The organism is Sphingopyxis sp. CR5, assembly GCF_059693785.1.
The window spans coordinates 221,224-267,875 of the sequence record NZ_JCATIE010000007.1 but is presented as its reverse complement, the minus strand read 5'-3'; the positions used below and the strand labels follow the sequence as shown (position 1 = coordinate 267,875).

The window sequence follows — 46,652 nt, the reverse complement described above, 5'->3', positions numbered from 1 at the left end:
GACGATAACCTCCTCGCGTTCCTGGAAGGGCTCTGATTATGCCGAACAGCTGCATGGCCGATGCCGGGCTATCCGCCCTCCAGCGGAGGCCATGCGGCATAATCCGGATCGCGGCATTATGGGTCAGCTCGTGCAAGGCCGTGCGATAATAGTTCACCTGCTCGAAGAAGGCGGGCTGCGGTGGCACCTGCACATAGTCGGCGGAAGGGACATAAAAGGCGCGTGATCCGCCGATCCGGAATTCTACGCCGGATGCTGCGATGACGCGTTCGGCGACCGGCACGATCTCGCGTTCGGGCAGCGGCGTCGGTTCCGGGGCGAGGCCTTCGCGCAGCCCCTCACATTGCGCGATATTGAACACGGTGAAGCGCTTGAGGAACGGAACGGACTTGGCGTCCTCGCCGCTGGTGCGGGCGCGTTCCTGCTCGGCCTGCGGCGTGAAGCGGTCGGCATAGACCACGGTCTGGCCGCGCTCGCCCTTGCGCACGCGTCCGCCCGCCGCCTGCGCCTGCGCGAAGGTGAGCCAGCTTTGCGAGGCATAGCCGCCAGCGATGACGGCACCCCACAGGATGAGGATGTTGACGCCGGAATAGGCGCGCCCGGTGAGCGCGTTGCGCGGCAGGCCGGGTCCGGCGGTATCGGGATTTCCCCACGGCTGAACCCAAGGCAGACGGCCTGCCTCCAATTCGGCGATGATGCGGGTGGTTACTTCGTCATAGACATTGCCGCGCGGCGGCGCGGCATCACCGGCCTTGCCTCGGGCACGAACGTTACGGGTCTTGCGCATAGCTGTCCTCCTTCACGACCCCCCAGCAGCAGGCCCCCGGCGAAGCGGGGGGATGGGCGGCGAGGCGACGAACAGGGACCGGCACCAGCGGCCGGCTGCACCCGCAGGGGCGCAACGCAAGTGGAGCAGTGCGAGCGAAGCGAAGCGCTTGCCGCCGGGCGCGACGGGCCCAGGAAGGCGCGCCGGCCATCCCCGCGCGCGCAAGGGAGGCCGAACCAACAGCGCCGTCGCGGAAGCGGCGCCCGCTGACCCGTCAGCGATCGTCACCGGAGGCCGAGACCGCGTGCGGGCTCGGTGGCGGCGCATGGCGCGCCATAGAGCGCGGTCGCATGGAGCCGCATGCGGGACGGAAGAACAAAAAGAGAAAAAATGATTGCCCGGCGCGGTGATGGACCCCATCTTGACCGACAAGGGCAAAGGGGAATCATGGCGCTCGAAGCGGACATCACACAAGCGTGCGACGAGGGCCGGTGGCTCGATTTCGTCAGCCGCTATAATCTGCGTGAGGATGGCGACGAGGCTGCGATGCGGGCGCTCGCCGTGCAGCTCCACAACGACGGCCGCGTCGATCTGCTCGCTGCGATCGACGGGTTCGACGATGACGGCGACAGCTTCCGCTTTTACGAGATCCAGCAATTTTATTCCGATGTGCTGCCACAGCTCGAGGCTGATCCCGCGCACATGCTGCAGGCGGTCCGCCGCCTCGTCGAAGAGGGCGGACCCAACCGCGACGGCGGCTTCATCGCCCTGCCTTTCCGAACCTGGTGCGCAGGCCCAGGCAGAGCCCGGAAAATCGCGGCTTTGCTCGATTTCGAAGCTCCGCGCGACGGCTGGTATCTGCGTCTCGCGCTCGAAGGGGCATCGGCAGGCGATCCCGACGGCGCGCTCGACTGGGCGATGGGCCTGATCGCGGGCAAGTCGGGACCGGCACGAAGCGCCGCATTGGAAGCGCTCGGTTCACTCGGCGCGGCGCCCGAACGCGCGGCGCGCGCACTCGCCCAGCTGCGTGGCCATGTCGATCATGAAACGGACGATGCAATGCTCGGCCTCGCCCTGCTGGCCGCGATCGAGCTGCATGGCCGCGGCGAGCAAGCCAATCCGCAGGATACCGCGGCGATCGTCGCGCGCGCGGCGGACCATGGCGGCGCAGAGATGCGGCTGCGCGCGATGACCGCCTTATGGTTCCAATGGAAGGCCGTGGCACCGCAGATTCTCGATCAGCTCATCGCCATCGCGACGAGCCTGCCGGGCGACGAGCCCGCCGCGCGCGATAATCTCGATAACGCCCTGTACCAGATGACCGCAGGCGATGACCCGGAGCGCGCCATCGCAATCGTGCAGGCGCTCCTGTCCGCCAACCGCGGCACGCTCACCGTCCACCACTTCGACAGTTTCGAGCATCAGCTGCTGATCAAGCATCGTGCGCGGTTCGACAGGCTCGCGGTCGAATGGTTCGTGAGCGGGGATCGGGCGCTCGGCGAAGCGATCATGGCGCTGGTCGCCAAGGTCCATGGCGCGCCGATGGTGCTGCGGCCGGATATCGCTGCGTTCGGCTATGGTCCAGCCGAACTCATTTTCCTGGCGCGCAAGGCGGTCGGCTATCTGTTCTCGACGCCCATCAGCGCCGCGTCGCTGCTGATGGCGATCATGCGCACCGGCGTGGGCGCTGCGGTCAAGGGCGCGACCGAGCTCATGTTCGATCCGCTGCTGGTCAATTACTCGGGCGAGCTCGGAGAGTTTCTGCGCAAGGCGGTCGAGGACAAGACCGATCCTGCGACGCCGCATGTCGAAGCGGCGCTCGATCAGCTTGAGGCCTATCTCGAAGGGTTGCGCGCGGTCGGCCGGGTAAAGGCGCTCGATCCATCCGAGCGCGAGCGCATGATCGCATGGCGCCTTCGTCAACAGGAAATGGAAGAGGCGATGAAAGCCGGCGAGAAGGATTCGATCTTCTCGCAGCTCGCGACCAAGGTCGTGCTGCTCTACGGCAACCGCTCGATCACCTACGTCCCGAACTATGGCGACGAACCCGGGCCTGAGCGCCGGCTGGTGACCGAGATGCAGAGCCATTCGCACTCCCAGGAATATGCGCGCATGAGCGTGGTCGACCCGCACGGGATCGACCTGCTGCTGCGGCATTTCCGCGCCGAGCGGTTGCCGACATGAGGCTGATGATCCGCGAATATCTGGCGTCGCTGCGCGAGCGCGGTGAGCTGGATGCGATCCTGCCCGATCTGCTGACCGAGATGGGTTACAGGGTGTTCTCGCGCCCGAGTATCGGTCCGCGCCAGCACGGCGTCGATATCGGCGCGGTGGGCCGCGATAGCGATGGACAGGAAAAGGTGTTCCTGTTTTCGGTCAAGGCCGGCAATCTGACGCGCTCGGACTGGAATGTCGGCCAGCAGGCGCTCAAGCCCTCGCTCGACGAGATTCTGCACGTCTATCTGCGCGCGCGGCTGCCGGTCGAATATGCGCATTTGCCGATCGTGATCTGCCTCACCTTTGGTGGCGGAATCCACGAAAGCGTTCGCTCGGATGTCGAAGGCTATATCGATTTCAATAGGACCGAGCGTGTCAGCTTCAGGCAGTGGAATGGTGATTATCTCGCCGCGCGGATCGACGAAGGCCCGCTGCGCGAAGGCCTGATGGCGGGTGATCTGCGCGGTCATTTGCGCAAGGCGGTGGCGATGGTGGAAGAGCCCGAAGTGGCGATGGGCCATTTCGGGCAGCTGATCCGCGTGCTCACCGAGGATTCTGCTGCCAAGAGCGGGGACCGGTTGCGCCGCGTGCGGCAGATGACGCTGTCGCTCTGGATCATGTTCGGCTGGGCGCGTGAGGCCGACAATGTCGAGGCGCCGTATCGCGCGAGCGAGATGGCGCTGTTGCACGCCTGGCAGCTTCTCAAGGCCGACCTTGGCAAATCAACCCAGGCTGGCGAGGCGGCGGGGCTGGCGTTCAACGCGCTGGTCGACCTGCATCACGCGATCTGGGACGAATTATACGCCAAGGCGATACTGCCGCATGCCGATAACCAGCACGGCATTTCTTCGGCGATCCGCTCGATGAGTTCCGTCGACGTCAATCTCAAGCTGTTCGAAACGGTCGGCCGCATTGCGCTCAGGGGCCTGTGGCTGGTGTGGATGGCGAACGATTTTTCGAAAGTGCCGCAGCCGGTCCCCGACGGCGAAGCGGCGGAAGCGATCGACGAACTGGCGCTTCAGTTGGTCGCGCTCATCCGCAACAATCCGGCCCTGCTCACCCCGATGGCGGACTGGCAGGCGATCGATATCGGACTTGCGGTCACCTTCCTCGCTTGCCGCAAGCCGTTTCACGACGCGATCGGCCAATGGGTGGACAGCATTTCGGACAAGGCGTGGTTCGCGTTTCGCACGCATGGTGCCTATCCGACCCGGCACACAAGCTATTGGTATCTGGTGTCGCACCCGGCGAGCAGCAGCGATGAATATCGCCAGGAGGCGACCGAAGGCAGCGTGCTATATCCGATGTTGGCTTTCTGGGCGGAAGCGCTCGGCTGCGACGACGTTGTCGACCGTCTCGCCGCGTTCAAGCAGGACGATCTGCCGCACTGCAATTTCCAGATGTTCTTCCTCGACCATGACAGCGAGGCGCAGCTTTATACCGGCGAGGATCGGCATGGCTCGGTGTTGTGCGATGTGTCGCCGATCAAGGGCGAGAAGAAGACAATCGCCATGGCGCGGCGCGAATGCGGCGTGATCACCGACTATGACCGGCTGTCGGCGGTCGAACTGGGCCATTGGCCAATCGTATTGACCGCGTGCAGGCTGCATCGCCTTCCCGTCCCGCCGCAAGTCTGGCTCGAGATTATCGACGCGCTTGCGCAAGGCGATAGCGACGCGGTTGAACCGCGGGAAGGCGAACTCCAGCTCAAAAGCGGGCGTAGGCCGATACCCAGAGCGCTGTGGCAACCGATGCTGAGGGCCGGCGCGAGCCGTTCCGCCATCATGGCCAGCACGCTCGGCGATCAGGCTGCGCACGTCTGGTCCACGCATATCGAGCTCAAGCCATCACCAAAGCTTTGATCCAATCCGGGAAAGCGGGCGAAGCGCGATAACAGACCGCCGCAGCAATGCCGGAAGCATCCAACATGATGCCAACTACGCTTTGTTGGAAACTTCCGGTAGAACAAAATGCAAACTGTCGTTCGATTCCGGGCGATGGACGTCAAGGAGATTCTTGCGCGCAACGTACGCATGCTGCGCCATTCACGAGACTGGCCGCAGGAGGTGTTCGCCGATCATGCGAAGATCAACCGCAGCCATGTGTCGGCGGTCGAGACCGCCAAATATTATTCGCGCACCGACATTATCGAGAAAATGGCCAAGGCATTCGGCGTCGAGCCACACGCGCTGCTTGATCCCAAGACGGCGAGCCTGCTCAATGTGCGGGAGGATCAGAAGCGGGTGAGCCGCGGCAAAGCCACGGGCGTGGCCCGGCGACCAGTGCGGCACGCGAAGCGGCCGCCAGCCGGGACACCCTGAGCCCCCAGTAGGGCGTGTCGAGCCACCAGCGCGGACCGATAACATGCTCGCCGAACAGGACAGCGGCGATCTCGCGATAGCTGGCACCGGCAACAAGCGCATCATGCACGCGCAGCACCGCCACCCGGCGAAGATTGCCCGTCGCAGGTTTCCCACGCGGCGAGCGGCCTAGCGAGAGATTGCGCAACCGATCGAGCGCCGCGAGCGGTGCATCGAGGCCGGTCATTCCCATCAGCGACCAGCGCGGCACGAACGGGTCGCACACTGGACCGGTCACATCGATCCGCACTCCGCGCAGGCCGTCGCCGATCAGCACATGCGTCACACCGGTCCCCGCGACCAGCTTGACCGGCCAGCCGAGGGCGCCGAGATTCAGCCGGTCAGCGCCGTCAACCGCACGGCAACGCAAGACGGCCTCGTCGAGCTCGGCGCGCCAGACCGGCAGGGCTTGCCACACGGGAAGTTCCGGCCTCTCCAAACATACCAGCCCGAAGGCTGCAGGCGAACCTCCCCCAGCATAGCCGGACCTATAATCGGCGGATCGGCGAAGCCATTCCCAGGCAAAGGCCGACCGGTCGGCGCCGAGCAGAGGCGCATAGGCGGCGGCCTCGCGCCAGTCGACCGCAGGCATCGCCGCCCTGCGCTGTCACAACAGGCGCACTCAGCGCTCGATCTCAGCCGCACCCGCCGCCCGCTGCCCCGCGACATAGTCCCCGAGCGCCGTGACCTGTTCGGGTAGCAGGGCGTCGGCGGCCGGGGCGTCGCCTGACGGCCAGAGCAGCTCGGACGGGCAGCGGCCCTCGACATTGCCGAGATTGGGCCGGTGCTGCGTATAGCCAATGAGCGCTGCCAGGGCGGGATCGAACGACCGCGCGATCGCGGGTGGATAGATCAGCCATTGGTTTTCGAACGGCTTGAGCCAGCCGAGGCAGTAGCTCACGACCACGCCGCGCCGCACGTCAGCCGAGCTGTTGCCGCCACCGCCATGCAGCGTGCTGCCAAGAAACAGCAGCGCATCGCCGACATCGACCCGCGGCACGCTCGCCAGTGCCTCGTCCTCATGGCCTTGCCAGTCGGCGCGGTGGCTGCCGGACCAAAGGCGCGTGCCGCCATTCTCAGCCGTGAACGGCACAAGCGGCCACATCACATTGACGAGATATTCGACCTCGCCTTTGGGTCCGGCCCACATGTCCTGATCGCGATGGGGATATTGCGCGAGTGCGCCTGGGTGGATGTCAATTGCCTGAGTCAGGTTGAGCGCGATGCAGTCGCAATGGGGGAGCAGCACGCGCTCGACCAGATCGAGCACAAGCGGATGGCGCACCAGCTGCTCAGTGATCAACGAGCGCGTGAGCAGGCCACCGCGCCGCCTGGTGGCCCGGCCGTAGAAGTCGCCGTCGCAAAAGGGCGTCGAGGCCATGACGGGTAACAGGTCGGCGTCGAGCGCTGCTAGGACGGATGCATCGAGCAGGCCGCGCGCGATACAGAAGCCGTCGGTGGCAAGATGGGTGTGGAGCGTGTCAGTCATCTTCCCCGCCCTCACGCCGCGGCGCGCATGGGCGCGCGATTGATACCTGCCGCCGCGAGCAACGCGGGCGTCGCGGCATCGATGTCGATCCGGAACGCCGCGAGGCCATCGATCCCCTCGCCGAGCGGCGCGGCGCGCCAGCCCATGGCCAGCACTTGCGCGCAAAAGCTGCTGGTGACGACGCCGGTCAGCACCGACCATCTTGAGGCAAGCGCGACATCGACCATCTCGCGGATTAAAGCGTCGCGCACCGCTCGCCTGCCAACCGCGCCCAACCGGCTAGGCAGGCACAGGCGGGTGATTTCCCAAACGCCGTCGCCGCGTGGCACGGCGTCGCACGCAAGCGCGGGATAGAGGGTACCGAGAATATGCGGGCCGGTCGTCGGCAGCAGGCGCAGCGAACCGATGTGCGTGCCACCCTCGAGGGCAGTCAGATAGATCGCCCTTTCGGTATCAAACTGGTCGATTTCGTAGCGGCCGGCAACCACCGGCACCTGCCAGCGCAGCGTGTCGACGAACTGGATCTTGCGATCGGCGAACATGGCGGGACAGCCGGTGAAGGCTGCCTGAAATCCGCAATAGAGTTGAATCATGATGTGCTCCCGTTGAAAAGGCGGGAGCACAAAGAGCATCAGAGGCCCGTGCGGTCAGTTCACCCAGATGGGGGGATTGCGTCGTCGAACCCGACGATGCCGAGGCGCAGGGCGCGCACGGTCATCTCGCCGCGGGTCGAGACACCAAGGAGCAGCCGTAGCGCCTTTAGATAGTCGCGTACCGTGTCCGGGCTGATGCCGAGCTGCCGCGCGATCGCCTTGTCCGAGCAGCCGCGCGCGATAAGCACGAGGCAGTCGAGCTGGCGCGGCGAGAGATGCGGGACTTGGCCGATACGTCGCGCGCAACCGCGCAGCAGGCGCGCGCGTTCGAAGGCGAAGCCGCCCAGGATGCCGGCGCAGTGGAGGCACCGGAATGGCAGCGTCACGCCCGCGCGGGTCGCGAACGAGCAGGACCCGGCGGGCTCGCCGGCGATGCGCACCGGCAGCGTAAATCCGCTGCCGACGTCCTGTCGCTCCGCTGCATTCAGGATGCGAATGAAGCGGGGTTCGGGATCGACGAAGTTCCAGACTTCGTGCCAGGCAAAGCCGCGACCGGCGCGTTCGCTCGCGGTGAGCATGGGATCGTCTAGATAGAGACGCTCTTGCTCGAAGCGCTCACGCCACCAGGCGGGATAGTTGATGATCTTGATGAGATGCGGCGCGTCATGATGAAAGGCGAGCGTATGGACGAGCGCGAAATAGCTGAACCCCAGTTCGCGCGAGACCGCCGTCATCAAATTAAAGAGCGTCTGCTCGTCGTCCAGCGCCTGGCATTGGCTGGCAAATTCTTCAGTGATTCTCCAAAGCCGCATGCGAAGTCGCTCCGCGATGAGACCGTTTGCGAACATAATCGGTCCATGTCAGCCAATGCTGCTAGATCACAAACAAGTAGGCTCAAACTATGTTGGAAATTTCCAACATAAAATCACTTGATCCGTGTGAACCGATTCCGCAGTATTTGGCTCCTTTTCTGTTGGTTAGATGCGCACCATTCGATTTTCCGACGCCATTACATGCAATAAGCAGAACGCAGCTCCGCCGTTCACCGGCTTCCTCAGCAACCGTCCTTGCATCGAACCGAAGCCAAATTGACATTTTTTTGTAACCAAGCGTCGGAACGCTCACTCGTGTGCATCTAGGCCCTGAAGGTCCATATAGGACGCAAGCAAGGGGTAGATCATGGGGGAACTGATTGAGAGCCGGGCGCTTCGGGCGCTGATGGGGTCGGCGGCTGCGGTTGCATGCGTGGCTTTTGCAGCACCTGCGATGGCGCAGACGCGAAGCTTCGACGTGTCTGCCCAATCAGCATCCAAGGGCATTCACGCGTTTGCGCGCCAAGCTGGCATTCAATTGCTTGCGCCTGCGCGTGAGGTGCGCGGCAAGCGGACCAACGCGGTCAAGGGCAGCTATACTATCGAGCAGGCGCTCCGGATGCTTCTTCAAGGTACTGGCCTGGAAGCCAGCCGCGACCCCGGCACGGGCATCACGACGATACGCGCTGCTGGCCAGGCGCAGACCGCGTCGAGCCGCGAACGAGCTCAAACAACCAGGACGGTTTCGTCATCGGGGGAGGAGGGAGATACTACTGAAGCCGGATCAGAGATTATTGTGACGGCGCAGAAGCGCGAGGAGCGTCTACAGGAGGTGCCGGTGCCGGTCACTGCGCTTCAGAGCGCTGACCTCGCACGCGCTAACCTGTCGCGCATCGAAGACTATTATGCGCGGATTCCGGGCCTCAACCTCAATCCGTTCGTAGGTGGCGTTCCCTCGCTGTCAATTCGCGGCGTGACCACCGGTGGCTTCACCAATCCCACTGTTGGGATCACGATCAACGATGTGCCCTTCGGCGGGTCCACTGCGCTCGGGGGTGGTTTTACACCGCCTGAGCTAGATCCGAGTGAGCTGCAGCGGGTCGAGGTTCTTCGCGGTCCGCAAGGCACCCTATACGGCGCAAGCAGCATTGGCGGTTTGCTTAAGTTTGTGACCGTTGATCCCGACTTGGATGAGGTGAGCGGCCGTATCGGGGCCGGGCTCAATGCAGTCTCTTACAGTCGCGATGTAGGCTACAATCTGAACGGCGCGATTAACATGCCGATCTCAGAAACGGTGGCCGTTCGCGTAAGCGGTTATTATCGTCTCGACCCTGGATATATTGATGACCCCATTCGCAACGTGCGGGATCTGAACGAGCGCGAAAGCAGGGGCGGGCGGGCATCTTTGCTGTGGGAGCCGTCGCCGGATTTCAAGATAAAGATCGGCGCGCTTGTCCAGGATTTCGATCAGAGGGGTCCGGCAGACTCGCAGATCGGTCCGTTCGGTGAACTCGAGAGCGGCACGATCCCAGGCATCGGCGGCTTTGCGAGAAGGACGCGCCTGTACGATGCCACCATCGATGCCAAGATCGGCAACGCCACGATCACGTCCATTTCTGCCTATGGGACCAATCGGCTTTCCAATTCGCAGGATTTACGGAGCCTGGCGTTTCTTTCAGAGGATATTTTCGGTGTATCCGGCACGCCTTTCACAAGCCGCGACCGGTTGAAGAAGTTCACGCAGGAACTTCGTATATCGGTGCCGCTCACTGACAATATCGATTGGCTCGTTGGCGGATTTTACTCCGACGAGCGAGTGAACCACCTCGAGGATATTGTCTCCGCTGATTCCGCAACCGGCGATCTTGCGGGTATCCTGATAAGTTCAGAGAACAGGGTAACCTACAAAGAGCTTGCGGCCTTCACCAATGTGACGTTCCGCCTGTCTGACCGTTTTGATATCCAGTTCGGTGCGCGACAGTCTCATATCAAGCAATCCCTTTCAATCAGCGAGGACGGTGCGCTCTCGGCAGGTATGCCGGGTTTCACCACTGTTGATCGAACCAAGTCTGACGCATTCACCTATTTGATCACGCCAAGATTCAAGATCAGCCCGACAGTGATGGTCTATGCGCGTTTGGCGTCAGGCTATCGACCGGGCGGGCCGAATTTTAGAGTTGTAGGCGATAACAGTCAGTTCGCACCTGACAAGACGTATAACTACGAACTTGGAATCAAGGGGAGTGTCCTTGATCGTGCTGTCGATTTCGATCTTTCCCTGTATAAGGTCGACTGGAAGGACATCCAACTTCGCGCGTCCAACGGTATTTTCAACTATGTTATTAACGGCGGCGAAGCCAAGAGCAATGGCGCTGAACTGACTGTAAATACGCATCCGGCGGATGGCGTGACCCTCGGCGGTTTCGTAGCGTACAACGATGCCGAACTTACAGCGGATCTTCCCCCATCAAGCACTTCACGGGCATTGGCGGGCGACCGTCTTCCAGGCGCTTCGCGCTGGTCCGCGGCTGTGTACGGCGATGTCGACACGCCGATCAACGAGAACTGGACGGCCTTCATCGGGAGTAATCTATCGTTCGTGGGCAGCCGGATTGGCGTGTTCACTTCCGGCGGACCCCGAGAGTATTTGCCTTCCTATGCCCGCCTCGACGCGAAGCTCGGAGCACGATCGGATGATTGGACGTTCACTCTTTACATCAACAATGTGACGGACAAGCGCGGCGTCATCGCACGGGAAACTGACCGCGCGTCCGTCACCTACATTCAGCCGAGGACAATCGGGCTTTCGCTCGAGAAGACCTTTTAATTCGTTGAATCTCGTTGATCGGCAGCGCGCAGCGCGCTGCCGATGAGCAACCTTCTCCATGCCGCGAGGGCCTGATGCTGCAGAAATATAAACGGGCGGCTCGCATGAGCGGACCCAGGATATCAGTCTGCAACCCGGCCTTCGTTAAAGGCTATTGGATCTCAGCAAAGGCATACTTCCACGTCGTTGAGGAGGTCTCACGGCATCACGGCACTATAAGGAAGATACCTCGTGTCGCTAACCCGGACAACGGTACGACTGATCGGATGTCGTTCGACGAGATCGCCGATCTTGTTCTTAAAGCTGGAGGGCCGGATTTAGAGTCACCAGCGTGGTCGGCCGTCGGCTATGAGATGTCCGCTCTCGATACCCTTGTCATCTCGGTTGACGGCATGGATTATCATCTGCGCTGGCGAGACCGCTCGCTCAGAATGGCCTCTCCGTCAGTGGAGCAGCCAGCATTGTTTTCGCCTGATGGGAAATATGCATGCTCCCTCGCCGGCGACAACCTCTCCCTGCTTTCGATTGAAACCGGTGAGCATCGGCTTCTTACCTGTGACGGGACAACAGCCAGCCGCTACGGTGCTGATCCTGCAGCAAGTCTGGCAACTGCTATTCACGGGAGGGCTGCGCTCCCGATGGGATTGTGGTCCGCAAATTCGCGCTGGTTCATTTCGCATCGTACCGACGAAAGATGCGTTCCGCATAGCGGGTTGGTTGAGCACGCCCCATCCCAAGGCGGGCGGCCTGTTCTACATAGGTTTGCCTATCCGATACCAGGTGACCCCGTCCCGCTTGTGACCATCATTGCAATTGATGTTCAAACCGGTCGGATCGTCGAGTTCGGCGACTTCAGCTTCCCGAGCAAGGCGCACTCTCCCTTCACCTTCAAGTTCCTATGGCTTGGCGACAACAACAATGTCTGGCTGGTTCGGATCGATCGATATTGGAAATCGATGGAACTCGTCGAGCTGGAACTGGAGTCCGGCAGTGGTAGAGTGATCCTTAGTGAGGGGGTTGAACAAGGCTATGTAGAGCCAAACCAAGTGCTGGGACGCGCGCCTAACATTGCTGTCCTAGAACGCCGGCGCGAGGTGATTTGGTACTCCGAACGCGACGGCTGGGGCCATCTCTACCTCTATGACCTTCAAACCGGAGAATTGAAGAATCAGATCACAAGTGGCGACTGGATCGTCAGGGATCTGGTCGACGTCGATGAAGATTCTGGCCGTATATTCTTCACGGCAGCTGGCATGGACCGAGTTGCTGATCCCAGTCGGCGCACGTTCTGTTCGATCGACCTCGACGGCAGCGATCTGCGGACGCTGCTGAGCCATGACGGCGATGTAACAATTGCGCGAGCTGGACCATGGCCGCTTGACCCGTATAATCCTCACCAGCCGAGGGACGCGCGCGCTGGCCTGTCGGCAGATCAGCGCTTCGCCGTTGCCGAACTAGGCAACGCGGCTGCAGGCAATTCGACCGAAATCATCAATCTCGAGACAGGTACTCGGCAAGTGCTGGTTCACGTGCCAGCCGGCGACGATGAACCGTCCGTACGCCACTTCGACGCGGTCGCCGCCGACGGCGTCACCCCGCTGTTTGGGATTATCTTCCTGCCATCTGACTTCGATGAGCGAAAAACCTACAGTCTGATCGACTACGTTTATCCCGGGCCGCAGATCACGCAGCAACCGCAGTTCTATGAGACCGCAAACTCGGCTCTGGCAAGGTCGATCGCCGAGCTCGGTTTCGCGGTCATGATGCTCGATACGCGCGTCATGCCGTCACGCAGCAGAGCGATACATCAGTGCGGCTATGGTCATCTCCTCGAACCGCAGTTGGCCGATCATGCGGCAGTGGTCGGTCAAATGCGGGATCGGTTCAGCTTCATCGCCAAGGATCGAGCCGGAATCATCGGCTATTCTGGTGGCGGCGCTGCGACCGCGCATGCGCTTGCGGCTTATCCCGACACCTTCACTGTCGGCGTGTCCGTTTGCGGCAATCACGACTCCTCAATCTATCATCACTCTTGGTCCGACAAATATCGTGGCCCTGGAAACGCGTCGCAGTGGGATGGCCAGTCGAACACAACAGTAGCCGGGCAACTTAAGGGGCAGCTTCTGCTGATTTCCGGCGATGTGGATGAAAACGTTCTGGTATCTCAAACGATGCGGCTTTCCGCAGCGCTGATTGAAGCGAACAAGAACTTCGATCTCATCATCGTTCCTGGCGCAGACCACTTCCTCCTTTTCACGAGTGGTTATGCGCAAAGGCGGGCGTGGGATTTCCTGGTCGAGCACCTTGCCTCGGAGGAGCCTCCGGCAGCGTTTGAGTTGACCTTCTCGAAGGCGGAGGTTGCCCAGTTCCGGGACCGCCTGAACCGCGAGTACTGGCGATGATTACGAGAAGCCGAAGGGTGTTCGCTGAGGCCGATCCATCCCCATTGACCGACGTCGCTCCCGGAGAGCGCTTCCTGTCATCCAGCCTAAGGCCAGCTTTTCATGTCTGATCGATCCTCATGGCTCACGCTTGCCGTCGTGGGATTAATCGTTTGCGCCGGCTCCCTTGCTCGAACAGCGCTCGGGCCGTTGCAGGAAGCGATGGCAGTCGCTTGGGAGTTGACCGACAATCAAATTTCCATTCTGCAGGGCCCCGCGCTCGCAGTGCCGCTCATCATCGTTTCCGCGCCCCTAGGCGCTACGATCGACAGCATGTCGCGCCGTCTTCTTCTGGCGCTTTTGATGTCAGCAACGCTGATCGGCACGCTTCTGTCCACGGTGGCGACAGGGTTCGAGAGCTTGCTTCTTTCGCGCGCTATCGTGGGCTTGGCCTCGTTCGCCATGGGGCCGGTCGCCATCTCCCTGATTTCGGATCTATTCGCGGAAAGATTGAGGGGTCGAGCGCTCATGAGCGTCTCGATCAGTCAGTTCACAGGAATGGCGATCGCGTTTCTGGCCGGTGGGCTGATATTAGAGCACGTGGCGCAAAATGCGGCCGACTGGCAGGTCCCATTGTGGGCACTGTCCGTCCCGATGGTCGCCGCGGCCATTTCTGTGTTCTGGATCTCTGAGCCGGCCAAATCTTCAGAGGCTGGCAAGTCGGCAGGCTCTTTCTCAGGCCTGGGCCGCGCGTGGCGAAGTCTTGTCGTTCCGTTTCTCGGCTTGATGATCGTCGAATTGAGCGTGGGAGCTTCGTTGGTGTGGGCCGCTCCCAGCTTCATGAGGACTTATGGGCTAGGGGCGGACATAGCCGGTAGTGCAGTGGCGACCGCGTTGATGGTCGGCGGCCTCGCAGGAACATTTGCTGCGGGCTTCATCGCCGATTGGGCATACCAGAAAGGAGGCGTTCGCGGCGCAAGCCGGACAATAGCAGGCTTCTGCGTGGCAAGTTCGATCGCGGGTCTGTTCGCCATCGCACCAAACTGGCTTGCCGCTTCCATCGGGTTCGTCATCTACATGGCACTCATTGCCATCGTAATTGTCATGGCGACCACCCTCTTTACTATCCTCATTGCACCAGAACTCAGAGGTCGCGGACTAGGGCTATTGGCAGGAGCCTGCGTTCTGTTTGGAACTGCGCTCGCCCCATTCTGTGTCAGCCTCTTTAGCGAGTCTGCCCCCCTCGGCCCGGTGCTGTCGGCGGTCTGCTTCCTCACTGGAATCTGTGCAGCAACAACCTTTGCGTTTGGCGGTCGGCGCCGCAGTTTTGGATCACATCAGTGACTCCCCCTTGCTCGATACCACCTCGAGAGCTCGGCGAACATGGTCGCTAGCACGCCAAAGCTCACTCGATCCCATCCAGTTCTCTCTTCGACGACGCGCTGAGACAGGAGAATGCCATCATGAAGCCCGACATGGCTGACACACGCGCGGCAATCGATACTCGGCTGCAAATGCGCCAGCGCATCCCGATGCGCGATGGTATTGACCTTAGCGCATCGATCTACCTGCCATCGAGGATGGGCGGCGCTGTTCCTGCGATTGTGACCATGACACCGTACACGGCGCAGACATCTCATCAGGAAGGGACTTATTTTGCCAGCAAGGGTTACGCCGTTGTCGTGGTGGACGTTCGGGGGAGAGGTAACTCCGAAGGCACCTTTTCCCCCAACGTCGGAGAAGGGCTGGACGGCCATGACATCATCGAATGGGTCGGTCGGCAAAGCTTTTGCAACGGTAAGGTCGGGATGTGGGGCGGCTCATATTCAGGATTTTGCCAATGGGTGACCGCGGCCCAACTGCCTTCCAACCTCGAAACGATCATCCCCGTCGCCTCACCCTGGATCGGAATAGACTTTCCGATCAGGGGCAATATCGCGATGTCCTATATCGGCCAGTATCTTGCGTTCGTGGACGGACGTACGGTTCAGAACCAGTTGTTTTGGGACCAGGAGGGCTATTGGAATGCTCGGTTTTGCGAATGGTTTGAATCCGGAAGGCCGTTCTCCGATTTGCTGCAAATCATTGGCGTCGAGGACGCCACCTTCCGCCGCTGGCTCGAGCATGACCGGCTGGATAGCTTTTGGACTGGCTACAACCCGTCTCCGGCAGAGTATGACAAGATCGATCTCCCCATTTTAAGCATTACGGGCCAATGCGACGGCGACCTGCCAGGAACGCTTGCGCATTACCAGGCTCACCAGAGCGCCCGACAAGGCATGAGCTCGGCGCCACATCATTTGCTGATCGGGCCTTGGGATCACGCCGGCACCCGATACCCGCAAGCTCAATTTTCGGGCATCTCCGCCGGTGCCGCATCCTTGCTCGACCTGCGTAAATTGAACCTTGAATGGTATGATTGGGTGATGCGAGGGGGTAGCCGCCCATCCTTTCTTGATCAAAGAATCCAATATTACGTGTTTGGTGCGGATGAGTGGCGCGGGGCAAACTCGCTGGATGCGGTGCTTTGCACGTCAACTGACTACCGACTGGGTGCCCCGAGTAACCCTTGCGACGTATTTCACTCCGGGTATCTCGAGCCAGTGGACGATGATCGATCGTCACTGCCGTTCTCCCACTATCGCTACGATCCGCGTGATGTCTCCCATGCCGAGTGGGAGCTCAGTGTCGACCCAAACTCGCGAGCCGAACAGCGTATGCATCACGTCAAGCATGGCAAGCAGCTGTATTTCCATACGGCCCCGTTTAAGCACGACGTCGAAATGCGCGGGCATGCCGCTCTTACAGCTTATATCTCGATCGATCAGCCCGATACCGACTTCCATTTTTCCCTTCATGAGATCGATATCGATGGAGCAGCGACACTAATCTGCAGCGACGTATTCCGAGCCCGATTTCGAGACAGTCTCTCCACGCCTGTCATGACCGAGCCGCTTCAGACTTACCGTTATGAAATGCGAAGTCTCTTTTTCACTGCGCGCAAAGTCGCCAAGGGACACCGGCTTCGCTTGGTATTCGGACCCGTGAATTCAATCTTCTGGGAGAAGAATCACAACAGCGGCAAACGAGTTTCGTCCGAGACGATTAATGACGCACGAACTGTCGAGGTTCGGCTGCATCATGGCCGAGACTGCTGCAGCGTACTCCACCTTCCCATCTTACCTGCCGCATCCGCGGCGTGATTCACAGTATCTCGGAGCAGCTAGCGATGCATTATCGAGTTTCACAGCGTGACTGGCGTTTCGTCCGCCCCTTTTCGATCTCCTACATGACCCGCGAGGCATCGTCAGTGGTGGAATTGACGATTGAGGACGGTGGACTGAAAGGCCGCGGAGAGACATCGGGTGTCTCATATCTCGGAGAAACGGTTACGACGCTTATTTCGCAACTGGAGAGCTTCCTCGGTGGCCTAACGTCGTTACCAAGCCGCGCTGACATAGACACCCTACTGCCGCCAGGCGGCGCGCGAAGCGCGGTTGACTGCGCATTATGGGATTTGGAAGCGAAGCGGACGAACCGGCGGGCGTGGGAACTGGCCGGTGTGACAACCGTGCCACGGCCCCTGCAAACGAGCTACACGCTCGGGCTGGGCAGTCCTGAAGACATGGCCAGTCGCGCGCGGGAGGCAGCAGACTATCCCATCCTGAAAATCAAGCTGGACGGCGATGGCGATATCGCGCGATTGAGCCGAATTCGCGACTCACGACCAGACGCACTTTTTTTCGTCGATGCCAACCAAGCCTGGACGTCTGCCCAGCTTGTGGACGCCATGCCGCAACTGGTTGGCTTAGGAGTTTCGCTAATTGAGCAGCCGCTACCCCGCGGGGGCGACGCGTTCTTGGCCGAATACATCTCGCCCATTCCTCTCTGTGCAGATGAGTCCTGTCAGACCATTGAGGATCTCCATCAGATCATTGGGCGCTATCAGGCAGTTTGTATCAAATTGGATAAGACAGGTGGGCTTACCGAAGCACTCCGCCTAGCGACAGCGGCGCGGAGTGCAGGTCTAAAGACGATGGCGGGTTGCATGGGCGGAAGTTCGTTGTCGATGGCGCCGGCGTTTGTTCTTGGGCAGGTTTGCGACCATGTCGACTTGGATAGCCCGCTTTTGCTGTCGGAGGATGTCGAGGACGGTATCGAGTACGAGGGGGCCGTGATGCAGCCATTCTCAGCCGCGCTTTGGGGCTAATTATCAAAATTAGCCTAGTTGCCGCTTGTATCATGGAGCGACGATATTTCGTCTTCTCTCCCATTGACTGCAACAATTGGTCAAAGCGCCGCTGTGCAAAGGTGGAAAGCAGTTGGGGAACGGTTCAGTGGGACACTTACCGGAGGTAACCGGCAAGCTTTAGGGTGCCTATTCGCCGGCTAGTCAGTCAGTTGCCCGGACTAGCCGTATCTTATCGCCGTCGCTTATCACTTTCGCATCTGCCATGCTTGCGACCGCACGACCAAACTTCTCCGGTTCGCTCATCCGAAAAAAGCCTACAAGCTGCACGTGTGCGATCTCCGGATCCTCAATAACGATCTTACGTTTGTTGTATCGATTGATCTCCTGGACCGCATAACCGAGCGTTTCACCATCGAGCGCGAGTTCACCGGAGCGCCAGGACAGGGCCCGTTCGACTTCAATCGGCGCGGCCGAGACCTCAATTGCTGGCGCTTCATCGGACACAAATCCCCGCGAGCCAGCTGTGATCTGCTGCTTCAAGCTTTCACGCCCGACCACCCAGGTTTCGACGGAGCCCTCCGTGACCAGCACATCGGCACCCGACCCGCGACGGCGGACGGAGAAAGCGGTGCCAACCGCGCGCACGCGGATATCACCCGCCTCGACCACGAACGGTCGCGCCTTGTCATGTGCCACCTTGAACCAAGCCTCGCCGGTTTTGAGCCGAACAGTGCGGTGCTCCGGCTCCATGACGACTTCGATCCGGCTATCGGTGTTGACAGTCGCATTCGATCCATCGGTGAGCGCGACCTTGCGGACTTCGCCGATATCGGTGTCGATTTCCTGCGCCCTCGGCGGCATGAGGAGAAAGCCGGCGAGCGCGGCAGCAAGTCCGCCGCCCACAAGCGTTCCCAAAACGCTGCGTCGTTCAAGCCGCCAGCGCTTCTGTCCGCCCTTAATCTCGGATTCCTCGTCGAGCCGGTTTGCGCCAAGCGCCCGCCCACGATCGAGATAGGAAAGCGCTGCCTGCGCGCGCAGCAACGCACCCGCACGTCGCTCGCTTTCCGCGAGCCAAGCATCCAACTCGGCCTGCCCCTCGGCCGTCAATTCGTGCGCGTCGAGCCGGATGGCCCAGCGCGCAGCGCCGTCGTCATCCGTTTCGGGCGTCATGGCCAATCTCCCCTTCAAGAGTCGCGAGCGACGCTTCGCCAGCAGCATCCTCGCGCGCAATGGCCTTCATAATAAGCTTGAGGCCACGCGTGGCCTGCTGTTCCACGATTTCGACCGATGTGCCCAGGCGCTCGGCGATCTCGCGCTGCGAGACGCCCTCGATGCGCCTGAGCTGAAAGATCTCGCGGCATCGCTCGGGCAATGCGCCAATCAGCCGACGCACACGCTCAAGTTCTTGGCGTGCGCTGGTTCGCTGTTCGGGGCCGGGCGACTGATCGGCAATTTGGAGGGTTTCAACCTCGACCAAGCGGTCGATTGGCACTACCTTTTCTTTGCGCAACCTCATGAGTACAACTGATTTCGCGGTCTGGAATAGATAGTTCCGACCGTTGCGAATGTGCGCGACGCTGTCGAGCCGCGAGAGCAGAACGTAACTATCCTGCACCACCTCGTTTATCTCATCCTCGTTAAGTGACATGCCCCGGAGCCAGGTGCGCAGATGGGCCTCGTGGGGAATGATGTTACTCCCCACCCACGCGATGGTCTCGCTGCGGGCCTGCGCCAAATCGCCTCCTTCGGCTAAGTGTGCTCCTATCTCATAACCCACTAGATGCGCCGATGCGCGTCTTCCGACGATCTCGCCTGTAAAAAATAGCGATAGACCGCAGAGCGCCGACGAAGCGTGCCCAATCTTCGGATGAATGTTGGTCGATCAACAAATGCGCGCCCGCTGCGATCTAGGCGGGTTAAACGACCCCGCAGAGCTCAAAATCGGCGCGGCGTTGCGATGTCAGCCCCGTTATATTCGAAGTAAATTCGGACCGCACGACCTTGATCATCGACTCCAGGATACGCCTTGATCTTGGTGCTCTGAAAACAGGCGTGGAGAACCTCCGATTCGGTCATCGCGAGGTTGGCCATCAAATGGATGGCAGTTCGGCGGCCCTCATCTTGGTCCCTCAGCTTTTCCTCACGAAGGTAGCGTTCGACTGCCCACCGCCGCTTCCACTGCGCGCCTATGAAGCGGAGATATGCGAGCGTCGCGACAGCCGCGGTCAATATTGCCGCCCAGTTGGCGACGATTTCCAGCACGGCGCTATATGTCATCCGCCTAGTTCCCCTGCCCGACGATTCGCTGCCAAAAGAAGGAAATGCTGGACGGGTGGTCAATCTTTTTGTCGTGCTCGGAGCGACCTCGTTCGCCACCTCGTCGCGATTGGCGTTCGGCCCGATTCAGTTTGGCTACCAACCCGCCGGTGCCCATATGTTCGCATACGGCCGCAAAAGGCCGGGTTAGCCCGCACATTAATTTGGGTTGCTGTTTGGGTTGCTCCCGCAGGGACTCTAAAAAACCCAATAAAAACAACGAGAAATGGCGGAGACGGAGGGATTCGAACCCTCGGTACCGGATTTACCAGTACGACGGTTTAGCAAACCGTTGGTTTCAGCCACTCACCCACGTCTCCGCATGGCCCGCCGCACAGGCGACGGTGTTGGCCTGAGCGGGCGCTATAGCCAGCGCGGCGGCGCGCCGCAACGTCGAATATTGGTCTTTTTTTCTGTCATGCCGCACGGTTCGCAGCAAAAAGGATTCGGTCCGGCGCGAAATCGACTCGGGTCATCGCCGGTTCATTGCCCGCGAGCCAAAGCGAGTCATGATTAACGCGGGTCGCGGCACAATTTGGGTCGCCAGCGAGATATTGGGGGAATGAATGCGTCCTGTCCTAACCAAATTCGCCGTCATGGCGGTCGCGACGCTGGGCCTGGCCCTGTCGCCGCTGCCGGCGGCCGCGCAGATGACCGAAGTCGATCCCAACACGGCGATCGATTCGGATCTCGACAATCCCGAACCGCCGCCTCCTCCGGCCCCGACCTATCCCTCCGGCGATAGCGGCGATGCCTCGATCGACAGCGACCTTGCCACCGGCAATGAACAGGTCACGGGAGTGCCGGATGACACAACCGCCACCGCGCCGGCAACCGACGCCCAGGCCGCGGCGACCACGGCCGACCCCGGCACGACGTACAAGGAAGACGATCTGATCGGCGCGGCCGAAGGCGTCTTCGGCAAAGGCGCGCAGGGCCTCGCGGGCATGATCGAGGACATATTGAAGAAGCAGGGCGAGCCCAACGCCTATATCGTCGGCCGCGAAGCGAGCGGCGCGCTCGGCATCGGCGTCCGCTATGGGTCGGGCACCCTCTATCACAAGATCGAGGGCGAAATGCCCGCCTATTGGACGGGGCCGTCGATCGGCTTCGACGCGGGAGCCAACGCCGGGAATACCTTCATCCTCGTCTATAATCTCTTCGACACCGAGGATCTCTACAAACGGTTTCCCGCTGGCGAAGGCGCCGCCTATCTGATCGGCGGCTTCAACGCGAGTTACCTGCGACGCGGCGATATCGTGCTGATCCCGATTCGCGTCGGCGTCGGCGCGCGGCTTGGCGCGAACGTCGGCTATATGAAGTTCCGCAAGAAGCAGAGCTGGCTGCCCTTCTGATCCCGGCGTGCTTGCCAAGGGGGCGAGAGCCCGCGCCTCGGCGCGGGCTTTTTTCACGTCTTGAGCGGACGGCAACTGCTTCGTGGTGAGGCCGTCAGCTTTCGACCGGAGGCGGACACATAGAATATCGTCACCCCGGACTCGATCCGGGGTCTATTAGGCGCAGCGTCGCGTGAATGGATCCCGGATCAAGTCCGGGATGACGGATAGGGGACAGTCCGCTCCCCACCCCAAAACGGACATCTCAGCCGCTAATCACCATCGAACGCGATCAGCGTCTCGCACGAAAGTCCCGCGTCGCGCAGGCGCGCCGAGCCGCCCAGATCGGGAAGGTCGATCACGAACATCGCCGCGGCGACTTCGGCCCCGACATTGCGCATCAGTTGCGCCGTGGCGAGAATCGTGCCGCCGGTCGCCAACAGATCGTCGATCAGGATGACCCGATGGCCGGCGACCACCGCACCTTCGTGCAATTCAAGCCGGTCAACGCCATATTCGAGTTCGTAATCGACCCCGATCGTCACGCCCGGAAGTTTTCCGGCCTTGCGCACCGGGACGAGGCCAAGGCCCATCGCCGTCGCCATCGCCGCGCCGAACAGGAAGCCGCGAGCCTCCACCGCCACGATCAGGTCGGGGCGATAGGCAGCAGCGCGGTCGCACAGGCGGCGCACACTTTCGGAGAAACCGGCAGCATCGCCGATCAGCGTCGTGATGTCGCGAAACTGGATGCCCGGTTTCGGAAAATCCGGGATCGTGCGAACGAGCGCCGCGAGGTCGAGGTCGGGACGGGGCGGCAGCGCGATCATCGGCCCGGCCGCCCCTTATCCCGCGTCAATGCTTCTTGTCGGCCCAGATATTGCGGTACGACAGATAGGCGAGGACGCAGAAGATGATCAGGAAGAGCGCCGCGGCCCATCCCACCTGCACGCGCTTCACCAGCTTGGGTTCGGCGGTCCATACCAGGAAAGCCGCGACATCGCTCGCCATGCTCTTGACGTCGTTCGGCGAACCGTCGGCGAACGTCACCTGCCCGTCGCTGAGCGGCGGCGCCATCGCGAGGTTGAGGTTCGCGAAATAGGGATTGTAGTGCAGGCCCGGCGCCGGCTTCAGCGAGTCCGGCAGGTTCGCCGGCGGGTTCTGGAAACCGGTCAGCAAGGAATAGACATAGTCCTTGCCGCCTTCGCGGGCCTTGGTGATCAGCGACAGGTCGGGCGGCAGCGCGTTGTTGTTCGCAGCGCGCGCCGCGACTTCGTTGGCATAGGGGGCCGGGAAATAATCCGACGGCAGGCCGTCGCGCGTCGCCGGTTCACCCGTGTCGGGGTTGATCGACGGGACCTGGAACCCCTTGGCAAAGGTCTTTACCTGGCCTTCGGTATAGCCAAGCTCGCCGATATCGCGGAAGGCGACATGGTTCAGGCTGTGACAGGCCGAGCAAACTTCCTTGTACACCTGCATCCCGCGCTGGATCTTCTGCAGATCCCAGCGTGGGAACGGGCCGTCGCTCGCGAGAGCGAGGTGGCGCGGTTCTTTGTGGAACTCATGCGCGGCGCTGGGCTCATTCGACAGCGGCGTGGTGAGGATTGCGCACACCAGCGCCGCGATGAAACCGAGGCCGACGAGGAAACCGAGCGGACGAACCATGGCTGTTTCAGCTCCTATTAAAGTCCGGCGCTCAGGCCGTTGCCGCAGCCGACGGTTCGTCGGCATGCTTTGCGAGGACCGCTTCGGTGATCGAATTCGGCATCGGGGCCGGACGTTCGATCCGCGAGACGATCGGCAGAATGATCAGGAAATGGGCGAAGTAGTACGCCGCCGCGAGCTGGCTCATGATGACATAAGGCTGCTCGGCCGGGCTCTTGCCGCAATATCCGAGGATGAACACGTCGACCACGAGCACCCAGAAGAACTTCTTGTACAGCGGACGATAGGTCGACGATTTGATCGGCGAGCTGTCGAGCCACGGCAGGAAGAACAGCAGCGCGATCGAGGCGAACATCGCGATGACGCCCCACAGCTTTGCGTCGATCCACAGGAAGTTGAAGGTGAAGGCGCGCAGGATCGCGTAGAAGGGCCAGAAATACCATTCGGGAACGATATGCGCCGGCGTCGAAAGCGGGTTCGCCGGGATATAGTTGTCGGCGTGGCCGAGCAGGTTCGGGCTGAAGAAGGCCAGCAGCACGAACACGAGCAGGAAGACGCCGAGCCCGAAGCCGTCCTTCACGGTGTAATAGGGGTGGAACGGGACGGTGTCCTGTTCGTCCTTCACCTCGATCCCGGTCGGGTTGTTCGACCCCGGGATATGCAGCGCCCAGATGTGCAGGATCACGACGCCGGCGATCACGAACGGCAGCAGATAGTGCAGCGAGAAGAAGCGGTTGAGCGCGGCATTGTCCGGCGCGAAGCCACCGAGCAGCCACTGGCGGATCGGCTCGCCGACGATCGGGATCGCCGAGAAGAAGCCGGTGATCACCTGCGCGCCCCAGAAGCTCATCTGACCCCAGGGAAGAACGTAGCCCATGAAGGCGGTCGCCATCATCAGCAGGAAGATCACGACACCGAGCAACCACACCATTTCGCGCGGCGCCTTGTACGAACCGTAGTAGAGGCCGCGGAAAATGTGGAGATAGACGACGATGAAGAACATGCTCGCGCCGTTCATGTGCGCGTAGCGGATGAACCAGCCGGCGTTCACGTCGCGCATGATATGCTCGACCGAGTTGAAGGCGACACCCGCATTCGCGGCATAGTGCATCGCCAGCACGATGCCGGTGATGATCTGGATCGCGAGCGCGGCCCCGGCCAGGACGCCGAAGTTCCAGAAATAGTTGAGGTTGCGCGGCACCGGATAGCCTGCGCCCACAGCGTTGTAGACGAGACGCGGCAGCGGCAGCTTCTCGTCGAGCCACTTCATCAGCGGCTGCTGCGGTTCATATTGCTTGGCCCAGGGAAAGCTCATCTTATCTCGCTCCTCAGCCGATCGTTACAGCGGTGTCGCTGGTGAATTCATAGGGCGGCACGAAGAGGTTCTTCGGCGCCGGGCCTTTGCGGATGCGCGCCGCGGTATCGTAGTGCGACCCGTGGCACGGACAGAAATAGCCGCCGAAATCGCCGCGCGGCTCGCCTTCGGCGGCACCGAGCGGCACGCAGCCCAGATGGGTGCAGACGCCAAGGGTGATCAGCCAGTTCTCCTTGCCCGGCTTCGTGCGCTCGGCAAGCGTCTGGGGATCGCGGAGGTCGCTCAGCGGCACCTTGTTCGCGGCGTCGATCTCGGCGGGGACGAGATTACGAACGAACACGGGCTGTTTGCGCCAACTCGTCTTGATCGCCTGTCCGGCCTCGATTCCCGAAATATCGATTTCGGTCGACGACAGTGCGAGCACGTCGGCCGAGGGGTTCATCTGGTTGACCAGCGGGAGGACCACCGCGGCGGCGCCGACACCGGCGAAGCTGACGGCGGCGATATTGATGAAATCCCGGCGCCGGACGCCCTCTTCGATGCCGGCGTTGAGATTGGTTTCACTGGCCATTCGACTGCCCTTGCATGGGTGAACTGACAAAATTCCGCCGGAAAGGACCACCCCGTTGCGTGCAAAAAGATGCACTCGTCCCGGCGGCCCCTCCGGGAATTGCGGGCCTGATAGCCGCACATACTGGGCTTGCCAACAGACAATTTCCGCTTGCGTCGCCGGAGCCTGCCTGTCGCGGGCGGCTCTCGATTTGCGCGCGCGCCCATCCTATGGGGTCGCGATGGACGTCGCACTTTTCCAACCCGATATCGCGGGCAACGTCGGCACGACGCTGCGAACCGCCGCCTGCCTCGGCGCGGCGGCGCACATCGTCGAGCCGTGCGGCTTTCCCTATTCGGATCAGGCGCTGAAGCGCGCCGGCATGGACTATGCCGTTCGCGCCAATGTGCGCCGCCACGCCGACTGGGATGCCTTTCGCACGTGGAACGCCGCGGCGGGCAAGCGTCTGGTGCTGTTCACCACCGCGGGGGCCACGCCCCTGCCCGCCTTTTCCTTCGCCCCCGACGATCTGCTGCTGTTCGGCGCCGAATCCTCTGGCGTCCCGCCGCACGTTCACGCCGCGGCGGACGCCCGGGTCGCGATTCCGATGCGTCCGGGCTTTCGCTCCTTGAATGTCGCGGTCGCCGCTGGCATCGCGCTTGCCGAGGCGCTTCGGCAAACGAAAGGTTTTGCGTCATGATTTCGCTCGATTCCCAGCAACAGGCCGCGCGCGACTGGTTCGAATCGCTGCGCGACCGGATCTGCGCCGAGTTCGAGGCGATCGAGGCTGAAGCCGGCAGCGACGCCCGCTTTGCCTATACGCCGTGGGACCGCGAGGCCGAAGGCGTCGCCCCGGGCGATGGCGGCGGCGGGGTGCGCGGGGTGATGACCGGGAAGGTGTTCGAAAAGGTCGGGGTGAATGTCTCGACAGTCGGAGGCCATTTCGCGCCCGATTTCGCGCAATCGATCCACGGCGCGGGCGACGATCCCAGCTTCTTCGCAACCGGAATCAGCCTGGTTGCGCACATGGCGAACCCGCACGTTCCCGCGGTTCATATGAACACGCGCTTCCTCGTCACCCAGAAACGCTGGTTCGGAGGCGGCGCCGACCTGAACCCGCCGATCCCCTACGACGAAGATACCGATGCCTTTCACGCACGGCTGCGCGCGGCCTGCGCGCCCTTTGGTCCCGATGTCTATGAACGTTACGCCAAATGGGCCGACGATTATTTCTATATTCCGCATCGCGGGGTGCATCGCGGCGTCGGCGGAATTTTCTATGACCATCTCGAATGCGGCGACGATGCCGAATTCGATCGCAATTTCGAGTTTACCCGCGGGGTTGGCGAGGCATTCCTCGACATCTTCCCGCAAATCGTGCGCCGCCGCATGAACCTGGCTTTCACCGACCAGGATCGTGACGCGCAACTTGTGTGGCGCGGCCGCTATGCCGAGTTCAACCTCGTCTACGACCGCGGCACGCTGTTCGGCCTGAAGACCGGCGGCAACATCGACGCGATCCTGATGAGCCTGCCGCCACTCGCCAAATGGAGCTGAGGGGCGGAACCAACGCCCCTCCCCTCCTCTCGTCGTCAGGCGAACACCTCGCTCGTGCTGGTTCCGCCGAGCGCACGGTAAAGCCCCGCCGGAACCCCGACCTGCAGATAGGCCATCGGAACGCTCAGGACGATCGCGCCGACGATCAGACCGAGCATCGAACCCGGTGCACCGCCGGCCATCGCGGTCACGCCGACCACCATGCCCAGGATCATGAAGATCACGATCAGCGCGATGCCGAGCAGGATGAAATAGCCAAAGATTTTCCATTGCGACGCGGCGGTCATCCGCCACGAAGCGCCGAGGCCCGCGAGGACGTTGAAGCTGCGCTGGTCGGCCATATAGGGTCCGGTGCAACAGAACCGCGCCGCCAGCCAGGCCATGAACAAAAGGAACAGCGGCAGCACCAGAAAGATCGTCGCGCCGAGTCCCATCAACGCCGCGCCGCTCGGCTCACCGCCCGTTGCCATCGTCATCAGCGCGCTGCCGAACAGCAGGAAGCCAAGGATGCCGAGCACGAAAACAATGGCGATCGCCAGCAGGAGGACCGGAAATGCGGCGATCAGGCCATAGCCGATCGCGGACCCCACCGGTTCGCCGCCGTTGGTCAGGCCGATGCGCCACGATGCGAAATAGCTGCCCGTCTGGAGCACATAGTTGACGAGGCTGAGCAGCACGCCCGTCGCCCCCATTGCGGCCATCATTCCGGCGCCACTTTCCGCCATCGTCGCCGGGTCCAGCATCGTCGCCCCGCCGCCCAGAAGGAATTGAAGGATCAGCGGCACGACGATGCCGACGCCGACCAGCGCGATCGCGTGATTGACTCCCTGTCCGTTGAAGAAGCTGGTCGTATAGGACCAGGCCTGGCTGATGCTAATTCGGTTCATCGCTATTCTCCCCTGCCATCATCTCGTTCAGCCGAATATGCTGCTCGCCTGCTCGCCCGCAAGCTGGCGATAGATTGCCGCGCTGGCGGCGAGCGACACGAAGCCGCCGCCGGCGATAAAGCCGGCCTGGACGACACCCGTCACCAGCTTGCCAAGCCCGGCATTCGCCCCGAACAGCGTCATCGACACCACCCCCGCGATCATGCTGACGATACCGATAACCAGCGTGATCAGGAGGAGGAAAAAGAAAATCGCCCACCCGTTCTGCTCGGTCAGCGCAACGCTCGCGCGTAGCGCCGCAAGGGGGTTGTGCAGCCCACGGTCGATCGCCATCGGAACGGACAGCGCGAGCCGGCCGATCACATAGAAGGCGGGAAGGATGAACAGCAGAAAGCCGACGGCAGCCGCCAGCCCGGTCAACAGCTCGATCGCCACCATCGTCGGCAGCATCGTCGCCGCGAAGCTCAGCGATTCGCCGACGCTGATTCCACCGCGGGACAGCCAGAGTCGCAGGATGGCCGCATGCCCCACCAGCCCGGCGAGCGCCACCGCCAGCCTGGGCCCTATGCTCTGCATCATGTTCTGCTGAAAGGTCGTGAGCAATTCGGCCGCCCCGGCGCCGTCGGACGGTGCGGCCGGCGTCGGACCGAACCAGGCAAAGGCCAAGGCGGGAAGGAACAGGAATACCGCGGCTATCGTGACCGTAAGCGCCGTGTAGGAACGCATGAGTTGCCGGCTGTCGTCCCACGCCGCGGCCATGTCGAATTTTCGCATTCCATCTCCGTCCGTCATTGCCGCGACAGAGTGGCGATCTTCGCTGCCGCTGTCTAGGGTCGGGGTCCATGAATTGCGCGTTTTCCAGCCTTCCTCTTGCGCCGGCCACCGTCGCGGTGCAGATGCGCCCGATGACCCGCCTCCCCCCGCCCGAATGGACCGTCGCGCCGGGCCGCACAGACTATGCCGAGGCGCTCGCCGACATGGAGGCGCGAGCCGCGGCGATTCGCGCCGGCGAGGCGGGCGAGCGCATCTGGCTGCTCGAACATCCGCCGCTCTATACCGCCGGGACGAGCGCCGATCCGGCCGAACTGCTCGACCCGCGCTTCCCGGTCTACGATGCCGGACGCGGCGGTCGCTATACCTATCACGGTCCGGGCCAGCGCGTCGGCTATGTCCAGCTCGACCTGGCGCAGCGCGGGCGCGACGTTCGCGCCTATGTCCACGCGCTCGAAGGCTGGGTGATCGACGCGCTCGCGGCGTTCGACGTTGCGGCACGGCGCGCCGACGGGCGCATCGGCATCTGGACCGACGACCCGCAAGGCCGCGAAGCCAAGATCGGGGCGATCGGGGTTCGGGTACGGCGCTGGGTCACGCTGCACGGCTTTTCGCTCAACGTCGCGCCCGACCTGTCGCATTTCGGTGGTATCGTTCCGTGCGGCATCGCCGAATTTCCTGTGACGAGCCTTGCCGCGCTCGGCATCGATGCCGACTTTGCCGCGGTCGACGCGGCGCTGGAAGCCAGCCTTCCCGCCTTTCTCGACAAGCTTTCGTCGAACGACTAGGACACGCCCATGACGCGCCTCTTCCTGACGTCCGCCCTGCTCCTTTCGCTCACCGCTTGCGGCGGAGGCGATTCGACCGGCAAGACCACGACAAAACTCGATGCGGTCGAAGTCGAGCCGGGAACGATCAGCGATTCGATGATCACGCTCGACGATTCGAACGTCGACGGCACTGCCGTCGACAACAGCGTGCCGAACGACGAGTCCAAGAAGGACGAGAAGAAGCCGCAAGAGGACAGCGAGGACGCACCGGCCGACGAGGGTAGCGACGACCCCGACGCAGTCCCGGCGCCCGCCGCGAAGAAATCGATTCCCGCGGCCGACAAGCCGGCCGAAGTCGACTGACGCTTAGGGTCCTGACCCTAGCGCAGACCGAGGGCCTTGTGCGTCTGTACGGACAGCCGCCAGCGCGGATCGCCCAGCACCAGATCGATACAGGCGCGAACATTATCGGCGGCGTTTGCGTCGTCGAGCGGCTGGATCAGCCGGTGCGCGAAATCGAGTGAAACAAGCCGATCGAGATCGCTTCCGGATTGCGGCCAGACAAGCTTCAGCTCGTCGCCGCTCGCCTGAACGAGATCGCTTCCCGCCTTGGGGCTGACGCATATCCAGTCGATGCTGCGCGGCACCGCATGGGTGCCGTTCGTTTCGATCGCTATCGTAAACCCGGCCCCGTGCAGTGCATCGATCAGCGCATCGTCGACTTGGAGCATCGGCTCGCCGCCGGTCAGGACGACGAAGCGGTCGCCCTCGCCTTCTCCCCAGCTTGCCGCGACGACCCGCACCAGCGCGGCAGCGTCGACATATTTCCCGCCAAGCGTCCCGTCGGTGCCGACGAAATCGGTGTCGCAAAATTTGCAGACGGCCTTCGCGCGATCCTGTTCGCGCCCGGACCATAAGTTGCAGCCGGAAAAACGGCAGAAAACCGCCCGGCGTCCTGCCTGCACGCCTTCACCCTGCAAGGTAAGGAATATCTCCTTGACCGCGTAGGTCATCGGATCAGACCGCGACGGCGTAACGTGTCGGGTCGGCGAGTCCCGCATCGACGAAGCCCTTGTGGCGCAACCGGCAACTGTCGCATTCGCCGCAATGCAGCCCCTCTGGCGTCGGATCGTAACACGACCAGCTCATGCCCGCGTCCATCCCGAGCCGCGCCGCTTCGGCCGCTATGTCGGCCTTGGTCATATGCTGGAGCGGAGCGTGGATCCTGAAATCCACGCCCTTGTCGCCGTCGCGCGTGGCGAGCCGGGCCAGCGCCTCGAACCCGGCGATGAATTCGGGGCGGCAATCGGGATAGCCCGAATAGTCGAGCGCATTCACTCCGATGACGATATCCTGCGCGCGCCGCGCCTCGGCCAGACCGAGCGTCAGCGACAGGAAGATCAGGTTGCGCGCCGGGACATAGGTGACCGGGACGTCGTCGCCGACCCCGCCCTTGGGCACCGCAATGTCGTCGGTCAGCGCCGAGCCGCCGAAGCGGCGCAAATCGAGCGGGAGGACGATATGCTCGGCGGCGCCGACCGCATCGGCAATGCGCGCCGCGGAGTCGAGTTCGACGCGGTGCCGCTGGTTGTAATCAATCGTCAACGCAACGAGGCGCGCGCCCGCCTCTCGCGCAAGGCCGGCGCAAACCATCGAGTCGAGCCCGCCCGACAAGAGGACGATCATCGTCTTTCCGTTCATGCTTTGCATGCGGGCCCGATACGCCCGACCGTGACGCCGCGCAAGGGTCGTCGCTGCGGCGCACAAGAAACGGGCCGTACGGCGTCTGCCACACGGCCCAGTTTGGCATGAAAGCCGTTAGGGAGAAGGACACACATCGGTGCGTCGTGCTTCCCCCTATAGAGAGCGATGGTTAATTTCGCGTTACCCCCGGGCGCTCAGCCGCAGGTGCCGACCCGACGCGCCTCGATGGCTTGCGAGAAGGGCTTTCCTTCCGCGATCCCCTGGGTATCGATCTGGACCAGCCGGTTGGTTTCCGACCGGATCGTCGTGCGGCCGTGCCCGGCGCCGGGGCAGGTATAGTGCACGGTCACCGACGTCGGCGTATCTTCGATCACATAGCGCGAGCAGCCGCCGCGCGGATGGAATATCTGGATCATTCGCCGCGCGTCGCCAAGGCACATCGTCTGAAGCGGCTTGTTCGCGCCGCGTTCGGTCAAATCCCAACGCCCTTTTTCGAGGCGATCGAGCATCGCAAGCGACGGCGCCTGTGCGGGCGCGGCGGCGATTCCGACGCCGATCAGCGCCCCCGCTGCCAGGAGGATTCGATATCTGGGAGAGACGATCGCCATATTATCCTGTCCATTGATGCCCTTGGGCAAAAATGCGACCCCGCATCGCGCAAATAGCAATGCCCCCGCCTCTTTTCAACCGCTTGACCCCCAAACGCCTCGACTCGCCGATATCCGGCGACGAAAAATGTGTCAGGTGGGGACGGAAATTTCGTCGAGCGGGATCGGGAAAATCCGCGAGCAGAAGGCGCAATCGACCTGGATCAAGCCGGACTCGTCGGCCATGTCGCGGCGTTCGCTTTCGGGGAATTTGGCCAGTACGCCCGCAAAATAATCGACACTGCACCGGCATCCTCGCGACACCCGCTCGCCCGCTTCGATCCGCACCTCCTCCTCATGGAAAAGACGCCAGGCCAGCGTTTCGAGCGACGTCGCGGGGTCGGTAATTTCCTCTGGTTTCAGCGTTTCCGCGATCGTGCGCGCATGTTCCCATTCGGGATGGTCGTGCCGCACGTGCAAGCGGTCGCGACCGACCTCGCCCTCGGGCAGGTGCTGGAGCAACAGTCCACCGGCAAGGCATCCCGCTTCGGCATCGTGCCGCGACGACAAGCGGACGAGGCTGGGTATCTGCTCCGATTGCTCGAAATAATGTTCGGCGGCATCGCCGATCGACGCGCCTTCCAGAGGAACGATTCCCTGATAACGCTCGCCGCTCGCGGCCTGGTCGAAGGTAATGGCCAGGAACCCTTCGCCGAACAACGCGAAGAGCGTGGGGTCGCTGCCGACTTCGGCAAGCCGCTCCGCATCGAACTTCAGATAGCCGCGCAGTTCGCCATCCCTGTAGTCGCACACGAGCAATTCGACCGGCCCGCCTCCGGTCTGCGCCTGCAGCGTCAGCTGGCTTCCCGCATCCTTGAGCGTCGATCCGAGCAGGACCGTGAGTGCGAGCGCCTCCGCGAGCAGCTTCTCCGCCGCCGGCGGATAGTTGTGCGCGGCCATGATCCTATTGAGCACCGGACCCAACCGCACCAGTCGTCCGCGAACATGGCGGCCGGCGATCGTGAACAGCAATGGCTGGTCGAACCAGGTTTCGTTCGTCTCGCTCACAGCTTTTCCAGGGCCCAGAGCAAAACCGACTTCTGCGCATGGACACGATTTTCCGCTTCGTCCCACACACGCGACTGGTTGCCGTCGATCACCGCGTCGACCGCTTCTTCGCCGCGATGTGCAGGCAGGCAGTGGAGAAAGAGCGCGTCGCCCTTCGCTTCGCCCATCAGTGCTTCGTCGACCTGATAGGGGGCCATTGCCGCGAGCTTGTTGTGGGCGTGGTCCTGCCCCATCGACACCCAGGTGTCGGTGACGACGACATCGGCCCCGGCGGCCGCCACGCGCGCGTCGCGGACGATATCGATCCGTGCCCCCTTCGCGCGCGCCGCCTCGACGAAAGCCGCCTCCGGCTCATAACCCTGCGGCACGCCGGCGCGGATATTGAACCCGAACAGCCCCGCCGCCTCGATCAACGAAGCGAGCACATTGTTCCCGTCGCCGAGCCACGCGAGTTCCAGTCCCGGCAACGCCTTGCCATTTTCGACCAGGGTCAGCAGGTCGGCAACGATCTGGCACGGATGCGACAAGTCGGTCAGGCCGTTGATCACCGGTACGCTGGCATGCGCCGCGAGTTCCTCGATCTTTGCATGATCGTCGGTACGGATCATGATCGCGTCGACATAGCGCGACAGGACACGTGCGGTGTCGGCGATCGTTTCGCCGCGGCCAAGCTGCATCGACCCCGCCTCCATGATCATCGCGCTGCCGCCGAGCTGGCGCATCGCCATGTCGAACGACGCGCGCGTACGCGTCGAATTCTTCTCGAAGATCATCGCGAGGACGTGTCCGGCGAGCGGCGCGTCGGCATCGACACGCCCCTTCGGCCAGCCGGCGCGCGCGGCCTTGCGGTCGACGGCATCGGACAGCATCGCGGCGACGGCATCGCCGCCCGCGTCGGACAGGTTCAGGAAATGCCGCATCAGCCTTCCGGCGGCGTATAGCTCGCCGCCCCCGCCGACAATTTCTCGATGCACTCGTCGATGTGGCTCTGTTCGATGTTGAGCGGCGGCAGGATACGCACGACATTGTCCCCCGCGGCGACCGTCAGCAAGCCGTGATTGTCGCGCAGATGGGCAACGAAGGGACGGCTTTCGGATTTCATCTTGATCCCGAGCATCAACCCCATGCCACGGACGCTGTCGAACAGGTCGTCATGGTTCGGGATAAGCTGCTCGAGCGCGCCGCGCAGCCGGTCGCCGGTCGCCTTGACCTGTTCGAGGAACCCCTCTTCCAGCACGACGTCGAAAACGGCCTGGCCGGCCGCCATCGCGAGCGGATTGCCGCCATAGGTCGACCCGTGGGTGCCGATCACCATGCCGCGTGCCGCCTTTTCGGTCGCAAGGCAGGCGCCGAGTGGAAATCCGCCGCCGATACCCTTTGCCGTGGCCATGATATCGGGCGCGATGCCGTATTGCTCATACGCATAGAGCGTGCCCGTGCGCGCGACGCCGCACTGTACCTCGTCGAATACCAGCATCATGTCGCGCTCGTTGCAGATATCGCGCAGCGCCTGAAGAAAGGGCTGCGACGCGGGGCGGACCCCGCCTTCGCCCTGAATCGGCTCGACAAGGAAGCCCGCAGTATTGTCGTCGACCAGGTCCAGCGCGGCATTGATGTCGTCGAACGGCGCATAAGCGAAACCGGGCAGCAGCGGGTCGAAACCCTTGCGCAGCTTTTCCTGGTTCGTCGCCGAAATCGTCCCGAGCGTGCGGCCGTGAAACGCGTTGTTGAACGTGATCAGGTTATGCTTTTCGGGATTGCCCGCGCTCGAATGATAGGCCCGCGCGGTCTTGATCGCGCACTCCACCGCTTCGGCGCCCGAATTGGTGAAGAAAACCGTATCGGCGAATGTGTTGTTCACGAGCCGCGCCGCAAAGGCTTCGCCCTGCGGGCTGCCATAGAGGTTGGATACGTGCATCAGCGTCGCCGCCTGCTCCTGGATCGCCTGCGTCAGGTGCGGATGCCCGTGGCCGAGGAGGTTCACCGCGATCCCGCTCGCGAAGTCCAGGTAGCGCTCGTCGCGTTCGCCGATCAGATAGGCTCCCTCGCCGCGCACCGGACGCACACCGCACCGGGGATAGACGGGCATCAGCGGCGTGATCGACATGGCTTGCACCTTTCGTGAACAGATAAAGCAAAAAGGCGACCCCATCCGGGCCGCCCATGATTGGGCCGCTCCTATACTGCCGCTGCCGAAGCCGCGTCAACACGGCGGCGCGGCGACCCATGCAACCAAGCCGGGGCGACGGCGTATCACCCGCGATGCTCCGCCTGCTGCCCTTCCTTATCCTCCCGCTCGCGCTTGCGGCATGCGACACGATGCCGCGCGATGCCGCGGGGACCACCGACCGGATCGAAGCGAGCGGGCGAATGCGGGTGGCCGTGATGCCCGACACGCCCGATGCGGCCCCGGCGCTTGCCCTGCTTGCCGACTATGCTCGCGTCCATGGTGCGCGGATCGCCAAAGTCGAAACGCATGGCGAACATGCGCTGCGCGGACTGGAGGACGGGCGGATCGATGCCGTCGTCGGCCATTTCGCCAAGGCATCGCCCTGGAAAACCGACATCGCGCTGTCGAAGGCGGTCGGCCGGACCGAGCCGAGCGACGGCCGGCATCCCGTGCTGCGCATCGCCCGGCGCAACGGCGAGAATGCGCTGGTGCTCGCGACCGACCGCCTCGTCGCCGGGTCGGCCCAATGAGCCTGCATGGCGGCATCCCCGACGTGATCGCCGACGATGTGCGCCACGGCGAACGGCTCGAGTGGTGGACCTTGTTCTGGATGGCGGGGGTCGTCCTCCTCATGTGGCTTACGATGGGGGCCAGCCAGGCGATGAAATCGGCGGTCATCGAGGATGTGTTGAGCCTGGTTCCCGCGGTCGTCTTCCTGCTCGCGGTGCGCTGGGAACGGCGCCAACCCAACCGCCGCTTTCCGTTCGGCTATCGCCGCGGCAACAGCCTGGCCTTCCTGATCGCCGCAACCGCGCTGCTCTCGGTCGGAGCGTTCCTGATCTATGAAAGCGCGACCACCCTGTTGCGGCAGGAGCATCCGACGGTCGGCGGCGTCACGCTGTTCGGCCATACGATATGGCTCGGCTGGCTGATGATCGGCGCGCTCCTCTATTCCGTCGTGCCGCCGATCATTCTCGGCCGGATCAAGCAGCCCGTGGCCGAACGCATCAAGGACAAGGTGCTTCATACCGACGCGTTGATGCAAAAGGCCGACTGGCAGACGGGGCTCGCCGGGATCGCCGGAATCCTGGGAATCGGACTGGGCTGGTGGTGGGCCGATTCGACCGCCGCGCTGTTTATCGCCGCATCGATCGTAAAGGACGCGGTCGGCGCACTGCGTCAGGCGGTCGCCGAACTGGCCGACGGCACCCCGCGAGAGCTGGCCTCGAACGCAATCTCTGAAGATGCGGACAGGCTGCTCGAGACGCTCAGGGACCGCTATGGCGATGTGAGTGTGCGGCTGCGCGAGACCGGACGCTATATAGCGGCAGAGGTCGATTGCCCCTCCCCCGATCCGGTGCCCAAGGCCGAAGACCTGATGCCCCCCGAGCACGCGTGGCGTCTCGCCAGCCTCAGCTTTCGTCCCGAACCGCAGGACCCGCCGGCGTAGCCCGAGTTCCTAAAGCGAAGACGCCGCCTCCATCGCGAGCGTGAGCGAATGCTTGCGAGCCGCGGGGTCATACATCGACGAGGCGACGATCACCTCGTCGACCCCGGTGCGTTCGCCGAATTCCTTAAGTCCCTGGCGGACGTCCTCGGACGTGCCGATCGCCGAGCATTGAAGGACGTGGTCGAGTATTGCGCGGGCATTCGGCGGCAAACTGTCCTTGTAGCCCGCAAGCGGCGGCTTCATCCTGCCCGGATTTCCGGTGCGCAGGGCAACGAACGCCTGTTGCTGCGACGAGGCCAGAAGTTCGGCCTCCTCGCGCGTGTCGGCCGCGAAAACGTTGAAGGCCGCCGCCGCATAGGGTTCCGACAGCTGTTCCGAAGGCTTGAACTGGCGGCGATAGATGTCGAGCGCCTCGTCGAGCGCGTCGGGTGCGAAATGGCTGGCGAACGCATAGGGGAGCCCGAGCGCGGCCGCGAGCTGCGCGCCGAACAGGCTCGACCCCAGAATCCACAGCGGTACACGCGTACCCGCCCCCGGCACCGCACGAATGCCGAGCTGCTCGTCGCCGGCAAGGAATGCCTGCAATTCGACGACATCCTGCGGAAATTGTCGCTCGTCGCTAGCCAGCGTGCGCCGCAGCGCCTGCGCGACGCGCTGATCCGACCCCGGCGCGCGGCCGAGCCCCAGGTCGACGCGCGCCGGGAACAGGGCCTCAAGCGTCCCGAACTGTTCGGCGATCACCATCGGCGCATGATTGGGCAGCATGATCCCGCCCGCGCCGATACGAATGCTCTTCGTGGCGTGGCCGATATGCGCGAGCACCACCGCGGTCGCCGCGCTTGCGATGCCCGTCATGCCGTGATGTTCGGCCACCCAGTATCGATGATAGCCCAGAGCTTCGGCATGCACCGCGAGGTCCGCAGCATTGGCAAGCGACTGGGCGATCGTGCCGGTGTCGGTGACGGGCACGAGGTCGAGGAAGGAAAGTTTCGGCATGAAACCGATATGCGGTGGGTGGGGCGGCGGTTCAAGGCGCAAAGCCCTTCCTCTTCAGAGGAGGGGTCTGTCGCTTACGCCCGCTCATCCTTCGGCGAATCCATCAGCACATAGGTGGTGATCGAATGAACCTGCGGCAGCACGCCGAGCACTTCGGTATGGAAATGCTTGTAAGTGGAGAGATTTTCGGTCTCGACGCGCAGCAAATATTCGATCGTGCCGGTGATATTGTGGCATTCGCGCACCTCGGGCGCCTCGGCCATCGCCGCCTCGAACCCTGCCTGCGACGCCTTGGTGTGCGACGACAGACCGACGGTAACATAGGCGATGAAGCCGAGCCCCAGCTTCGCCGGATCGAGTACCGCGCGATAGCCCTGGATGACCCCCCGGCGCTCCAACTCCTGCACGCGCCGCAGACAGGCCGAGGGCGACAGGCCCACGCGATCGGCGAGTTCGATATTGGACACGCGCCCGTCGCGCGACAATTCCCGCAATATATTGCGATCAATTGCGTCCATATTGCTCATTAATTGCAAATTATAGAGCATTGACCGCCATCTTTGCAATCCGTTGCGTTATAATCGCCATTATATTGCGTCTTATGAACCAGACCGCTCTCCTCGCCCTTTCGGCTTTCGCCTTTGTCTCGTCGATCACGCCCGGGCCGAACAATATGATGCTGATGGCATCCGGCGCCAATTTCGGCCTGCGCCGGACCGTACCGCACGCGCTTGGCGTCGGACTTGGCTTCATGCTGATGATCCTGTTGGTCGGTGTCGGGCTGATGGGGCTTTTCGATCTCTTCCCGGCGCTCGGCACGATTCTGAAGGCCGTGAGTATCGCCTATCTGCTCTGGCTCGCGTGGAAGATCGCGAACGCGGCGCCCCCCGAAACCCGGAGCGGCACGGGCGGCAAGCCGATGAGCTTTGTGCAGGCCATGCTCTTCCAGTGGGTCAATCCCAAGGCCTGGTCGATGGCGCTGACCGCGATCGCGCTGTACGCGCCCGACCGCAATCTCTCCGCGATCGCGCTCGTCGCGCTCGTCTTCGGCGTCATCAACCTCCCCTCTTGCAGCACATGGGCAGTGATGGGGACCGCGCTGCGCGGCTGGCTGTCGACGGCGGGGCGGCTGCGTGCGTTCAACTGGACGATGGCTGCGCTGCTCGTCGGCTCGCTGGCACTGCTGCTCTGACCCTTTGCTCGATTGCAAGGTTGCGCCTTGCAACCTATGGACGGGCTCCCGCCCACAAGCGACCGGAGAAGAGAGCCCATGAAAAGCCGCCGCCTCGGCCAGAGCGCCATCCATGTGTCCGACATCTGCATGGGAACGATGACCTTTGGCAGCCAGACCGACGAAGCGGCCGCTTTCCGGGTTCTCGATCGCTGTTTCGAAGCGGGGATCAATTTCTACGATACCGCGGAAGGCTATCCGGTCCCGCCCGACGCCAAGTGGGTCGGACGAACCGAAGAGATCGTCGGGCGCTGGCTGAAGACCAAGAACCGCGACGCGATCATCCTGGCCACCAAGGTGTCGGGCCCGAGCCACGTCTGGTTCAAGTCGCCGTGCCGCGGCGGCACCACGGCGCTCGATCGTCACCATATCCGCGCCGCGATCGAAGGCAGCCTGACCCGGCTCCAGACCGACTATGTCGACCTCTATCAGACGCACTGGCCCGACCATGACGCGCCCTATGACGAGATGATGGACGCACTCGACGAGTTGGTGCGCGAGGGCAAGGTGCGTATCCTCGGCTGCTCGAACGAAACAAGCTGGGGGCTTATGAAATCGCTCGCAGCGTCGGAAAAGCTGGGCATTGCACGCTACCACACGATCCAGAATAATTTCAGCCTCAACAACCGTCGCTTCGAGGACGATCTGGCGCAGATATGCCGCCAGGAAGGCGTCAGCCTGATCCCCTATTCGCCGCTCGCCGGCGGCGTGTTGTCGGGGAAATATCAGGGCGGGGCCAAACCGGAAGGCGCCCGCTTCTCGCGCTATCTGGCGATGGAAGGTCGACAGGCGGCGATGGGCCGCCGCTTCGTCAACGACAAGAGCCTGGCCGCGACCGAACGCTATCTGGCGATTGCCGAAGAGGCGGGGCTGCATCCGGTGACGATGGCGACCGCCTGGTCGAAACAACATGATTTCGTTGCCTCGACGATAGTCGGGGTCAGCGCCGAAGGTCAGCTCGATCCCATCCTCGACGCGATGGACCTGGTACTTGGCGACGATGTGATGAAATCGCTTCATCAGGTGGGCAAGGACATTCTCTACCCGATGGGATAACCCCTCAAGGCATCTCGTCGAGGGTCAGCGTGTAGCAGGTTCCCGTTGCGTCGCTATCCGATGTCATCCGCGCGCGCGCGATCGTCGCAAAGGCTTCCAGATACTTGTGGCCCTTCGCCCCGTCGCGAATGTCGCCGTCGGGCAGTCCGACCCCGTCGTCCGCCACGGTCAGAGTCGCATGACCCTGGTCGCCTTTCAAACTCACGCGGATCGTCCCGCCGGGACGGGCGGCGAACGCATGCTTCACCGCGTTCGTGACCGCTTCGTTCACGAACAGCCCTACCGCAGAGGCGCGGTCGCGGGCCAGAAGGCAGCGGTCCGCGGTGACGACGATCCTTACGCTGTCGCCAATTGCCAGCGCCTGGGCAAGCGACCGGCACAGTCGGTCGAGAAATTCGTCGAGCCGCACCACCGCAACGTCGCCGCCGTCATAGTGAAGATTTTCATAGGCCGCCGCGAGACTGTGGACCCGGTTCGCCGCCTTTTCCAGCGCGATCCGTACCTCGTCGTGGGGCGTTTCGCGCTGTTGCAGACGTAGCAGGCTCGCCAGCACCGCAAGATTATTCTTTACCCGGTGATCGACCTCGCGCAGCAGCATGTCGCGTTCGTCGATACGCGCCTCCCGCTCGTGCAGCAGGTCGCGGAAACTGCGACGCCCGAACTCGGCAAGCAGCACGAGGATCAGGCTGGTGGCGATGTTCACCAGCGTTCGCGGCGCATCCGACGGTGCGAGGAACCGGAAGCTGAACTGGATCGGCACTACTGCATACCAGGTGATAATCGACGTCAGGACCAGGGTGATCATCCCGGCGCGGAGCCGGCCGATCAGCGTCGCGGCGAGTACCGCGGGCACGTTGATCGCATAGGGCGCCGCTCCGGGGAAAAGCAGGTCGACAAGCAGGCGGCTGGCGATCGCAAAAGCCACCATGCCAAGGGCGACGATCCATTGCACGGTCGTCGCCCGGACCTGCGGGACCATGTCGATCGCATCAAGTCGCGTTATATCCCGCATCGGCCGACGCTAAGCGCCGCGCACCTTTCCCGCAAGCGCATAATCTAGCGTGATAAATTGGATCCCGCCTCGCGGGTCAAACACGCGCATAAGCGGGCATTCCGGCTCACGGTGGCGCCCTGCCCACAGGCCCGCCGCGAACGCTTCAAAGCGTCGCCTGGTACAGCGCGAGCATCCGGCCCCAGCCTTTCTCCGCCGCGTCCTCGTCATAGGCGCGACCGTCGGGCGGGCACCAGCCGTGGAGAGCGCCCTTGTAGACTTCCACCTCATGCCATTCGGGACGGGGGTCGAGCACGGCTTTCAGGCGGTCTTTCGACGCGGGGTCCTGTTGGTCGTCGTTATCGGCGATCGCGAAAAGATAGCCCGCCTTGGTCTCGGGGATCAGCAGGTGCGGACTGTCGGAGGCGTCGGTCGCGACGCGCGCGCCATGAAAACTTGCCGCCGCAGCGACGCGGTCGGGCCTCAGCGACGCGGTCCAGATCGTCATCGGACCGCCCATGCAATAGCCGACGGTGCCGAGCTTGCGGTCCGCATCGACTTCCTTCTGTTCGTCGAGAAAGGCGAGATGCGCCTTCGCGTCGCTTTGCACCGCGGCCTTGTCGAGCTTTTGCAGATAGCCGAACAGCGTGTCGCGCACGCCCGGATCGTCGAAATCATGCCCCGAATAGACCACCGGCGCCTTTGCCCAGCGATAGAAGGGATTGACGCACAGCACCGCATAGCCGTCACCCGCGAGCCGGTCGGCCATCTGGCGAAAGGCGGGGCGCAGGCCGCGGATATCGGGCCACATCAACACGCCGGGGTGCGTACCCTCGCCCGGCGCGACATAATAGGCGTCGACTGTCCCGTCCTCGGTCGCGATGCTGACGTCGCGACCCTTTACCGCGCCCGCCGCACACGCCGCCGTGGGCAGCATCGAAGCGATCGCCCCGGCGCCGACGAGCGCCCCGAATGCGCGTCGCCGCACCGGCAACCCTGCCCGGTCGAGGTCGGCTTCGGTGATTGCATCGCACATCGTCTCTCTCCTTCAGGGCTTCACGAAAGGGCACGGAAAACTGCGCAACTTCACTCGCAATTCGCATCGCGTGCGAAGGTTGCGCATCAGTCCGGCCGGCCTTCGCCTCGACAGGCAGGCTAACCGACCAATGCCTTGCAGGACAGCGGTTTTTCTCCGGCGTCGGTCCGCCGCCGCCGAACGTCAGGCGTTAACGGCGATCTCGTCGAAGCGATGCGCGACATGGTGCACCCCGACGTCGCGCAGCATCGCGCCGTGCGCGGCGCGGTCGGCGATATGGCCCGCACCGCAAAAGCCGATCACGGTCATGCCGGCTGCGAGGGCCGCCTGCGCACCGGTCGGCGAATCCTCGATCGCAAGGCATTGCGCCGGATCGACCCCCAGCCCTTCTGCCGAGGCCAGATAGATGTCGGGGTGCGGCTTGCCGCGCGCCCAACCATCGGCGCTGTAGACATGCGCGCCGAAATGATGCGCAAGGTCGAAGCGGTCGAGCGACATGGCGATATAGTCGGGACTGCTCGACGAAGCGATCGCGCGCGGCATCGTGCCGAGCGTCGCCAGAAATTCCGGCGCCCCCGGCACCGGCCCGAACCCTTCCGCAAAACGAGCCCGTGCCCGCTCGCGGTGCCGTTCGCGAAAGTCGGCGGGAAGCGACCGCCCGAAGCGCGCCTCGATCCGCCGCTGCGTCTCCTGCCAGTTATGACCATAATAGTCGCGCAGGCAGTCCTCATAGGTCGTGGGCAGCCCGATCGCACTCAGGCTTTCGGCGAGCGTCCGGTTCGCGCGAACCTCGCTGTCGGCGACCACGCCGTCGAAATCGAAAATGATGGCGGCGGGCGTCACTCCACCGTCACCGACTTTGCCAGGTTGCGCGGCTGGTCGACGTCGGTCCCCTTTGCCACCGCGACGTGATAAGCGAGCAGTTGCACCGGCACCGCATAGACGAGCGGCGCGATCAGTGGGTGGACCTTGGGCATTTCGATTGTCGCCATGCAGCCATCGCCGGCCTCGGACAGCCCCTCCGCATCGCTGATGAGGACGACCTTGCCGCCGCGCGCCATCACCTCCTGCATGTTGCTGACCGTCTTTTCGAACAGCGGACCGCTGGGCGCGAGGACGATCACCGGCACCGCTTCGTCGATCAGCGCGATCGGGCCGTGCTTCATCTCGCCCGAGGCATAGCCCTCGGCGTGGATATAGGAAATTTCCTTGAGCTTCAGCGCCCCTTCGAGCGCGAGCGGATAATCGGGACCGCGACCGAGATAGAGCACGTCCCGCGCCGGCGCGACAAGATGCGCCATTGCGGCGATGTCCTCGTCATGGCCGAGCGCGGCATTGAGTGCGGCGGGTGCTTCGATCAGATGCCGGACGATATCGCGCTCGTCCCCGACCGCCAGCTTGCCCTTCTTGAGCGCGAGGTGCGCCGCGAGCGCCGCCAGCACCGCAAGCTGGCACGTAAAGGCCTTTGTCGAGGCGACCCCGATCTCTGGCCCGGCATGGGTCGGGAGCAGCAGGTCGGCTTCGCGCGCCATGCTGCTGGTCGGAACATTGACGACGACCGCGATCGTCTGTCCCGCGGCCTTGCAGTGGCGCAGCGCGGCAAGCGTGTCGGCGGTCTCCCCCGACTGCGAGATGAAGAGCGCGAGCCCGCCGGGTTGCAGCACCGGGTCGCGATAGCGGAACTCCGACGCGACATCGATGTCGACGGGAACGCGCGCGAAGGTTTCGAACCAGTATTTGGCGACCATCCCGGCATAGAAGCTGGTACCGCACGCGACGATGGTGATGCGGTCGATGCCGGCCAGGTCGAAATCCATCTGCGGCAGCGCGACCGTCTGTTCGAGCGGGCGGATGTAGGAAGCGAGCGTCTGCGCAACCACCGTCGGCTGCTCGAAGATCTCCTTTTGCATGAAGTGGCGATAATTGCCTTTTTCCACCGCCGCGGCCGTGACGCCCGACGTGGTAATCTCACGCGTCGCGGGATTGTTGCCGGCATCGTAGATTTGCGCGCCATCGCGAGTAATGACGACCCAGTCGCCTTCCTCCAGATAGGCGATTTTCTGAGTCAGCGGGGCAAGCGCCAGCGCGTCCGAACCAAGATAGGTCTCCCCGTCCCCATAGCCGACGACGAGTGGCGAGCCGAGCCGAGCGCCGATGAGCAGGTCGGGATGGCTGCGAAAGGCGATCGCCAGCGCGAAAGCGCCGCGCAGTTGCGGCAGCACCGCCTGCACCGCCTCCTGCGGCGACTTGCCCGCCTCTACCTGTTCGGAAACGAGGTGCGCGACGACCTCGGTATCGGTCTCGCTTTCAAATGTGCGGCCGCGCGCGGTCAGCGCCTCGCGCAGCGGCTTGAAATTCTCGATAATTCCGTTGTGGACGAGTGCAACGTCACCCGTCGCATGCGGGTGCGCGTTGCTGGTCGTCGGCGCTCCGTGGGTCGCCCAGCGCGTATGGGCGATGCCGACGGTTCCGGGCGCCGGATTGCCCGCGAGTTCCCTGACCAGATTGTTCAACTTGCCCTCGGCGCGGCGCCGGATCAACGCGCCGTCCTCGACCGTGCAAACCCCGGCCGAATCATAGCCGCGATACTCCATGCGCCTGAGCCCGTCGACGAGGCGGTCCGCCACCTGGTCCCGGCCGATGATTCCGATAATTCCGCACATGGGTCTTGGCTTTCGTTCAGAGCGTGTAGGGGATGCGAATACCCGGCATTGCTGCCGGAAACACCTTGATATTGCGTGTAACGAGGATGCGTCCGCCGATTTGCGCCGTCGCCAGGACGATCGCATCGCACAGCGTCAGCCCCTTGCGCTCGGCGCGCAGCGCCGCCGCCCGGCGTGCGACCGCGTCGCCGACCTCTTCCACCCGGAAGCAGCCGAGAAAGGCCTCGACCGCGCGCAGCGTCCGGGAATCGGCGGCGGCCATGACTTCGGTCCAGCTGATCCGGCTTATGCTCTTGCGGCCGGCGCGGCGGATCTCGACCCGCGCGGCATCGATGCCGTTGAGCGCGTCGATCAGGATGTCGCTGTCGAACTGCGCGTCGATCATTCGCGCTTGCCCCGCAGGCGGCGCTGGAATTTCAACCCGTCGCCGACGTCGTCGCGGTCCTTCCAGAGGCCGAATGCGCGATCGATGGCATCCACCGACGCTTCGGCGCGATAGGCGGCGACCGCCCGCCGGACGAGCTCGGCGCGCGATACACCTTGCGCCGCCGCCTCGGCATCGAGCCATTCGACATGATCGTCGGGCAAATCTGCAAGAAAGCGCATGCTATCTTGATATCATATATTGATATCAAATCAAGTCGTCGCCGGCGATAATGTCCGGTCGGCGGCGATCAGAAGCAGCGCGAGAAAGAGGGTCGCGCCCAGGATCGCCACGAAACTGCCCCCCATCTGAAGCGCCCCGAGCTGTGACGGATCGAGGAAATAATAGGCATACCAGCCGTCGACGGCCCCCCGCGCCATCGCATAGACGAAATAGGCGAAGGGAAAGAGCAGCGCGCCGCCCGCGTCGCGCCATGCGAGCCGGCGATGCGACCCGACCAGCCAGGCGACGAGGAACGCGACGGGCGACGCGTCATGAAGCGCGTGGTCGGCAATCGCCTGCCACCCCTCGGGCGACCAGATGTGCCGAAGGGCGAGCGAATAAATGAGGCCGACGAGCAGGATCGCAACGAGTGCGGCGAAGCGGATGCGCGGCGAAGCCAATCTGTGGGCGGGAGCGAGCGCCGCCGCGGTGGCGACGATCGCGACAAAGAGGTTGGTCAGGATCGTGAAAAAGCCGAGGAACCGCCATAACGCCGCGGCAAGCGAGTGCCCCTCCTGCACGAACTGAGCCGCCAGCAGCGCGAATTGCAGCGCGAGGGCGCCCCACGCCACGAGCGCGCTCGCGGCGTAGGCAAGGCGCCCCGCGCGGGTCATTCGGCGCGCTGGAAATTCTTGTCGACGAACATTTGCGCAAAGGCCACCGGGTCGGGCGCCTCGCCGCGCGCTTCCTCGAACCGTGCCTTGCCGTCCAGCCAGATGCGCTCGATCTGCCCGCCGAGGTCGGCGGGAAACTTCATCTGCTCGGCGACGATGTCCTGCCACGTGCCGGTGCCGCCAAAGGTCTGTTGCAGCTGTGGCTCCATCGCGGCGACCGTCGCCTGCCAGTCGGCGTCAAGGTGACCGATCGCATCGAGCACCCAGGCGTCTATCAGAATCAGGAAAGATTTGCCGTCGTAGCGATCGCTCATAGTCATGTCTCCCGTTGGAAGGGGGTACCCCAAAGCGAAGACTCAAGCCGGCCGTTCACCCTGCAACATCCCGAAGATCAGCGAATCGCGCACCCCGATGTGGGTCAGCCATTCGCCGCGAAGCCGCCCTTCGCGCTGGAATCCCAGTCGCTCGAGCAGCGCGATCGATCCCGAATTGTCGGGATCGGTGTCGGCGTAGATACGCCTTAGGCCCAGATGTTCAAACCCGAAGTCGATGATTTCCTTGACCGCCTCGCGCGCGATCCCGCGGCCCCAATGCCCGCGCGCGAGGATATAGCCGACTTCCGCGACGCCTTCGCGCCGCTCGATCAGGATCACCCAGCCAAGCGCCGTGTCATCGCCCGCGAGCGTGATCGCCCAGCACAGATGCCCCTCTCCCTCGGCGGCGTTGAAGCGCAGATAATCGCGCGTTTCGTCGACCGTGGCGTGCGGACCGCTCGACCACCAGGTCATCACCTCGGCGTCGGAGAGGACGGGGAAAAGCGCTTCGGCATCGTCGTGCCGCAGCTGGCGCAGCACCAGGCGACCGGTCGCCAGGGTCGGCGCCGCCATGTGCCTATTTCTCCGCCTTCTTCTTGCGCATCGCGTCGTGGAAACGATCGGCCCAGCCCGGCTTGACGAGCTGTTCGCCGCGCACGAGCCGCAGTTCGCCGTCGGCGACGTCGCGCGTCACCGCGCTGCCCGCCCCGACGATCGCTTCGCGCCCGATCCTGACCGGCGCGACAAGCGCGCTGTTCGATCCGATGAAGGCGTTTTCCCCGATCTCGGTGCGATATTTGAAATAGCCGTCGTAATTGCAGGTGATCGTGCCGGCGCCGATATTGGCGTTCGCCCCGACGCTGACGTCGCCGAGATAGCTCAGGTGATTGGCCTTGGCCCCCTTGCCGAGTTCGGCCTTCTTGGTCTCGACGAAATTGCCGATCTTCGCCTTTTCGCCGAGGATCGTGCCGGGGCGGAGGCGCGCGAACGGGCCGACTTCGCACCCCGTCGCAATCGTTGCACCCTCGATATGGCTATGGGCCTTGACGATGACATTGTCGGCGATTTTCACCCCGGGGCCGAAGACGACATTGGGCTCGATCGTCACGTCGCGGCCAAGCTCGGTATCCCAGGAAAACCAGACGGTTTCGGGCGCGCGCAGCGAGGCGCCGCCCGCCATCGCCTCCTCGCGCCTGAACGCCTGCCACTGCGCCTCGGCGGCGGCGAGTTCGGCGCGGCTGTTAATCCCGGCGACGTCGGCCGGGTCCGTCCTCGCAACGGCACAATGCCGCCCGTCGGCATTGGCGATGTTGACGATGTCGACGAG

The 46,652-nt window shown here is 63.1% G+C and carries 49 protein-coding genes and 1 tRNA gene (1 of these 50 running past the window's edge); 17 read left to right on the top strand and 33 right to left on the bottom strand.

Annotation, left to right across the window (positions count from 1 at the left end):
* A partial coding sequence (locus tag AC58D2_RS13100) for an ArdC family protein (protein WP_497390994.1) occupies positions 1-787 on the bottom strand: 787 nt, incomplete at its 3' end.
* Positions 788-1,213: 426 nt separating this feature from the next.
* Here AC58D2_RS13100 and AC58D2_RS13095 point away from each other — a divergent pair.
* The 3 genes from AC58D2_RS13095 (at position 1,214) to AC58D2_RS13085 (ending at position 5,304) form a co-directional block, all read left to right on the top strand.
* Positions 1,214-2,950 (top strand): hypothetical protein, encoded by a 1,737-nt coding sequence (locus tag AC58D2_RS13095; RefSeq protein ID WP_497390992.1) that lies wholly within the window; start codon positions 1,214-1,216, stop codon positions 2,948-2,950.
* A 5-nt stretch (positions 2,951-2,955) separates the two neighbouring features.
* Entirely contained in the window at positions 2,956-4,845 is a 1,890-nt protein-coding gene (locus tag AC58D2_RS13090) for a hypothetical protein (protein WP_497390990.1), read from the top strand.
* Positions 4,846-4,980: 135 nt separating this feature from the next.
* A complete protein-coding gene (locus AC58D2_RS13085) occupies positions 4,981-5,304 on the top strand; it encodes a helix-turn-helix domain-containing protein (protein ID WP_497390988.1) in 324 nt (107 codons plus the stop codon).
* Here the strand turns inward: AC58D2_RS13085 and AC58D2_RS13080 are convergent.
* The 4 genes from AC58D2_RS13080 to AC58D2_RS13065 are packed head-to-tail and all read right to left on the bottom strand — an operon-like array spanning position 5,201 to position 8,237.
* Complete coding sequence (locus AC58D2_RS13080; RefSeq protein ID WP_497390986.1) at positions 5,201-5,935, bottom strand: transcriptional regulator domain-containing protein; 735 nt, start codon at positions 5,933-5,935, stop codon at positions 5,201-5,203. The two genes, AC58D2_RS13085 and AC58D2_RS13080, sit on opposite strands and share 104 nt — an antisense overlap.
* Positions 5,936-5,965: 30 nt before the next feature.
* Positions 5,966-6,832: a phytanoyl-CoA dioxygenase family protein gene (locus tag AC58D2_RS13075; protein ID WP_497390984.1), complete on the bottom strand. Its 867-nt coding sequence runs from the start codon at positions 6,830-6,832 to the stop codon at positions 5,966-5,968.
* 11 nt (positions 6,833-6,843) lie between these two features.
* Entirely contained in the window at positions 6,844-7,425 is a 582-nt protein-coding gene (locus AC58D2_RS13070) for an acyl-homoserine-lactone synthase (RefSeq protein ID WP_497390982.1), read from the bottom strand.
* Positions 7,426-7,484: 59 nt separating this feature from the next.
* On the bottom strand, positions 7,485-8,237 hold the full coding sequence (locus AC58D2_RS13065; RefSeq protein ID WP_497390980.1) for a helix-turn-helix transcriptional regulator: 753 nt from the start codon (positions 8,235-8,237) through the stop codon (positions 7,485-7,487).
* 367 nt (positions 8,238-8,604) lie between these two features.
* On the opposite strand from AC58D2_RS13065, the gene AC58D2_RS13060 reads away from it, so the two are divergent.
* From AC58D2_RS13060 to AC58D2_RS13040, 5 genes are all read left to right on the top strand, one after another.
* Entirely contained in the window at positions 8,605-11,064 is a 2,460-nt protein-coding gene (locus AC58D2_RS13060) for a TonB-dependent receptor (protein WP_497390978.1), read from the top strand.
* Positions 11,065-11,078: 14 nt separating this feature from the next.
* The gene (locus AC58D2_RS13055; RefSeq protein WP_497390976.1) at positions 11,079-13,466 is read left to right on the top strand and encodes a S9 family peptidase; all 2,388 of its coding nucleotides are present in this window, start codon (positions 11,079-11,081) and stop codon (positions 13,464-13,466) included.
* Between the two features lie 102 nt (positions 13,467-13,568).
* The gene (locus AC58D2_RS13050) at positions 13,569-14,789 is read left to right on the top strand and encodes an MFS transporter (RefSeq protein WP_497390974.1); all 1,221 of its coding nucleotides are present in this window, start codon (positions 13,569-13,571) and stop codon (positions 14,787-14,789) included.
* A gap of 119 nt (positions 14,790-14,908) precedes the next feature.
* Positions 14,909-16,648, top strand: coding sequence for a CocE/NonD family hydrolase (locus AC58D2_RS13045; protein WP_497390972.1), 1,740 nt, complete (start codon positions 14,909-14,911; stop codon positions 16,646-16,648).
* Positions 16,645-17,655 carry a dipeptide epimerase gene (locus AC58D2_RS13040; RefSeq protein ID WP_497390970.1) on the top strand — a complete coding sequence of 337 codons (1,011 nt, stop codon included), beginning with the start codon at positions 16,645-16,647 and terminating at the stop codon, positions 17,653-17,655. The genes AC58D2_RS13045 and AC58D2_RS13040 overlap by 4 nt, the downstream gene beginning before the upstream one ends.
* A 183-nt stretch (positions 17,656-17,838) precedes the next feature.
* On the opposite strand, the gene AC58D2_RS13035 is transcribed toward AC58D2_RS13040, so the two are convergent.
* The 4 genes from AC58D2_RS13035 to AC58D2_RS13020 form a co-directional block, all read right to left on the bottom strand.
* Positions 17,839-18,807: a FecR family protein gene (locus AC58D2_RS13035; RefSeq protein ID WP_497390968.1), complete on the bottom strand. Its 969-nt coding sequence runs from the start codon at positions 18,805-18,807 to the stop codon at positions 17,839-17,841.
* A complete protein-coding gene (locus AC58D2_RS13030) occupies positions 18,788-19,372 on the bottom strand; it encodes an RNA polymerase sigma factor (protein WP_497390966.1) in 585 nt (194 codons plus the stop codon). Before AC58D2_RS13030 ends, AC58D2_RS13035 begins: the two co-directional genes overlap by 20 nt.
* Before the next feature lie 200 nt (positions 19,373-19,572).
* A complete protein-coding gene (locus AC58D2_RS13025; protein ID WP_497390964.1) occupies positions 19,573-19,914 on the bottom strand; it encodes a hypothetical protein in 342 nt (113 codons plus the stop codon).
* Positions 19,915-20,180: 266 nt separating this feature from the next.
* Positions 20,181-20,273, bottom strand: a tRNA-Ser gene (locus AC58D2_RS13020).
* A gap of 246 nt (positions 20,274-20,519) precedes the next feature.
* Between AC58D2_RS13020 and AC58D2_RS13015 the strand changes: the two genes are divergently transcribed.
* The gene (locus AC58D2_RS13015; RefSeq protein ID WP_497390962.1) at positions 20,520-21,308 is read left to right on the top strand and encodes a DUF1134 domain-containing protein; all 789 of its coding nucleotides are present in this window, start codon (positions 20,520-20,522) and stop codon (positions 21,306-21,308) included.
* Between the two features lie 251 nt (positions 21,309-21,559).
* Here AC58D2_RS13015 and AC58D2_RS13010 read toward each other — a convergent pair whose 3' ends face one another.
* From AC58D2_RS13010 to petA, 4 genes are read right to left on the bottom strand one after another with little or no spacing between them, the layout of a single operon-like run.
* Positions 21,560-22,114, bottom strand: a complete 555-nt coding sequence (locus tag AC58D2_RS13010; RefSeq protein ID WP_497390960.1) for an adenine phosphoribosyltransferase — start codon at positions 22,112-22,114, stop codon at positions 21,560-21,562.
* Between the two features lie 25 nt (positions 22,115-22,139).
* The gene (locus AC58D2_RS13005; RefSeq protein ID WP_497390958.1) at positions 22,140-22,949 is read right to left on the bottom strand and encodes a cytochrome c1; all 810 of its coding nucleotides are present in this window, start codon (positions 22,947-22,949) and stop codon (positions 22,140-22,142) included.
* A gap of 31 nt (positions 22,950-22,980) precedes the next feature.
* Complete coding sequence (locus tag AC58D2_RS13000) at positions 22,981-24,264, bottom strand: cytochrome b (protein ID WP_497390956.1); 1,284 nt, start codon at positions 24,262-24,264, stop codon at positions 22,981-22,983.
* 13 nt (positions 24,265-24,277) lie between these two features.
* Positions 24,278-24,835 (bottom strand): ubiquinol-cytochrome c reductase iron-sulfur subunit, encoded by a 558-nt coding sequence (gene petA, locus AC58D2_RS12995; protein ID WP_497390954.1) that lies wholly within the window; start codon positions 24,833-24,835, stop codon positions 24,278-24,280.
* 220 nt (positions 24,836-25,055) lie between these two features.
* Here petA and AC58D2_RS12990 point away from each other — a divergent pair, with 220 nt between their 5' ends.
* Together AC58D2_RS12990 and hemF are read left to right on the top strand one after the other, a co-directional pair.
* Positions 25,056-25,514, top strand: a complete 459-nt coding sequence (locus tag AC58D2_RS12990; protein WP_497390952.1) for a tRNA (cytidine(34)-2'-O)-methyltransferase — start codon at positions 25,056-25,058, stop codon at positions 25,512-25,514.
* Complete coding sequence (gene hemF, locus AC58D2_RS12985; RefSeq protein WP_497390950.1) at positions 25,511-26,371, top strand: oxygen-dependent coproporphyrinogen oxidase; 861 nt, start codon at positions 25,511-25,513, stop codon at positions 26,369-26,371. The genes AC58D2_RS12990 and hemF overlap by 4 nt, the downstream gene beginning before the upstream one ends.
* 35 nt (positions 26,372-26,406) lie before the next feature.
* On the opposite strand, the gene AC58D2_RS12980 is transcribed toward hemF, so the two are convergent.
* Positions 26,407-27,258 (bottom strand): glycerophosphoryl diester phosphodiesterase membrane domain-containing protein, encoded by an 852-nt coding sequence (locus AC58D2_RS12980; RefSeq protein ID WP_497390949.1) that lies wholly within the window; start codon positions 27,256-27,258, stop codon positions 26,407-26,409.
* A 27-nt stretch (positions 27,259-27,285) separates the two neighbouring features.
* A complete protein-coding gene (locus tag AC58D2_RS12975; RefSeq protein WP_497390947.1) occupies positions 27,286-28,032 on the bottom strand; it encodes a hypothetical protein in 747 nt (248 codons plus the stop codon).
* A gap of 131 nt (positions 28,033-28,163) precedes the next feature.
* Between AC58D2_RS12975 and lipB the strand changes: the two genes are divergently transcribed.
* Together lipB and AC58D2_RS12965 are read left to right on the top strand one after the other, a co-directional pair.
* Positions 28,164-28,817, top strand: coding sequence for a lipoyl(octanoyl) transferase LipB (gene lipB / locus AC58D2_RS12970; RefSeq protein ID WP_497390945.1), 654 nt, complete (start codon positions 28,164-28,166; stop codon positions 28,815-28,817).
* A gap of 9 nt (positions 28,818-28,826) precedes the next feature.
* Complete coding sequence (locus AC58D2_RS12965) at positions 28,827-29,162, top strand: hypothetical protein (protein WP_497390943.1); 336 nt, start codon at positions 28,827-28,829, stop codon at positions 29,160-29,162.
* A 17-nt stretch (positions 29,163-29,179) separates the two neighbouring features.
* Here AC58D2_RS12965 and queE read toward each other — a convergent pair whose 3' ends face one another.
* The 6 genes from queE to AC58D2_RS12935 form a co-directional block, all read right to left on the bottom strand.
* Positions 29,180-29,812: a 7-carboxy-7-deazaguanine synthase gene (gene queE, locus AC58D2_RS12960; protein ID WP_497390941.1), complete on the bottom strand. Its 633-nt coding sequence runs from the start codon at positions 29,810-29,812 to the stop codon at positions 29,180-29,182.
* Between the two features lie 4 nt (positions 29,813-29,816).
* The gene (queC, locus tag AC58D2_RS12955) at positions 29,817-30,509 is read right to left on the bottom strand and encodes a 7-cyano-7-deazaguanine synthase QueC (protein ID WP_497390939.1); all 693 of its coding nucleotides are present in this window, start codon (positions 30,507-30,509) and stop codon (positions 29,817-29,819) included.
* 188 nt (positions 30,510-30,697) lie between these two features.
* The gene (locus AC58D2_RS12950; RefSeq protein WP_497390937.1) at positions 30,698-31,111 is read right to left on the bottom strand and encodes a DUF3617 domain-containing protein; all 414 of its coding nucleotides are present in this window, start codon (positions 31,109-31,111) and stop codon (positions 30,698-30,700) included.
* 132 nt (positions 31,112-31,243) lie between these two features.
* Positions 31,244-32,158, bottom strand: a complete 915-nt coding sequence (hslO, locus tag AC58D2_RS12945; RefSeq protein WP_497390935.1) for an Hsp33 family molecular chaperone HslO — start codon at positions 32,156-32,158, stop codon at positions 31,244-31,246.
* Positions 32,155-33,078: an ornithine carbamoyltransferase gene (gene argF / locus AC58D2_RS12940; RefSeq protein ID WP_497390933.1), complete on the bottom strand. Its 924-nt coding sequence runs from the start codon at positions 33,076-33,078 to the stop codon at positions 32,155-32,157. The genes hslO and argF overlap by 4 nt, the downstream gene beginning before the upstream one ends.
* Complete coding sequence (locus tag AC58D2_RS12935; protein ID WP_497390931.1) at positions 33,078-34,265, bottom strand: aspartate aminotransferase family protein; 1,188 nt, start codon at positions 34,263-34,265, stop codon at positions 33,078-33,080. The genes argF and AC58D2_RS12935 overlap by 1 nt, the downstream gene beginning before the upstream one ends.
* 155 nt (positions 34,266-34,420) lie before the next feature.
* Here AC58D2_RS12935 and AC58D2_RS12930 point away from each other — a divergent pair, with 155 nt between their 5' ends.
* Both AC58D2_RS12930 and AC58D2_RS12925 read left to right on the top strand, forming a co-directional pair.
* Positions 34,421-34,858, top strand: coding sequence for a hypothetical protein (locus tag AC58D2_RS12930; RefSeq protein WP_497390929.1), 438 nt, complete (start codon positions 34,421-34,423; stop codon positions 34,856-34,858).
* Positions 34,855-35,778, top strand: coding sequence for a cation diffusion facilitator family transporter (locus tag AC58D2_RS12925; protein WP_497390927.1), 924 nt, complete (start codon positions 34,855-34,857; stop codon positions 35,776-35,778). The genes AC58D2_RS12930 and AC58D2_RS12925 overlap by 4 nt, the downstream gene beginning before the upstream one ends.
* Before the next feature lie 9 nt (positions 35,779-35,787).
* On the opposite strand, the gene AC58D2_RS12920 is transcribed toward AC58D2_RS12925, so the two are convergent.
* Together AC58D2_RS12920 and AC58D2_RS12915 are read right to left on the bottom strand one after the other, a co-directional pair.
* Complete coding sequence (locus AC58D2_RS12920; protein ID WP_497390925.1) at positions 35,788-36,774, bottom strand: LLM class flavin-dependent oxidoreductase; 987 nt, start codon at positions 36,772-36,774, stop codon at positions 35,788-35,790.
* 74 nt (positions 36,775-36,848) lie between these two features.
* A complete protein-coding gene (locus AC58D2_RS12915; protein WP_497390923.1) occupies positions 36,849-37,292 on the bottom strand; it encodes an Lrp/AsnC family transcriptional regulator in 444 nt (147 codons plus the stop codon).
* 83 nt (positions 37,293-37,375) lie between these two features.
* Between AC58D2_RS12915 and AC58D2_RS12910 the strand changes: the two genes are divergently transcribed.
* Complete coding sequence (locus AC58D2_RS12910) at positions 37,376-37,966, top strand: LysE family translocator (RefSeq protein ID WP_497390921.1); 591 nt, start codon at positions 37,376-37,378, stop codon at positions 37,964-37,966.
* Positions 37,967-38,044: 78 nt separating this feature from the next.
* Positions 38,045-39,061 carry an aldo/keto reductase gene (locus tag AC58D2_RS12905; RefSeq protein ID WP_497390919.1) on the top strand — a complete coding sequence of 339 codons (1,017 nt, stop codon included), beginning with the start codon at positions 38,045-38,047 and terminating at the stop codon, positions 39,059-39,061.
* Between the two features lie 4 nt (positions 39,062-39,065).
* Here the strand turns inward: AC58D2_RS12905 and AC58D2_RS12900 are convergent, their stop codons facing one another.
* The 10 genes from AC58D2_RS12900 to glmU form a co-directional block, all read right to left on the bottom strand.
* A complete protein-coding gene (locus AC58D2_RS12900) occupies positions 39,066-40,073 on the bottom strand; it encodes a sensor histidine kinase (protein ID WP_497390917.1) in 1,008 nt (335 codons plus the stop codon).
* A gap of 145 nt (positions 40,074-40,218) precedes the next feature.
* Positions 40,219-41,088: a dienelactone hydrolase family protein gene (locus AC58D2_RS12895; protein WP_497390915.1), complete on the bottom strand. Its 870-nt coding sequence runs from the start codon at positions 41,086-41,088 to the stop codon at positions 40,219-40,221.
* A gap of 183 nt (positions 41,089-41,271) precedes the next feature.
* Complete coding sequence (locus AC58D2_RS12890) at positions 41,272-41,931, bottom strand: HAD family hydrolase (RefSeq protein WP_497390913.1); 660 nt, start codon at positions 41,929-41,931, stop codon at positions 41,272-41,274.
* Entirely contained in the window at positions 41,928-43,751 is a 1,824-nt protein-coding gene (gene glmS, locus AC58D2_RS12885; RefSeq protein ID WP_497390911.1) for a glutamine--fructose-6-phosphate transaminase (isomerizing), read from the bottom strand. Before glmS ends, AC58D2_RS12890 begins: the two co-directional genes overlap by 4 nt.
* A 16-nt stretch (positions 43,752-43,767) precedes the next feature.
* Positions 43,768-44,136 (bottom strand): PIN domain-containing protein, encoded by a 369-nt coding sequence (locus AC58D2_RS12880; protein WP_497390909.1) that lies wholly within the window; start codon positions 44,134-44,136, stop codon positions 43,768-43,770.
* The gene (locus AC58D2_RS12875; protein ID WP_497390907.1) at positions 44,133-44,357 is read right to left on the bottom strand and encodes a ribbon-helix-helix domain-containing protein; all 225 of its coding nucleotides are present in this window, start codon (positions 44,355-44,357) and stop codon (positions 44,133-44,135) included. Before AC58D2_RS12875 ends, AC58D2_RS12880 begins: the two co-directional genes overlap by 4 nt.
* 30 nt (positions 44,358-44,387) lie before the next feature.
* Positions 44,388-45,011, bottom strand: a complete 624-nt coding sequence (locus AC58D2_RS12870; RefSeq protein ID WP_497390905.1) for a Pr6Pr family membrane protein — start codon at positions 45,009-45,011, stop codon at positions 44,388-44,390.
* On the bottom strand, positions 45,008-45,325 hold the full coding sequence (locus tag AC58D2_RS12865; protein ID WP_497390903.1) for a hypothetical protein: 318 nt from the start codon (positions 45,323-45,325) through the stop codon (positions 45,008-45,010). Before AC58D2_RS12865 ends, AC58D2_RS12870 begins: the two co-directional genes overlap by 4 nt.
* Before the next feature lie 42 nt (positions 45,326-45,367).
* Positions 45,368-45,898, bottom strand: coding sequence for a GNAT family N-acetyltransferase (locus AC58D2_RS12860; RefSeq protein ID WP_497390901.1), 531 nt, complete (start codon positions 45,896-45,898; stop codon positions 45,368-45,370).
* Between the two features lie 4 nt (positions 45,899-45,902).
* Positions 45,903-46,652, bottom strand: partial view of a bifunctional UDP-N-acetylglucosamine diphosphorylase/glucosamine-1-phosphate N-acetyltransferase GlmU gene (gene glmU, locus AC58D2_RS12855; RefSeq protein WP_497390899.1) — the 3' portion only. The gene runs 609 nt beyond the window's last position; 750 of the gene's 1,359 nt are visible here — the last part of the coding sequence; its start codon lies beyond the right edge, outside the window — the gene reads right to left on this strand; it ends in the stop codon at positions 45,903-45,905.

Coding starts and splice junctions, on each gene's coding strand:
- AC58D2_RS12870 (WP_497390905.1), bottom strand. CDS start 45,011: ATGACCCGCGCGGGGCGCCTTGCCTACGCCGCGAGCGCGCTCGTGGCG.
- AC58D2_RS13045 (WP_497390972.1), top strand. CDS start 14,909: ATGAAGCCCGACATGGCTGACACACGCGCGGCAATCGATACTCGGCTG.
- AC58D2_RS12930 (WP_497390929.1), top strand. CDS start 34,421: ATGCTCCGCCTGCTGCCCTTCCTTATCCTCCCGCTCGCGCTTGCGGCA.
- AC58D2_RS12910 (WP_497390921.1), top strand. CDS start 37,376: ATGAACCAGACCGCTCTCCTCGCCCTTTCGGCTTTCGCCTTTGTCTCG.
- AC58D2_RS12875 (WP_497390907.1), bottom strand. CDS start 44,357: ATGCGCTTTCTTGCAGATTTGCCCGACGATCATGTCGAATGGCTCGAT.
- queC (WP_497390939.1), bottom strand. CDS start 30,509: ATGCAAAGCATGAACGGAAAGACGATGATCGTCCTCTTGTCGGGCGGG.
- AC58D2_RS13000 (WP_497390956.1), bottom strand. CDS start 24,264: ATGAGCTTTCCCTGGGCCAAGCAATATGAACCGCAGCAGCCGCTGATG.
- lipB (WP_497390945.1), top strand. CDS start 28,164: ATGACCCGCCTCCCCCCGCCCGAATGGACCGTCGCGCCGGGCCGCACA.
- AC58D2_RS12880 (WP_497390909.1), bottom strand. CDS start 44,136: ATGATCGACGCGCAGTTCGACAGCGACATCCTGATCGACGCGCTCAAC.
- AC58D2_RS12980 (WP_497390949.1), bottom strand. CDS start 27,258: ATGAACCGAATTAGCATCAGCCAGGCCTGGTCCTATACGACCAGCTTC.
- petA (WP_497390954.1), bottom strand. CDS start 24,835: ATGGCCAGTGAAACCAATCTCAACGCCGGCATCGAAGAGGGCGTCCGG.
- AC58D2_RS12965 (WP_497390943.1), top strand. CDS start 28,827: ATGACGCGCCTCTTCCTGACGTCCGCCCTGCTCCTTTCGCTCACCGCT.
- AC58D2_RS13090 (WP_497390990.1), top strand. CDS start 2,956: ATGATCCGCGAATATCTGGCGTCGCTGCGCGAGCGCGGTGAGCTGGAT.
- AC58D2_RS12925 (WP_497390927.1), top strand. CDS start 34,855: ATGAGCCTGCATGGCGGCATCCCCGACGTGATCGCCGACGATGTGCGC.
- AC58D2_RS13025 (WP_497390964.1), bottom strand. CDS start 19,914: ATGACATATAGCGCCGTGCTGGAAATCGTCGCCAACTGGGCGGCAATA.
- AC58D2_RS12975 (WP_497390947.1), bottom strand. CDS start 28,032: ATGCGAAAATTCGACATGGCCGCGGCGTGGGACGACAGCCGGCAACTC.
- argF (WP_497390933.1), bottom strand. CDS start 33,078: ATGCGGCATTTCCTGAACCTGTCCGACGCGGGCGGCGATGCCGTCGCC.
- AC58D2_RS12915 (WP_497390923.1), bottom strand. CDS start 37,292: ATGGACGCAATTGATCGCAATATATTGCGGGAATTGTCGCGCGACGGG.
- AC58D2_RS12900 (WP_497390917.1), bottom strand. CDS start 40,073: ATGCGGGATATAACGCGACTTGATGCGATCGACATGGTCCCGCAGGTC.
- AC58D2_RS13050 (WP_497390974.1), top strand. CDS start 13,569: ATGTCTGATCGATCCTCATGGCTCACGCTTGCCGTCGTGGGATTAATC.
- AC58D2_RS12895 (WP_497390915.1), bottom strand. CDS start 41,088: ATGTGCGATGCAATCACCGAAGCCGACCTCGACCGGGCAGGGTTGCCG.
- AC58D2_RS12935 (WP_497390931.1), bottom strand. CDS start 34,265: ATGTCGATCACGCCGCTGATGCCCGTCTATCCCCGGTGCGGTGTGCGT.
- hemF (WP_497390950.1), top strand. CDS start 25,511: ATGATTTCGCTCGATTCCCAGCAACAGGCCGCGCGCGACTGGTTCGAA.
- AC58D2_RS12905 (WP_497390919.1), top strand. CDS start 38,045: ATGAAAAGCCGCCGCCTCGGCCAGAGCGCCATCCATGTGTCCGACATC.
- queE (WP_497390941.1), bottom strand. CDS start 29,812: ATGACCTACGCGGTCAAGGAGATATTCCTTACCTTGCAGGGTGAAGGC.
- AC58D2_RS12920 (WP_497390925.1), bottom strand. CDS start 36,774: ATGCCGAAACTTTCCTTCCTCGACCTCGTGCCCGTCACCGACACCGGC.
- AC58D2_RS12950 (WP_497390937.1), bottom strand. CDS start 31,111: ATGGCGATCGTCTCTCCCAGATATCGAATCCTCCTGGCAGCGGGGGCG.
- glmS (WP_497390911.1), bottom strand. CDS start 43,751: ATGTGCGGAATTATCGGAATCATCGGCCGGGACCAGGTGGCGGACCGC.
- AC58D2_RS13005 (WP_497390958.1), bottom strand. CDS start 22,949: ATGGTTCGTCCGCTCGGTTTCCTCGTCGGCCTCGGTTTCATCGCGGCG.
- AC58D2_RS13035 (WP_497390968.1), bottom strand. CDS start 18,807: ATGACGCCCGAAACGGATGACGACGGCGCTGCGCGCTGGGCCATCCGG.
- AC58D2_RS13010 (WP_497390960.1), bottom strand. CDS start 22,114: ATGATCGCGCTGCCGCCCCGTCCCGACCTCGACCTCGCGGCGCTCGTT.
- AC58D2_RS12865 (WP_497390903.1), bottom strand. CDS start 45,325: ATGAGCGATCGCTACGACGGCAAATCTTTCCTGATTCTGATAGACGCC.
- AC58D2_RS13095 (WP_497390992.1), top strand. CDS start 1,214: ATGGCGCTCGAAGCGGACATCACACAAGCGTGCGACGAGGGCCGGTGG.
- AC58D2_RS12860 (WP_497390901.1), bottom strand. CDS start 45,898: ATGGCGGCGCCGACCCTGGCGACCGGTCGCCTGGTGCTGCGCCAGCTG.
- AC58D2_RS13015 (WP_497390962.1), top strand. CDS start 20,520: ATGCGTCCTGTCCTAACCAAATTCGCCGTCATGGCGGTCGCGACGCTG.
- AC58D2_RS13085 (WP_497390988.1), top strand. CDS start 4,981: ATGGACGTCAAGGAGATTCTTGCGCGCAACGTACGCATGCTGCGCCAT.
- AC58D2_RS12990 (WP_497390952.1), top strand. CDS start 25,056: ATGGACGTCGCACTTTTCCAACCCGATATCGCGGGCAACGTCGGCACG.
- AC58D2_RS13065 (WP_497390980.1), bottom strand. CDS start 8,237: ATGCGGCTTTGGAGAATCACTGAAGAATTTGCCAGCCAATGCCAGGCG.
- AC58D2_RS13080 (WP_497390986.1), bottom strand. CDS start 5,935: ATGCCTGCGGTCGACTGGCGCGAGGCCGCCGCCTATGCGCCTCTGCTC.
- AC58D2_RS13070 (WP_497390982.1), bottom strand. CDS start 7,425: ATGATTCAACTCTATTGCGGATTTCAGGCAGCCTTCACCGGCTGTCCC.
- AC58D2_RS13060 (WP_497390978.1), top strand. CDS start 8,605: ATGGGGGAACTGATTGAGAGCCGGGCGCTTCGGGCGCTGATGGGGTCG.
- AC58D2_RS13075 (WP_497390984.1), bottom strand. CDS start 6,832: ATGACTGACACGCTCCACACCCATCTTGCCACCGACGGCTTCTGTATC.